Source organism: Dickeya sp. ws52 (assembly GCF_007210685.1).
GTDB classification, from domain to species: domain Bacteria; phylum Pseudomonadota; class Gammaproteobacteria; order Enterobacterales; family Enterobacteriaceae; genus Dickeya; species Dickeya chrysanthemi.
Genome location: NZ_SZVX01000019.1, coordinates 1 through 57671 on the forward strand (window position 1 = coordinate 1; position 57671 = coordinate 57671).

Genomic DNA, 57671 nt, shown 5'->3' on the forward strand with positions numbered 1-57671 from the left:
CAAAAAATGATGAGGCTATTGTCGTCTACCCACTGGATCGTTCAACCGATCATTTGCTTAACCGATCGGTGTTAGCCCATTTGGGCGGATTTCTCAGGACACAGGGTTGAACGCCCGTGCCTCACGCTGCTGCGTTCACGTCATGCGCGAAGTGCGGCAGGCAATTAGAAACGGTAGCCTACGCCCACGTTCCAGCTGCCTACGTCAACGCTACGGATACGGCTCTGCTCGTAACCGACATCAAAAGCAACGTTCTGAACCGGGTTGAACTGCAGACCAGCACCGTAGACGAAGCCGGCATCGCTGGAGCTACCGTTGGAAGAACCGTCAGTTTCGTTGAAAGTGAACTTGCCTGCGCTCACGCCAACCAGACCGTAGATGCTCGCCCAGTCATTGAAACGGAAAGACGGACCAGCGCTGAAACCGTAGTACTGCGCTTTATTGTAAACGCCGTCGGTAGTCTGGCTGTCTTGCAGGTAGGTGAAAGAACCCACCACGCCAAACTGGTTGTCGAACTCATAACGGTACTTCAGGTTGAAGCCCGGCAGTTTGTTCATTTGACTCTGAGCATCGCCCTGAGCATAACCAAGAGATACAGTGCTTTCACCAGCCACTGCGGAACCTGCGCTTACAGCCAGAACACAAGCTAAAGCGGAAAGACACGCGATTTTTTTCATAATATGCCTCGAATTATCTTACGAAAGAAGATTTAAGCGAGGCAAATATAACAAAAAATTAGGGCACATGCCGCCTGGTTATTATTTTTCAATTAGGTCAAACATGTAACAATATTTTTCAAAATCAAATTAACGCATTGTTTTAAAAGTAAAAATAAAGTTCACTTCGACATGAAAAAATAAATAACCCCTGCCGCGCCGATGCGGAGTTTTCTTAATTTTTTGATTAATTTTCAGGCTGATTTTATATCAAAAAAAAGATTTTCAAATTGAGAGTAAATTAAGGTCAATAAGAGTAAACTAACCCCGAATAATTTGTTCATTTATTGCCTGCTTTTTTCTGCTTGTCTCTCTGAATGTTAAGGCCCTGCAATGACCTTGATTCCCGCATTAAGAAACTCCGTACTGCTGCCGGTATTACTGATTGTGATCGCGATGTTGTCCATCCAGACCGGTGCCACGCTGGCTAAACGGGTCTTTCCGCTGGTCGGCGCATCGGGCATGACGGCGTTACGCCTGGCAATCGGTTCGCTGATTCTGTTGGTGGTGTTCAGGCCCTGGCGATTACGCTTCGGTTCAGAAAGACTGCCGTTGCTGGTGTATGGCATCACCCTGGGCGGCATGAACTATCTGTTTTATCTGGCGTTGCGTACCGTCCCTCTCGGCATTGTGGTGGCGCTGGAATTCACCGGGCCGCTGGCGGTGGCGATTCTCGCTTCACGCCGTTTGCCGGACTTTATCTGGGTAGTGCTGGCCGCCGCCGGGCTGTGGCTGCTGTTGCCGCTCGGGCAACACATCGACAATGTCGATTTCGTCGGCGCCGCCTGTGCGGTTGGTGCCGGTGCTTGCTGGGCCGGTTATATTCTGTTCGGCCAAAAGGCCGGCGCCAACCACGGTGCCGGAACGGTAGCAATGGGCTCGCTGATCGCCGCGCTGGTATACTGCCCGGTCGGTTTACTGTTTTCCGACGTCAACACCCTGTTTTCCCTCGATGTCTTACCTATCGGTATTGCCGTCGCCTTGCTGTCCACGGCTCTGCCGTACACATTGGAGATGCTGGCGTTGACCCGGCTGCCGACACGAACGTTCAGTACGTTGATGAGTCTGGAGCCTGCCGTAGCGGCAATGTCCGGCATTCTCTTTCTCAATGAACACCTGACGCTCACCCAATGGCTGGCGCTGGCGTTTATTATCATGGCTTCGCTGGGCACCACGCTTAGCGTAAAAAAGCGCGCCGAACCCGTCGTTTCCTAAATAAACGCCAGGTTCATCGCCACGTTTTCCAAAACGTCGTTATTACGCTCGGGAAATATCATCAATTGCCGCGCTATCGGCGTCTATTCCTGTAATAGACCGAACTAAGCATCCTCTGCTCATACCGGCTGATATAATTCGTTTCGTTGACAACCAGAATCATCATCAGTCATGACAGCCATTAAAAGAGGATAATACTATGCGTACAGCCAAACTGGTAAAAGCCGCATCCGCCGGTCTTATTTTCACCCGTAACGATCTGGACGATAACGTTAAAGCCTCGACCATCGCCCTGCTCAATCAGCTGGTCGTGGACTTTACCGATCTGTCGCTGATCACCAAACAAGCACACTGGAACATGCGTGGGGCCAACTTCATCGCCGTCCATGAAATGCTGGATACCTTCCGCACCTCGCTGATTACGCATCTGGACACCTTCGCCGAGCGCGTGGTGCAGTTGGGCGGCGTGGCAACCGGCACGGTTCAGGTTGTGCATGAGAAGACCGCGTTGGGGAGCTACCCGCTGGCGATCCACAGCGTGCAAGACCACCTGAAAGCACTGGCGGATCGCTATGCCGTCATCGCCAATACCGTGCGCAAAGCCATCAGCCAGGCGCAGGACGAAGATACCGCAGATATGCTCACCGCCGCGTCCCGCGATCTGGATCAGTACCTGTGGTTTATCGAAGCCAATATCGAATAATTGATCAATGATGACCGGCGGCCAGCCCGCCGGATTTCTTCACGTATTTACGGCAATTCGCCCCTTTAGCCCATTTCATCCATGCCGTTTCCCGCCGATAAACCCACCGTTGCAGAAATGAAATAATATGCACTTTTTTTGCATCACCACGCAGTTTGCTGGTATGTGCGCCGAAAAATGTACAAAAAATTAGCGCTTGTTAGCAATATTGCCTTTCGGACGTAATCAACGGTTGTGTCCCCTGCACAATTCAGTTATTCATAGCAGCGCTTTCCATAGGCGTTTCTGATGGAAGCACCATAATAAATTAGCGGGTCTACCCGTCCTGTTTTGGCAACGACTCCCCCTGTTTTCTCCACCGCACTCTGAACGGCAGTACGGCGGGCGATCACAACCGATGTCAGGTCATCGGCCTCATGCCTGTATGCCAGAGGTTGACACAGCACATCCGCAAGGTGCGGTAAGACAGTGGAATATATAACCAACGAGAGGAAGGACGTTTTGATGAAATCATTATTTAAAGCTTCACTGGCCGCACTTGCGCTGGCCTTTAGCCTGTCCGGTCAGGCAGCTGAGAAACCGCTGATCGTCGCGACCGATACGGCATTCGTACCGTTTGAATTCAAACAAGGCGATAAATACGTCGGTTTCGACATCGACCTGTGGGATGCCATCGCCAAGCAATTGAACCTGACCTACACCCTGAAACCGATGGATTTCAGCGGTATCATCCCGGCGCTGCAAACCCGTAATGTGGACCTGGCTCTGGCCGGCATCACCATTACCGAAGAGCGCAAACGCGCAATCGATTTCTCTGACGGCTACTACAGCAGCGGCTTGCTGGTGATGGTGCGTGCGGATAATCAGGATGTTAAAGGCGAGCAGGATCTGGCGGGCAAAGTCGTGGCGGTGAAGAGCGGTACAGGTTCGGTCGATTACGCCAAAGCCAACATCAAAACCAAAGAACTGCGTCAGTTCCCCAACATCGACAACGCTTATCTGGAACTGGGCACCAATCGCGCCGACGCGGTGCTGCACGATACGCCGAACATTCTCTATTTCATCAAAACCGCCGGCAACGGCAAATTCAAAGCCGTCGGCGACTCCATCAAAGCGCAACAGTATGGCATCGCGTTCCCGAAAGGCAGCGACGATCTGCGCAACAAGGTGAACGGCGCGCTGAAAACCCTGCGCGACAACGGCACCTACGCCGCCCTCTACCAAAAATGGTTCGGCACCGAACCGAAATAATGAGTTGAATAAAAAATAACGACCTGGCGATGACTTACGGTGCCGACGGCAAAGCCGTGCGGCACCGTGTTATTGCGGCGTTATACGTTGCTGGAGAATGTTCATGCAGTTTGACTGGAGTGCCATCTGGCCATCGATTCCCCTGTTGCTGGAAGGGGCTCAAATGACCCTGCTGATTTCCGTGCTGGGTTTGTTGGGTGGCCTAATCATTGGCGTACTGGCGGGATTCGCCCGTGTTTACGGCGGCGGGTTGTCCAACCGTATCGCGCTGGTATTTATCGAAATCATCCGTGGCACGCCGATCGTCGTGCAAGTGATGTTTATCTATTTCGCGCTGCCGATGCTGTTGACATCGGTACGTATCGACCCATTCAGCGCCGCCGTGGTCACGATAATGATCAACTCGGGCGCCTATATCGCCGAGATTACCCGCGGCTCGGTGTTGTCTATCCATAAAGGTTTTACCGAAGCCGGCCTGGCGCTGGGGCTGTCACGTCGCGACACGCTGCGTCATGTTATCGCGCCGCTGGCGTTGCGCCGCATGTTGCCGCCGCTGGGTAACCAATGGATTATCAGCATCAAAGACACCTCGCTATTCATCGTCATCGGCGTTGCGGAGCTGACCCGCCAGGGGCAGGAAATCATTGCCGGTAACTTCCGCGCGTTGGAAATCTGGAGTGCGGTGGCCGTGATCTATCTGGTGATCACGCTGGCATTGAGTATGGTTTTACGCTGGCTGGAAAGAAGACTGAAAATTATATGATTGAATTTAAAAACGTATCGAAACACTACGGCCAGACGCAAGTGCTGCACGATATCAACCTGAACATCAATCAGGGCGAAGTGGTGGTGATTATCGGGCCGTCCGGCTCCGGTAAATCCACCCTGCTGCGTTGCATCAACAAGCTGGAAGAGATTACCAGCGGCGAGCTGGTGGTAGACGGCCTGACCGTCAACGATCCGAAAGTGGATGAGCGTCTGATCCGTCAGGAAGCCGGCATGGTGTTCCAGCAGTTCTACCTGTTCCCGCACCTGACGGCGCTGGAAAACGTGGCTTTCGGCCCGATTCGCGTACGCGGCGCCAGCAAAGCCGACGCGGAGAAGCTGGCGCGTGAGCTGTTGGGCAAAGTGGGTCTGGCGGAACGCGCCCACCACTACCCGTCAGAACTTTCCGGCGGTCAGCAACAGCGGGTGGCGATCGCCCGTGCGCTGGCGGTCAAACCGAAGCTAATGCTGTTTGACGAACCCACCTCGGCGCTGGACCCGGAATTGCGTCACGAAGTCCTGAACGTGATGAAAGATCTGGCCGAAGAAGGCATGACCATGGTCATCGTAACCCACGAGGTGGGCTTTGCTCAGAAAGTGGCCTCACGCCTGATCTTCATCGATAAAGGCCGGATTGCCGAAGACGGTCACCCGGATGCGTTGATTTCGAACCCGCCCAGCGATCGTCTGCGCGAATTCCTGCAACACGTATCCTGATAGCACATTGACGGCGGCTCTGAACGGGCTGCCGTCCACGTTGGCGTTGACACGATGCTGATCCCCTGGCCGCCCGATTCCTTATGCCGAACCTCACTCACCGGGATACGGACATTCACCGGGATACGAACATTAACCTAGATACGAACATTCAACCGAGATACGAACATTCCGGAAATCAATCCAATAGATTTGGCATTTTCTACTGATTGCTATACGCTGCCCGAAGCCGTTACCCATCATTATTAATATCACCTTTAAATCAACACGTTATCAGTTCACCAGGATGTACGCATGAAAACTACCCGTTCTCGCCTTTCCCGACGCCGACTCAGCGCCCTGATGGGCGGATTGCTGTTCAGCGCATACGGGTTCGCTGACGACGCCCACCCCGCCATCGACACACAACGCTGCGCCGGCTCGGTTGCCTCAGCCAGCCTCATGGCCGTCGAGAAGGACTCTCAGGAGCTGTCTTATCCAAAGATGAATGGCCTGTACCAGCGGCCGGCGGCAACCGGCGTCACGTTGGTCGGCGACAATGACGGCGAAGCCAATAAATACGTCGAGCCGATTAAAGGCGCAAAGGAAGGGAAATACCTGCTGTTACACGCCGGCGAGCACCTGACGCTCACCGGTCAGGGCTACTTCCTGATGCACTGGGAGCTAAACTATTTTAACCGCGGCGGCACCTTGTTGGCGGAAAATGCACCGCTGGTAACGGCCTCGCAAGGCATCATCAAAAAAGTGGCGTTAACCGATCGCTACGCACCGGATTACCGCCTTGACGGCACGCCCGGCCGCTCCGGCGTCTGGAACGCCGGCACCCAAACCAGCACCGGCAACCCGCTGGTTCCCTTTACCGTCGGCGCACCCGCCGGCAACGGCGAAGTGATGCCCAGCCTATGGCTCAATGAAATTTTCTATCTGGACGGCACCGCGACCTTAACGCAGCGCGAAGGTACGGTGGATTACGACATCAGCATCACCCCGCTGACATTGACCGACGTCAACAGCCGACTGGCGGCGACCCGCCATCGCATCAACGCCGCCACACTGCGTGACGGGGTATCGCTGGACCCGTATACCGGCGACGATAAACCACCGTCGTCTCCCGATAGCCTGACGGCCGGGGTCGTCTCAAGTTCAGTGGTGCAACTGGACTGGAACGACTGTTCGGATAACGAGCGTGGCTTTATCGTGGAGTACTCTTATGCCGGAACCTTCGGCGAAGGCGCCTATGACACCACACCCCGCGCCTATGAAGCCGGTGGCGCCTACACCAGCGCCGAATCGCTGGGGCCGGGCGCGACGTCCGTCGAAGTAGGCACGCTGGCCCCCGGCACAACGTATGCGTTCCGGGTAAAAGCCTACAATCAGGCCGGCGACTCCGCCTACTCCAACGTGGTCACCGTCACCACGCCGCCCGCCGCCCCGCTCAGCGCCAACTGGACACAACAGGATATCGGCAAAGCCGCCGCCTCCGGTACAGCCAGCGAAGATCAGGACGTGATAGCGCTGGAAGCGCAGAATGGCGACATGTGGGCCGCCGGCGACAGCGTAAGTTTCGTCTATCAGAAACTGAAAGGCGACGGCAGTATTACCGCGCGCCTGATCGACCTGCGCTACAGCGATCCTTACGCCAAAGCCGGCGTGATGATGCGCAACACCCTCTCCGAAGGCAGCGCTTACATGCTGACCGGCTATATCGCCTCTTCCGGCCCGATGTCGCAATGGCGCAGCAAAGAAGCCAGCGCCACCGGCAGCCGCGGAGCGTTCGCCAAATCCGAGCACGGCAGTCAACCCACCTGGTTACGGCTAACCCGCGACGGCAACGCCTTTATCTCCGAGGTGTCCAACGACGGGCAGAGCTGGACCACGCTCAATAAGACCATCAATCAAAATATGAACGATACGCTGTATGTCGGGCTGGCGCTTTCATCGCACAACAACAGCCACGGCAAAGTCAGTTTTGATAACGTCGGTATTACGCGTTAATCGCATCGGTTGCGGTTTGGTATGCGCAAAACGGTTTGGTTGCGCAAAAAAAAGAGAGGCGCAAGCTTCGCCTCTCTTCGAGCCTCTCTTAATAGGCTCTTTTACTTGCCATGATTTCCCCCTTTTCAGGGGGAATCATCTTTATTTCTTCATTTCTTCGCCGCGGCCACCGCATCATGCAGGTTCAGGCGTTGCCAGAAATTGGCGTCCGGCCCGCCAGAAGACAACGGGTAGCCGTCGGCAACCGCGGTTTTCGCCATCAACGCCCGGCGCTGGGCGGCGCTTAACTGCGGCAACGGCCCTTCCAGCAGAACTTCCGCCCCTTCCGGCACGTTGACCGGTTGGGCTTTCACCTTCGCCATCGGCAAATTGTAGGTCATGGTGTAACGGTAGAACGACTTCATCGCCGGGTCGGTGTAAGGATCGTTTTTACCCTGCGGTTTGGCGCATTCGGCCAGCGTGGTGCCGCACGCTTTCTCCAGCGCAGTGCGCAACTGGGTTTTGGCTTCGTTGAACAATACACGGTATTTCGGGTCATTCAGGAAATGCGCTACGCTACGCTGCGCCGTCATGCGCCCGCCGATAACATCCAGCGGGAAATGCACGCCCAATACCTGACGGGAGTAGCCGTAAGTCGCGGCGCGGTCGAGAAGCGGCACAAAGCGTTCCGGCAGCATCTGCGCCAGCAACAACGCATCGTTATAGCCGCCGTTGGTATGGCCGCTGGGGAACGAACCGCCTGACGCCGTGTAACGGGCGTTGTCTGCGACAACGGCGGTATCCGGCACCAGATGAATGCTATTACCCGGTTGTCTGAACGGGCGTGGGTAGTCAAAGGCGTTTTTCGCCGCGGAGGTACTGACGTTGGTGGCCTTGATCAGCGCGGCGGCTTTTCCTATCTCACCTTTTTGATAAACATCGAGAAACGCCTTGCCCAGCTTCGGCCCCAGCGCCTCCGCCAGGGCATACAGATAACGGGTATTTTCCGCATCAATCAGCGCTTTTTGGCGCAACGCCAACGTCGACTCCAGATTGATGCGTTCCACCGTCGCCAGGTTTTTCTCCAACACCGCCGTGGGCAAAGTTCTGAACCCTTCCAGCAGTTTCACGCTGGCTTGCTGCTGGTCTTTCGGGTTGAACACATAACCGGTCGCTTTCAGCCATTTCATGTCGCCCTGCGGTTCACCCTGATCCGGCGCTTTATCCAGTACTGCGCGAGTCAGCTTCGGCGCGGTTCCCTGCAAGGCTTTTTGCAGGTATTGCTGCACCTGTTGCTGCATTTCAATCACCGGGGCGCTATTGCTGGCCTCGGTGGTGGTTTGCAGCACGCTGATTTGCGGCAGTTGGGAATCGCTACGGGATGCAGCCTGCGTCTGGGCTGCCGTCAGCGAGCACACCACTGCCATAAACACGTAAGAATAGCGCATGATATGTCCTTTTTATTGTCACGGATTATCGTCAAAGATAAGAAACCGCATCAGCCTAAGCGTTGCTGATGACAGTTCGGTGAAACTTTTTTAATAACAGGCACTTTCATTCATTGCGGATACCGCCAGACCAGTATAGGCGCGGGTTCCCCCCGGCGCGAGAGAGCCGAGCCGGTTTAGCGATACAAAAGAGTGATGGAGTTCAAAAAGCAAGCATGGCAACAGTAAACGCCGCGGCACCGCCACGGCGTTGCGCACTCAAGCATGAAGCGGATAGCTATCCTCAATGGCACGGGCGAATGCCTGGCACATGGCGTCATCGCCGTCTTGATTGTCCGCCAGCACCGTACCGCCATCCACCACCTGGATATGGGCATTAAGCGAGAAATCCGCCGCCGGTTGCGGACGCGCCATCGCCGCGGCAATGGCGGCCTGCGCCTGCTGCCAGGCTTCGTCTACCGTCAGGTTGCACTCATGCGCCAGATAGTCCGGATTGAACCCTTCGCCGGTCAGGCTGCGTAACGTTTCATCGTGGCTCAGGCTGTTGCCCGGCTGCCAGTAGTGACGCGTCAGGTCCGGGCCAATCGCCGGGTTATCCGTCAGATAACCGTCGCGTTGCAGGAAGAAATGCCGCGTTTGCTCTACTGCCATCAGCGCCAGCAGATACCCCTGATACGAACAGGCCGACTCCATCGACAGCAAATGCGGGATCGCCATCGTCGGGCGCGGGCTGCCATTGATGCCGAGAATACGCTGCTCAATATCACGCGCCAGTTGCAAAATCGCCTCTGGCGTACGCGCATCGTCATCCATGCAGTACAGTTGCCATTCGAAATACGGCACCAGCAAAATATGGCGTTCGTTGAAGGCCCGCATCGGTTGACGTGCGCGAATATCGGCCTGAATCAGCGCATCGGGCACCGGCTCGCCCTGCGCGTTATGCGCATAGCGTTTGAGCCAGTCGGCATCCTGCAACAGGCTATCGCAGAACATCGATTGGGTTTCGGCGTAGGCCATTGACGTCGGCGGGAACTCCTGCGCAAAGCAAGGCGCATTCTGGCGAATGTTGGCGAAATGCGCGGCGTGGCCGCCTTCATGAAACAGCGTGTTGATGCCGATAGCGCCGCTGCCGACCTGATCCGGCTGCGCCAGGCTGGTAAAATTGATGCGCGCCGGCAGCCACCGTCCCTGATCGACAAACGGCGGCACCGGCTGGTGCATAAAACCGTTTTCATATTTGCCTTTACGCACCAGCAGGTCGAGCTGCATCTGTGCGCCGCTGAAATCGATATGCAACCGTTTGAAGCTGTTGACCCAACGGGACAACGAGGCGGAAAACGGGAAATACGAATCCATCTGACGGGTGACATCGCCGGTACTGGCATAGCGCACATTCCACGGCTGTAACGCCGCCTCGCCCTTTTCCGCCGCCAGCTGACGCAGGCTACGCAGATTGGCCTCGCGGGTTTGTTCCTCGAAGCGATCGAGAATGGCGAATAATTGCTCCGGCGTCATCCGCTCGGTTTTATTCACCTTGTAATCAAAGTAATTGCGATAGCCCATCTGACGCGCAAAGCGATTGCGCAAACTGACCAGCGCCGGGAATCCGTGCGTCACCAGCCACTGTTCCAGCTCACGCAGCGCCTGCTGCGAGCTGCGTCGGTATTCCTCGTTATCATTGGTGGCCTGGTTGGTCAGCAACTCGCCCAGCGACGCGGAAACCCGCTCGCCCCGCTCATTAAGATGAGTCGGCTGGTAGGTTTTACGGCGGGAAAACAGGTCGTGTTCGGCGGCAATCAGCTCATCCATCAGCGCCTGTGCCTGCGGGTCTTCAATCACATTACAGTCAAAAAAGCGATACCAACCGCGCAAGCCGTGCAGCAAGGCGTCGCGCGCTTCGTCGGCAGGCGCCGCTTCCACCGTCGCAATATGTCGCCGCAATTCGGCCAGCCGGGAAGACTGCGAAATAAAACGTTTCCAGACGCTTTCCGCCTCCGCGAAACGGGAAGAGACGGTCTCGTCGCCGGTTCCCATATAACGTTGCCAGAAGAGATCCTCTTTGGTTTGATGCACCGCCAGATAGTCGCGGTTAAGGGCGTCAAAATACGCCTTGGCCTGTTGCATGTGGTTGTTCCCTATTGTTAATCGTTATGTTCAACCCAATCGTTTTCGTATTACCGAGACCGCTTGCTCCATGGAGGCAGCCTCACCGGTTCCCACCAGACAACACGCCAGTTGCAGCCGAATCGCCTGGGGTATCGGTTGTTCCCCCGCCAGGCACGCTTGCGTCCAGCGAGCCGTCGCCACCGCCTCTTTATCAGCAGGCAGGGTTGAACGATCGACGGTGATATCCTGACGCACCTGCAAAAGATCGTTACGCTGTTCACGGATGGAATAAATATCCGGGCAGCGCTGCGGGTTGGCGTAAACCTCGCCTTCGGTGCCGTGCATCAATAACGCACGGCCGCGGATGTCCTGAAAAAAGGTGCCGACTCGGCCGACATATTCCGGATGCGACACGCTTGCCAGTCGCAACGCGGCGTCTTCCCCAAAGGGCGTAGCCAGCTTGGCCAGCGTATGCGCGCTATTGCGCACCCCCATACGCCAGCGGAGGTCCAACTGACGTTCGATAGCCGGGCAGAGCAGCGACACCGGCATAAACACGACATCGCCCTGATCGAGTCTCTGCTGCGCCGTCTGTGCATCGCTGACCGGCGCAATGCCCAGTTCACGAAAAATCGCCTCGCTGGTCACGCGGGTTGGGTCGTTACTGACGCCATGCACCACCACCGGCAGCCCCAGTCGGTTCAGCAACAGCGCTAGCAATGGCGTCAGATTAGCTTGTTTACGTGCGCCGTTATAACTGGGGATCACCACCGGCATCGCTCTGCCGGCCGGCGCAGACAGGTGTAACGTTTGTTCGCGCATCGCCTGATAGAAACCGCGCATTTCGGCTTCGGACTCGCCTTTAATCCGAAATGCGATCAACAACCCGCCCAGCTCCAGCTCCGGCACCTGATCATTCAGGATGTGACCATACAACTGATACGCCGTGTCCTGGCTCAGATCGCGTGCATGATTTTTGCCGCGACCAACCTCTTTAATGATTCGGGTGTAATCCATAAATGTGCTCTCACGGGTAAGGCGACGGTTAAACGATTTTCATCGACCGGGCGCACAGACGGCGCCGGTCATGGCAAGACAACGCATTGGAAACATAGCATGAATTGGCCGCGGAGGAAGCGTGAAATCGCCGTTGCCGCTCCCGCAACCGACGCCGGCTAAACCGTCACAACTGACGGTTGATGCGGCTGATAACCCGACGACAAGCTACTTATCATCCGGCATCTCATCCGGCATCGCACGCTGTTCGATGGGAAATACGGGTAACGCAGCCAGTAACTGGGCGCCGTAGCCTTTAGTCAATAAACGACGGTCGTAGATGACGATTTCACCGAAACAGTCGTGACTGCGGATCAATCGGCCGACCTGCTGAATCAGGCTGAATGAGGCGCTCGGCAAGCTCTGCACCACAAACGGGTGACGCTTGAGGCTTTTCAGCCACTCACCCTCGGTGAGGACAAGCGGGCTGTCTATCGGCGGAAAGGCAATCTTATGGATATGCACCTGCGACAGCAATTCGCCTTTGAGATCCAGTCCTTCAGAGAAGGATTGCAGGCCGATCAGCACGCTGGTTTGCCCCTGTTGTACACGTTGGCGATGCAGCTCTACCAGCCGATAGCGCGGCTGATCGCCCTGCACCAGCAGCATCAGCCGCAGGTCGGGCACTTCGGTCAGAAACTGCTGCATCGCCCGTTGGCTGGCGAACAACATCAACATGCCTTTGTGGGCTTCTCGCTGTAGTTCAGCCCGGAAAAACCGCGCCATCTCGGCGATATGTTCCGCTTCCTGCGCGATCAGCGGTTCATGGCGCATTCGCGGGATCACCAGTTTACCTTGTTCACGGTGATTAAACGGTGAATCCAGCGCGATGAAGGTATCGCCCTCCTCTTCATCCAGCCCTGAGAGTTCCTTCAGACGGGAAAAGCTGTTGAGCGAACGCAATGTCGCCGAGGTGACCACCACATGCGACAGATTGCGCCACAGCAAGCGGTCCAGTTGGTCGCACACGCGAATACCCGCGCAGTGAAAGTAGAGATGCAACTGGTTGTCGCGCCGTTCCCGCAGCAGCCATTTCGACACCGGCGCATTAGAGGATTTCTCCAGCGCCGCCAGCCGCCATAACTTGCTTTGCGCCTCCCAGTAACCGTTCAGCCGGCTAATGCGTAGCATCGCCTGATGCAGCTTGACTACATCGTGTTTGCCGGTTTTTTCCGCCAAATCATTCAGCAGGTATTCCGCCAGCCCACGCAGGCTATCCGCCAGTTTGCATAGCCGATTGCAGCACTCGCGCATCTCCTCCGGCAGTTCCCCCATCGGAAAACGGTAATCGGCGTCCGGCTGGGCAGGCGGCAAAAACAGACTGCTCAGGCGCTCGAACAGTTGCAACTGCTCCCGTATTTCGCCGCAGTGCTCGCCCAGCCGGTCCGGCTGCATCAGCCGCGGCGGCGACTTGGGCGGGAACTGCGCCAGACACAGCCCTATCTGCTGAATCAGTTGATCCATCTGGTGCTGCACCGCACTGACCGTCACCTCACCGGACATCTCCAGCGCATCGCGCGCCACATCCGGCACGTGGTGGCCTTCGTCCAACACCAGCAGCATATTTTTCGCCTGCGGCAGCACCGAATCGCTTTCCATCGCCGCCATCACCAACGCGTGGTTGGTCACCACTACGTCGGCGTCTTCAATTTCCCGGCGGGCGAGGAAGAATGGGCATTCGCGGTAATAATGGCAGTTGCGGCCAAGACAATTGGCCTTGTCGGTACTGAGGCGTTGCCACAGCGCATCGTCGATCGACTCCTGGCAATGGTCACGCAGTCCGTCCCAGGCATAGCTTTGTAATGCCTGTTGCAACCGGGCGCTGGTGGTTTGGTCCTCGCGGCTGGACGGCAGGTGGTCATCCATAAACAGCATCAGATCGCCTTGCGCCGACGCGTCGGTCGCCATCGCCGCCAGATTGCGCGGGCACACATAGCGCCGACGACCAAACGCCGCAGTGAACTTCAGTTCAGGAATAAACTGGCGCAGCAACGGCAAATCTTTGTTGAAGATCTGATCCTGCAACGCCACGTTGGCGGTACTGATGACCAGCGTTTTCAGCTCTGCCCGGCCGACGGCAATACCGGGGATCATATAAGACAGGGTCTTACCCACGCCGGTCGGCGCTTCGATCACCAGATGACGCGGATAATCGCCTGCCAGCGCTTTCGCCACCTCGGCAATCATCTGGCGCTGTGGCGCACGGGAGACAAAATCGGGAATTTGCTGTTGCAGCGCTTTATACCATTCGCCAATCTGCTGCTTTAACGCGGGGGTCAGGGTCATGCCATCTCACTGTCGTTCAATCTGGCCGGTATTGTCCCACAGACCGGCGGCAACGTCAGTAGCCATAGTCGATAACCAAATTTGTGACACCGTCACATTTATCAACGCCGTAAACTTATCAACGACGTAACGGATTGACGCCGACACATGCGGCTGGCTTGTATCCGGTGGCGGAGGCTCTATAATCGCCGGAACGTAACCATTACCGGGACATAACGAAAGGATAACCGGATGAATATCAAAAAACTGGGGGTCGTCAGCCTGTTTGCGCTGTGCGCGTTAGGCGGCATCGGCGGCGTGATGCTGGTGGGGTATATCATTATCGTGCACGGCGGCTGACGCCACACCGGTTAGATCCGGCCGCCTGTTATAGCGCAGCCGGTTTTCCTGTCCAGCCCCTGGGATCATCATCTCAGGGGCCGCCGTTTTCTACCTCAAGTCAAAACAACAGGCGCTTACAGCAAGGTAAAGCTGCTGGTTTTCACGCGCTGGGAATCCAGCCCGATCATCACATCAAACTTGCCCGGCTCCGCCACCTGCTGCATCTGTGCGTTGTAGAACATCAAATCCTGCGGCGACAGGGTGAAAGTCAGCGTACGGCTTTCACCCGGCTGCAACATCACCTTCTGGAAGCCGCGCAGCTCTTTCACCGGACGGCTGATTGACGCCACCACATCATGCAGATACAGCTGTGCCACGGTTTCGCCGGCGCGTTTGCCGGTGTTGGTAATCGTCACCGATGCTTTAATGCTGCCGTTGCGCTTCATGGTCGGGCTGGAGAGTTTCACCTCCGACACATCGAAGGTGGTGTAGCTCAGACCGTAACCGAACGGATACAGCGGGCCGTTGGCTTCATCAAAATAATGCGAGGTGTACTTGTTGGGCGCTTCTGCCGAATACGGACGCCCCGTCGGCAAGTGGTTGTAGTACATCGGGATTTGCCCCACCGAGCGCGGGAAGGTCATCGGCAGCTTACCGGACGGGTTGTAATCGCCAAATAGCACATCGGCGATGGCGTTACCGCCTTCAGTACCGCTAAACCAGGTTTCCAGGATCGCGTTCGCCTGCTGATCTTCACGGCTCAGATCCAGCGGACGGCCGTTCATCATCACCAGCACCAGCGGTTTGCCGGTGGCTTTCAGTGCGGAAATCAGCGCTTTCTGTTCCGGCGGAATGGTAATTTTGGCACGGCTGGACGCTTCATGCGCCATCCCCTGGGATTCCCCTACCACCGCAACCACTACGTCGGATTTCTTCGCTACGTCTACCGCTTCGTCAATCATCGCCTGCGGCGAGCGCGGGTCAACCACGACAGACTCATCGTACTCGTTCAGGAATTTGAGCAACCCCGGATGATTGGTGACGTTCGAACCTTTGGCGTAATAAACGCGAGCGTTATACCCCACGGCTTTACGAATGCCTTCATACACGGTGACCGCCTGCGCCTTACGTCCGGCGGCAGACCAACTACCGATAATATCGCGCTGGCTGTCGGCCAGCGGCCCGACGACCGCAATAGTGCCGGATTTTTTCAGCGGCAGAATATCAAGGCGGTTTTTCAGCAACACCAGACTGCGGCGAGCCACGTCACGCGCTTCTTCGCGGTGCAGACGGCTTTCGGCGTTGGTATCCACCGGGTCGGAACCGGCCGGGCCGAGATGACGGTACGGATCCTCGAACAGGCCCATATCGTATTTCATGTTCAGCACCTGACGGCAGGCATCATCGATATCCTTCATGCTGACCAGCCCGCGTTTAACCAGATCCGGCAGATAGCGCACGAAATACTCGTCGCTCATGCTCATGCCGATGCCGGACTGCAGCGCAATACGCGAGGCATCGCTCGGGTCTGCCGCCACACCGTGCTTGATCATCTCTTTGATGGCGCCGTGATCACTGATAGTGATGCCTTTGAAGTGCCACTGGTCGCGCAGCACATCTTTCAGCAACCAACGGTTGGCGGTGGCCGGCACACCGTTGATAGAGTTGAGCGACGCCATAACGCCGTAGCTGCCTGCATCAATCGCCGCTTTGTACGGCGGCATGTAATCCTGGAACATGCGCTGCGGGCTCATATCGACGGTGTTGTAGTCGCGTCCGCCTTCCGCCGCGCCATACAGCGCATAGTGTTTCACGCTGGTCATCAGCGAATGGCGGCCGGTCAGGTCGTCGCCCTGAAAGCCTTTCACCATCACGCGGGCGATTTCGCTGGTCAGATAGGTATCTTCACCGAACCCTTCGGAGACACGGCCCCAGCGCGGATCGCGGGTGATATCCACCATCGGCGCCCAGGTCATGTTCAGGCCGTCTTCGGTGGCTTCATAAGCAGCAATTTTCGCCGACAGCTCGACGGCGCTCATGTCCCAACTGGAGGCTAACCCCAACCCGATCGGAAATACGGTACGCTGGCCGTGCACCACGTCATAGGCGAAAAACAACGGAATTTTCAGGCGGCTGAGTTGCATCACCTGATCCTGCATCACGCGGATATCCTGCCGGGTAACGGTGTTGAAAATCCCACCGACCTGACCGTTGTGGATCATCTCACGGATAGCGTGTTTCGGGTTATCCGGCCCGACGCTGATCAAACGAAGCTGGCCTATTTTTTCATCCAGCGTCATTTTCTTCATTAAATCGCTAACGAAAGCATCGCGTTGCTGCTGGGCGGGAGCCGCCTGTGGCGCGCTCTGATGCAGGGACGTTTGCGCCCAAAGCGGGCTACAGGCCAGGCCAACCGCGAGCGCCAGTGGAGTAAACCATTTCATTGTTATTGCAAGTTCCTTGTGCAGTTGCCGGTTAGGGAGCGACAACCTGCCCGATGATGTGATTGACAAGGCGGCTAATGTGCCACAAAACCGTCAGTGGAAAAATGGCTATCACACATTTTCCCGCTGACGGTGTGATACAGCACAAACGCCAGGAAAGCATCACACTGTATTCAGGCAATATTACGTTCAGGCGCTAGCGCCGCGCCCACCGGGACATTCTTTAACGCCACGGTCAGGAGGCGGTCGCACTCAGCGCCTTATCCAGCGCCCCGACCAGCCAGTCGATGTCATGCGCCTGAAACGCCAGCGTCGGGCGCAGTTTCAATACGTTACCGTGCGGGCCGGCCACCGAGGTCAACACACGTTGCTCGCGCAGATGCTCGATAACGTTCAGCGCACGTGTTTTGTCCGGCGTTTTGTGGTCGCGATCGCTAACCAACTCGAAACCGATAAACAGCCCGGCACCGCGCACATCGCCAACGCTGGCATGACGATCCGCCAGCCCGGCCAGTTCCTTCAACAGTTGAGCCCCCACTACTTTACTGTGCTCTTGCAGTTTCTCCTCACGAATCACCGTCAGCACCGCCTGTGCCGCCGCCATCGATACCGGGTTACCGCCAAAGGTATTGAAATAGGGAATCTCATCACTGAATGCCGCCAGTACTTCGGGTTTCGCCAGCAGCGCCGACACCGGAATACCGTTGCCCATCGGTTTTCCCATGGTGATGATATCCGGCACGATGCCGTGACGGGCAAAGCCCCAGAAGGCGTCGCCGGTGCGGGCAAAACCCGGTTGCACTTCATCGGCGATAAAAATGCCGCCGTTCGCATGTACTACGTCGATAGCGGCTTGCAGATAACCGGCCGGCCCCGGCAGCACGCCGTCGGAAGAGAAAATCGAGTCGGCGAGGAAACCGGCGAATTTGATGCCGTGCGCGGCCATGTCATCGATCTGTTGCTGGATTTGGTTGGCAAACCAGGCACCCAAATCCGGCGCATCGACACGATAACGATCCGGCGCCGGCACCAGTCGGGTGGTGGCGGCGATCGGCTGGCCGCTGCCCAGCGCCGGCGACGCGCCGGAGGTCAGCTCGCTGGTGCCGTGATACGCCTCGCGGGTGACGATAATCCCGGTGCCGCCGCTGTAAGCGCGCGCTACCCGAATCGCCAGATCGTTGGCTTCGGAACCGGTGCACATGTACATCGCCTTGGTGATGGCCGCTGGCACCAACGTCAGCAAGTCTTCGGTGTAATCCAGAATACGGTCGTGCAAATAACGGGTATGGGTGTTGAGCTGGCACATCTGTGCGTGTACCGCCTCAATCACCGCCGGGTGGCAATGGCCGATGCTGGCGACGTTGTTGTACACGTCCAGATACTGGTTGCCTGCCGCGTCCCACAGGTATTGCTTCTCACCGCGCACCAGATGCACCGGATTACGGTAGAAAAGCCGGTAAGAATCCCCCAGTACTCTGCCGCGTTTCTCGGTCAGCGTGCGGATGTCGTCGGTGAGTGCCGCGGCGTGTTCCGCCCGAAAGCTGTTGGTATCCATAATGGTTGAACGTGTCGCCATGATGACTCCAGATTGAAAGTAATATGCCCAACGCGTGATGGTCACCGGCTCTCCGGCGCCGCCTGATGAGCATTACCCTACACCAAAAGCAACAAAATGCACAAATACAAAAATACGCAATATAAATAAACGCTATCTCACACCAGACACACCCACTAAATGTGGCGACAGCCCACCACACCGCTCATCGCCTGCGGGTTTAAATACATTTTAAAAACAATAAATAGATAAGAAAGCACATTAAAATAACTTCCTGTCGGACCATTGCCAACACAGTGATACCTGTTATGCTTAAAAGCACAAAAATACACAACCGATGTCTATCATCCGCTGAACCGATCGTCCGTTGAACCTGATCGTCCGTCGCCTTGCCGTTATAATGGCGCGACCGTCACACTGACCGAGAGAATGCCTGTTAATGCTCGAAGAAACTCGCCTGCACCGCATCCGTTTGTTGTTGTCATCGTTAAATCGGGTCAGTACCGACCACATCATTCAACATCTGGGCGTGTCGCGGGAAACCGTACGGCGCGATGTGCTTAAGCTGGAAGCGCAAGGCGTGCTGCGCCGGGTACACGGCGGCGTCGTCTCGACCGGGGTGGAACCCGAGCCGCCGCTATCGGTACGCAACACCGTGCGGGAACAAGAGAAACTGGCGATCGCTCAACGGGCGGTACAGCACCTGAAAGCCGGTCAGACGCTGTTTATCGACGCCGGCAGCACCACGACCTTGCTGGCCGGCGAATTGCTTCGGCTTCCCGGCATGACCATCATCACCAACAGCCTGAACGTGGCGCTGAAACTCACCGGCGCCGAAACCGACGAGCACTCACCGCACGAGGTCATCCTGCTCGGCGGTCACATGGGGACGGCCGCACAAGCCACCAGCGGCGCACTGACGGTCACCGAAATCCAGCGCTATCGCGCCGATGTGGCCCTGCTGTCGCCGGTCGGCATCGCCAGCCAGTCCGGCGCCAGCAGCTTTTCCCATCATGAAGCGGCAATCGCCGGGGCGATGTCGCGCAACGCCAGACAACGCATCATGCTGGCGGATCACGGCAAGATTGGCATCACCAGCCGCGTTGTCTACGCGCCGCCAACCGATATCGACCTGTTGATTACCGACCATGCCAGCGGTAATCATGCCGACCTGCCGGCGCTACAGGCCGCGTGCGGGCAGGTACTGCTGGCCTGAGCCGGTCCCGCGGCGAATCAAACGATGCTATAGCGCTGATTCCGTGGTACATCTATACCCGTCATACCTCACGTTGCACGTGTGTTGGTGTGAAAATTCGGCCCATCGCTATATCTCCACGGAGGAAGACATGTATCAGTTGCACATCGCCAATAAAAACTATTCGTCCTGGTCGCTGCGCCCCTGGATCCTGCTGAAAGCACTGGATATCCCGTTTGAAGAAATCCTGACGCCGTTTGCATCCGCTCCGGTTCAAACCGCGTTCAAAGCCTTCTCGCCGACCGGCAAAGTGCCCTGTCTGGTCGATGGCGACATCACCGTCTGGGATTCGCTGTCCATCATCGAATATCTGGCGGAAGCACATCCGGCCGTGTGGCCGCAAGACAAGGCCGCCCGCGCCTGGGCTCGCAGCGCGGCGGCGGAAATGCATTCAGGCTTTAGCGCCTTGCGTAATCAATGTTCGATGAGCTGTGGCGTGCGGGTAACACTCCACACTCTCACCCCCGCGTTGCAGAGCGATATCGATCGGCTGAATCAATTGTGGCAGGAAGGCATACAGCGATTCGGCGGGCCGTTTCTGGCGGGAGCGCAGTTCAGCGCGGTAGATGCCTTTTTCGCCCCGGTGGTATTTCGGGCGCAGACCTACGGTCTGCCCTTGACTGGCGCGGCGGCGCATTATGTCAGCCACCTGCTGGCGCAACCGGCGATGCAACTCTGGTATCGGCAGGCGCTGGCGGAAACCTGGCGTGAGTCAGGGCATGAAGAGGACATTGCGGCGTCAGGCCGGATTATTCAAGACGAGCGGGCGGCGTCGTAACACCGCCCTATCCTGCCGTTATTCGTCCACCTCGGCGGTTACGCCAGCACGGCTATTATGCGGCTGGCGTGACGCCAGCGACTTCTGTTTCTTGTAGCTCAACGCCGCTTCCGGCACCGGGCTGACTTTGCCGGTTTCCAGCCAATTACGCAGACGGTTGGCATCGGCAAAATGGGTGAATTTGCCGAACGCATCCAGTACCACCAGCGACACCGGCCGCCCGTTGATCACCGTACGCATCACCAGACAGTGACCCGCCTGATTGGTAAACCCGGTCTTGGTCAGTTGGATGTTCCAGTCCTGGCGATAAATCAGATGATTGGTGTTACGAAACGGCAGGCTGTAGGACGGCTGAGTAAACACGGCGGTTTTCTCATGCGACGTACTGAGCTGGCCCAGCAGCGGATACTGTTTGGAAGCAATCAGCAATTTGGTCAGGTCACGCGCCGTCGAAACGTTGCTGGTTGACAGCCCGGTCGGCTCCACATAGCGGGTATGGGTCATCCCCAGCGCTTTGGCTTTGGCGTTCATCGCCGCGATAAACGCCTGATACCCGCCGCGATAGTGATGCGCCAGGCTGGCAGCCGCCCGGTTCTCCGACGACATCAACGCCAGCAACAGCATATCGTGACGACTGATCTCACTGCCCAGACGCACGCGTGAATACACCCCTTGCATCTCTTTGGTCTGGCTGATATCGACGGAGAGACGCTCATCCAGCGGCTGATTGGCATCCAGCACCACCATGGCGGTCATCAGCTTGGTCACCGAAGCAATCGGCACCACCACATCCGGATTGCTGGAATAAAGTACATCGTTATTACGTAAATCCACCACCATCGCGCTGCCGGAAGCGATCTCCTGGCGGGACGACGCAGGTTGCGTCACGGACGTTTTGGCGGCGGCCTGCGGTGCAAAGCACACCGGTGCAGAAAGCAACAACAGGCTTACAACGGAAAGCCGAAATTTTTTATTCATTATTCAATAGCTTAAACAGTGTACTGTTAACTGAAAAAAAGAACGACGCATTATAATGCGCCTCTGGATAGCGTGCACTCCGCCAGTCTCAAAAGCTTTGTGACAAAGTTTGACAACTGTTTACCCGGTATGACACGCCGTGTCGGCTCCGGCTTACCGTCGGCCCAGGATAACGGCGGCGCCCGCCGCCGGTTTCACGGCGCCCTCAGGCGCCGCACCGGCGGTCTCTTGCGCTACACCGTCTAATACCCGAGCAATTGCCGATAGGAGCGGGTTTCGATGCAGTCCATCTGTAACCCCAGCCGTAACGCACAGTCCTGGCAACGTTCACCCAGAATATCCAGTTCCGCTTCATCCTCCGTCATACAGGAGATTTCCACGAAATGCCCCAGCGACTCAATATAATCCAGCGTGATGTGAAACCGATCGAGAAAGTAGATACTGCGGGTTTTATTCACCTCGAAGATCGGCAGGAACCCCAGCGTTCTCAACATGCTGTCCGTCATATCGAATGATTCAACATTGACGGCTTCGCAGCGACCGGTACGCGGCCCTTTCACAATCCAGAGTTTGATCCCGGATGGCGCCATTCGCCGTAATAGCATACTGATATTTTGTCGCCCCAATTTCTTTTCCGCCGAATCATAATAAACATCGTGTTCCTTATTTTCGAATACGAATGATTCCGGGTGATGACTGAATAAACTTTCACGAAAGGCGATAATATCCTGAATACGAAATTTCAATTCAACTTCATATTTCCCTCTAAAATGCTCGTGCACGTTTTTTTCTCCGCTTATAGGCTCTCTCTGAGGCGTCTTTTATTTCGCGCATACACGCAAACGGAAAAGGCGTTCAGGCCATGTTATATTTGTGATTATAGCTATTATTATCATGCTAACTTATTACCGGCCGATCAGCCGCTCAGCGAATAGCCTTCGGCGATCCCACCAACGCCCGCACCATCACCTTGCGGGCCAACACGCGGATTGCACCAGCCGTCATTGGCATGGTGTGCTGAAATGAGCACTACAAACAACAGCACAGTGTGCGTTCACCATGCTAAAAAGAGAACGGATTTAAACATCTATCCCTTACCAAAAAACCAATTTTCCATTTTCCATCATGGTTGATTGGCAAAATAAATCTCATTTACTCAACGCCTGACTGCCGGGGCAGGCGGGTCATCATCACGAGAAAAACCAGCCGCTGTTTTTTTTAGCAATCCGGCTTAACCACGATACCCTTCATACCTCAGGTTACCGTTGTGCCGCTGCACCGTTCGTTTTTCTATTTCATGACTCATTATTACAAACTATTTTTTTCGTTAATCATGTATAGATACGAAAGCGTAATAATTCAATCCACTGACTGCCATTTTACTGCTCAGATGAGTACATTGTTGTAAATCTTCTTTTCATGAATGATTTTTACGAATAAACCGTCATCAATGCATAGGGAGTTGACCGACAACGCGCCAGCCGGGACGCCAAATCACCGACATGCGCTTCCAACTGGTGACCATCCGGGTCAAGAAAATAGAGAGAGTCGCCTTCACTGCGATTCACTTTCCATTCTGTTACCCCGGCATCTCGCAGACGCCGGCAAAATAATGGAAAATTATCGGCCGAAACACTGAACGCATAATGGGTATACCCGGCAGCGATATCGTCGCGCGCCGGCTCCAGCGACAGGCACAGCCATAGCCCCGGCAACGACAAGTAGGCGCCGGTAGCCCATTCCGCCTCCAGCCGTAGTCCCAACAAGCGATGATAGAACGCCAGACTGCACGGCAAGTCGCGCACCGATAACGTCAGATGATTGAGACCGGATAACATCAGCGGCGCACTCCTCTCTGAAAGGGCAAAACGTGATGTGGAACAACGCAATACGTATAGCGGCTTACAGAGTACGACGATGCCCGTGGCGCAGCAAGCGTTCCCTTAGCGGATGCCGTCGATCACCCGGGCAATATCGGCCGAGGTGGTCAGGGCGCGGACCCGGCTGAACAGATCGCTCGCCTCGTCATACTCCTTGCGCAGATAACCCAGCCATTGCTTGATGCGTGCTACATGATACAGGCCGGTGTCGCCCTGCTTTTCCAGCCGCACGTATTTCTGCAACAGTTGCACTACGTCCGGCCACGGCATACGCGCCTCGCGGTATTTGATCACCCGGCTCAGGTTGGGCACGTTGAGCGCGCCGCGGCCAATCATTACCGCGTCGCACCCGGTGGCGGCCATGCAATCCTGCGCGCTTTGCCAGTCCCATATTTCGCCGTTGGCGATAACGGGAATACGCAGACGCCGGCGGATCTCGCCAATCGCCGCCCAGTTGATGCGCTCCGCCCGATAACCATCCTCTTTGGTACGCCCGTGCACCACCAACTCGCTGGCTCCCGCCTGCGCTACCGCATCGGCAATCTCAAACTGGCGTTCGCCGGAATCCCAGCCCAGTCGCACTTTTACCGTCATCGGCAGCGATGACGGCACCGCCTCGCGCATCGCTTTGGCAGCCCGGTAGATCAAATCAGGGTCTTTAAGCAACGTGGCGCCGCCGCCGCTGCCGTTCACCATTTTCGACGGGCAACCACAGTTGAGATCAACGCCCCAGGACCCCAGCTCCACCGCCCGCGCCGCGTTTTCCGCCAGCCACTGTGGGTACTGGCCGAGCAGTTGTACCCGCACCCGGGTGCCGGACGGTGTACGGCTGCCGTGGCGCAACTCCGGGCACAGGCGATAAAACGCTTTTACCGGCAAACGGCTATCCACCACCCGCAAAAACTCGGTGATGCACAGATCGTAATCATTCACTTCGGTGAGCAATTCCCGTACCAGGGAATCCAGTACCCCTTCCATCGGGGCCAGTAAAACGCGCATAACTCGACTCATCGTAAAAAAGGCAGGTCATGGTACTGTCGGCGGGCGAAACTGTCGACGAGAGAAGCTGTCAATGGGAGAAACCGCACGATCGGAACAGGCAAAATAACCGGGCGGGAAAACCTCGGCTTTCCCGCCCGGCACGGCAATTACTGCCGAATATCGACCTGATAAAAAATGTGTTTGCCGAACGGGTCGATTTCATACCCGGTCACCGTATTGCGCACCGGCTCAAAAATAGTCGAGTGCGCGATCATCACCGCCGGCGCCTGCTCATGCATCATGAACTGCGCCTGACGATACAATTCCACGCGTTTCTGGTGATCCTGCTCGGTGCGTGCGTCGGTGATTAGCTTATCGAACGGCGGGTAGCACCATTGGGATGAGTTGGACCCGCCATTGGCGGAATTGCAGGTAAACAGCGGGCCGAAGAAATTATCCGGGTCGCCGGTGGCGGTAGTCCAGCCCATCAGCGCCGCCTGATGTTCGCCGCTCTTCACCCGCTTGAGGTATTCGCCCCACTCGTAACTGACGATATTGGCTTTCACTCCCACTTTAGCCCAGTCGGCTTGAATCATTTCCGCCATGCGGCGCGCATTGGGGTTATACGGCCGCTGAACCGGCATCGCCCACAGATCGATAGCGGTGCCTTCCGCCAGCCCGGCGTCTTTCAGCAGCACCCGCGCTTTTTCCGGGTCGTATTCATAGTCCTTCAGGTCGGCTGCCGCGCTCCATACGCCGGGCGGCAGCAAATTTTTAGCCGCGCTGCCGGTGCCCTGAAACACCGCCTCGATAATCGCCGGTTTGTTGATCGCCATCGTCAGCGCCTGACGCACCTTGACGTTATCCAGCGGCGCTTTGCGGGTATTGAAGGCCAGAAAACCGATATTCAAGCCGGCTTTCTGCATCAGGGTAATGTCCTTGTTGCTCTTCATGTCCGCCAGCTCAGCCGGATTGGGAAACGGCATCACCTGACATTCATTTTTACGCAGCTTTGCATAGCGCACCGAGGCATCCGGCGTGATGCTGAACACCAGCCGGTCCAGTTTGGCTTTGCCCTGCCAGTAATCCGCAAACGCCTGATACAGAATGCGGGAATCTTTCTGGTATTGCGCCAGTTGGAACGGGCCGGTGCCGACCGGCTCCAGATCCACTTTCTCCGGCGTGCCGGCTTTCAGCATCTGGTCGGCGTATTCGGCGGACAACATTGACGCAAAATACCAGGCCAAATCGGCCAGAAACGGCGCTTGTGCATGGCTCAGGGTAAAGCGCACCGTGTAATCATCCAGTTTGTCGATGGCGGCAATCAGGCTGCGAAACGACAGGCTCTCGAAATTGGCATAAGTGCCGCCGGATACCTTGTGATAAGGGTGATTGGGATCGCGCTGGCGCTGAAAAGAGAAAATCACGTCATCGGCGTTGAAATCGCGGCTCGGGGCAAACTGGGCGTTACGATGGAATTTCACCCCCTTGCGCAGATGAAAGGTGTATTGAGTACCGTCCGGGCTGATGTCCCAACTTTCCGCCAGGCTCGGCACCAGCTCGGTGGTGCCGACATTGAAGTCCACCAGTCGGTTGTAAATCGGCACCGCGCTGGCATCCACGCTGGTGCCGGAGGTATACAGTTGCGGATTAAAATTCTCCGGCGACCCTTCCGAGCAGTACACCAGCGTTTTGGCGTAGGCCGTCTGCGTCAACGCCAGCGTCATCGTGGCCAGCGCGATACGCGCTAATCTGTTTTTCATCCCCATCCTCGCTTTTTATTGACTTCCGGGTAGCTCGCTGAGTACAACGAAACCTTTGATTAATTTGAAAACCATACCGAATCTTCCATAGGGTTTACCAATAAAAACCTATTCCAATAGGCGTAATTGGCGCAGCTAGTTTGGACACGGACAGCGCGCAGACAACATGCAACGCATGTTGAACGGACAAAGCACGTTGTCCGGCCCAACGGGCGAGCGCAGCGAGTAAACCGGAACGTACACGCAGTACGTGAGGATTTCGAGCACTGCCCTGGTCCAAAATAGCAAGTAAAATAGCCCTATTGGGATAGGTTGTAAGGAACCGTTATGAGCAAAAACCTAGCGCGTCAGTTGACCGAGCGTTTCTACCGCTATCTGGCAATCAGCAGCCAAAGCGACGCCGCTGCCACCACGCTGCCGAGCACGCCGGGTCAGAGGGCGATGGCTCACCTGTTGGCGGAAGAATTGCGCGCGCTGGGGCTGAGCCAGGTAGTGTGCGACGAGCACGCCACCGTCACCGCGGTGAAACCGGGCAACACGCCGTCCGCGCCGCGTATCGGCTTCATCACGCATATTGATACGGTGGATGTCGGCCTGTCGCCGGAGATTCGCCCGCAAACCTTGCGTTTTACCGGCGACGACCTGTGTCTTAATCCGGCGCAGGACATCTGGCTGCGGATCAGTGAGCATCCGGAAATTCTGCCCTATCGCGATCAGGAGATTATTTTCAGCGACGGCACCAGCGTGCTGGGAGCAGATAATAAAGCCGCCGTCACCGTGGTGATGACGTTGTTGGAAAATCTGCGCGACGACCAGCCGCACGGCGATATCGTGGTGGCGTTCGTGCCGGATGAAGAAATTGGCCTGCGGGGCGCTAAAGCGTTGGATCTGGCGCGTTTCGACGCCGATTTCGCCTACACCATCGACTGCTGCGAGCTGGGCGAAGTGGTGTACGAGAATTTTAACGCCGCCGCGGCGGAAATCCGTTTTACCGGCGTCACCGCCCACCCGATGTCGGCCAAAGGCGTGCTGGTTAACCCAGTCCTGATGGCGCACGATTTCATCAGCCGGTTTGATCGCCGGCAGACCCCGGAACACACCGAGGGCCGGGAAGGTTACGTCTGGTTCAACGATATCCACGCCAACGCCAATGAAGCGGTGCTGAAAGCCTCGATCCGCGATTTCGATCTGACCGGATTCGACGCGCGTAAACAGCAGATACGCGACGTCGCGGCGCAGATTGCCGCGCAGTACCCAACCGGTCAGGTAAGCTGCGCCATCGCCGATATCTACGGCAACATCAGCAACGCGCTGGGAGACGACCGGCGGGCGCTGGATCTGTTGTTCGCCGCCATGGAGACCCTGTCGATTGCGCCGAAAGTGATTCCGATGCGCGGCGGTACTGATGGCGCGGCGCTATCGGCCAAAGGCATTCTGACGCCGAATTTTTTTACCGGCGCGCACAACTTCCATTCACGCTTTGAGTTTCTGCCGCTGCCGTCGTTCGTCAAATCCTATCAGGTGGCGTTGACGCTGTGCCTGCTGGCGGCACAGCAGCCTTCAGCCTGAGCATTGCCGGCGCAGCGCCGACGGCGTGATGCCGTATTCGGCGCGAAAGCGCTGGCTGAAATGGCTGGCGGAGCTGAACCCGCAGGCCAGCGCGATATCGGTGATGGAACGACGGCTGTGGCGTAACCACTGTTCCGCCTGCGCCAGCCGTCGCTTCATCACATACTGATGCGGCGCCATGCCTTCGCTCTGGCGGAACATGCGGGAGAAATGAAACTCGCTAAGATCGGCTTCCGCCGCCAGTTCGGCCAGCGTGAGCGGCTCCCCCAGCCGGGCGTCAATCCGCGCTTTTACCCGCCGCCGGGCTGCGATCCCAGGTTTGCTCCGCCAGTCGGCGCAAATGCTGGTCGGTACAATAGAAGTGCGCGAAACGCAGGCTGCCGCGGATATCCCAGGTAGACTGACTCTCCTTCGGCATCAGACAAAAACGCCCCGGCGCACCGCCGTTGAACCACCCGTCCGGGCGCTTGTGGTAGCTTTCGTAGCCATCCTGCACGTACATGCTGAAAATGTGGTGGTGGGCGTTTTCCAGCGTGACCCGATCGTGGCTGTTCTGCCAGACCGCCAGTTGCACCTGATTATCGAGTGTTACCGTCTCCTGCAACCGGGTTTTATAATGTTGTAACACTTCGAACGCTTCATACTGGCTCATCTGTCACCCTGCAAAAAGTCCCGCCTCAGGCCACAGAGTAAAACAAGCGCCCATCTTTAGGAATCGGTCTTTCCAGGTCAGTCGGCCCACGCGTTTTTTCATCCTAACCGCCCGAACCGGCCGCGCCGGGAGACAGACCCGTCACCTCGCCGTCAGGACGCGACGGTCAATCGGTCTTCATCGTCACGACGTGCGGGTTTTCGGTGTACCGCGATGCAGGACATCACGCTGCACACCACCAGCGTAAACGCGGCGGCTTCCAGATACGTGGGCAGGCGTTGCTCCCACAGAAAGCCGTAAATCAGCGCGAACAGGGTTTCAAACAAAATCATCTGCCCGACCAGCGTAAGCGGCAACAGACGGCTCATCTGGTTCCAGAACAGATTGCCGACGATGGAAGCCAGCACCGCCACCCCAAGGGATACACCGGCAAACTGCGCCCAGGCGATGCCGCTGTGATCGTCGGTGTTAAGCAGGATAGCCAAGGGAATCAGCATCAGCGACTGTGCACCGGTGACGATGCCCATCAGGAGGTTCCAGTCGTGGCCCGAGACCGACGCCACACGCGCCAGCCAGCGGCTGTTGCCTACGGCGAAGCTACTCCAGGATATCAACGCGCCCAGCGCGCACAACAGGCCGACGACCTGAGCCCCCACCGCAGTGGATGCCGGCGCACCCAACGCCTGCCAGCCGATGCACAAGGCACCAGCCGCGCACAGCAGCAACGACGGTAGCAGCCTGCGCAGCGGAACCGCACCCCGATCGCGGCTGCCGATCAACGTCACCACTACCGGCATAAACCCAATCACCAGCGACGTGATGGCGATGCCCGCCATTTGCACCGCGCTGGACAGCAAAATGTAATACAGCGTGTTGCCCGCCAGCGACAGCCAGCCCAGCGCAATCCACTCACGGCGGGCTAATCGTCGCACCAGAGACGGCCAGCGCGGCGCCAGCAACATCAACGAAATCAGGCCGTACGCGCTATATCGGCCAATCGCAATTTGCAACGGACTAAACGCACGCACCAGTTCCGGCGCCAGGAAAACCAACCCCCAGAGCGCGCCGGCTCCCATGCCGCACGCCACGCCCGCTACGGTTCTTTTACCGTCCACCCGGCTCTCTCCACTTGTTGCTGACGGGAGAGCATCGCGCCAACTGCGCGCCGTCACCGCGAATGGATAGCCTGAAGGCATTAGGTATAACCATCTCTCACCACCGCTGAAGTATGAATGGATTGCTTATCACGACGAACCGATGCGCTCGTTTGCCCAAAATAAAAAACCGCAGGATTTTGCTACTCACCGCAACCTGCTGACAGCCGCCGCCCCGCCAATACCGGATACTCATTGTGTGTGCTTACGGAATTAGCTGTCGTTTACAGAATTAATTGTTTTCGGAATTTATTGCCTTTGCAATTAATTTATTCAAAATCAAATAATTGTTAATTTATTGCGGGGTCTGACGATGAATAGCCTGCTTTATTGCACGGTGGTGCTGATCTGGGGCACCACCTGGATAGCCATCAGTCTACAGCACGGTAGCGTGCCGCCTGAAGTGTCGATTTTCTGGCGTTTTGCCATTGCTTCAACGTTGTTAATGGCGTTTTTGATCCTGACCCGACGCCTGCGCCCCTTAAGCGGCCGGGCGCATCTACTGTGTATGGCGCAAGGGGCAACCGTCTTCGGCCTCAATTTCTTCTGTTTTTATCATGCCGCCGCCTGGATCCCCAGCGGGCTGGAGTCGGTGATTTTTTCGATGGCGGTCCTGTTTAATGCCTTCAACAGCCGGCTATTCTTCGGCACCCGCCTCAGCCGTAATGTGATGCTGGCCGCGCCGCTGGGGTTGGCTGGTATCTTACTGCTATTCTGGCATGACCTGCTGCAACTGAGCAGTAGCCCGCAGTTATTGTGGGGAGTCGGCCTGAGCTTGCTTGGCACTTACGGCTTTTCTCTCGGCAATATGATCAGCACCCAGCATCAACGTATGGGACGCGACATCATGACCACCAACAGTTGGGGCATGTTATACAGTGCGTTAGTGATGGGCTTCATCGCATTGCTGTTGGATTACCGATTCACGCCGGAATTCTCGCCGCGCTATCTCGGTTCGCTGTTTTACCTGTCGCTGTTCGGTTCGGTTGTCGGTTTTGGCGCCTACTTCGCGCTGGTTGGGCGTATCGGTGCCAGCCAGGCAGCCTACGCTACCCTACTGTTCCCATTGGTTGCGCTTTCGGTCTCCACCCTGTTCGAAGGGTATGTATGGCGAGTTAACGCCGTGCTGGGATTAGTGTTGATTCTGGCGGGTAATGCGGTGATGTTTTATCGCCCCCGGCCGCAACCGGAGGCGAAAGCGGCGCTATAGGATATTACTGGCCGCCAGCCGGTTTACGCGGCGGGCGGCGGCGGGCAGATTGCCCTTCCGGGCGTTGTCCGGCCGGGCGGGATGCGCCGTCACGGCGCGGCTGATGAGGACGGTCACCTTGCGGTCGCCCTGATGCGCGTTCGCCTTGCGAACGATCACCCTGACGCGGCGCACCGCCGTGACCACCGCGCCCACCCTGCCGGCCATTCTGGATCGGCTCGGCTTTGATGGTCGGGTCCGGCTCGTAACCCGGAATGGCAATACGCGGAATTTCCCGCTTCAGCAAGCGCTCGATATCGCGCAGCAGTTTATGTTCATCAACGCATACCAGCGACAACGCCTCGCCGGTAGACGCCGCCCGCCCGGTACGTCCGATACGGTGTACGTAATCTTCCGGCACATTCGGCAGTTCATAGTTCACCACGTGCGGCAACTGGTCGATATCCAGCCCTCGGGCAGCGATATCCGTCGCCACCAGCACACGGATGTCGCCGTCTTTGAAATTCGCCAGCGCACGAGTACGCGCCCCCTGGCTCTTGTTGCCGTGAATAGCGGCGGCGGTGATACCGTCTTTGTTCAGTTGCTCCGCCAGATGGTTGGCGCCGTGCTTGGTACGGGTAAACACCAGCACTTGCCGCCAGTCGTGTTTGCCGATCAGGTGCGACAGCAGCTCACGCTTACGTTTCTTGTCGACGAAATGCACGTGCTGGGTCACCAGCTCGGACGGAGTGTTGCGACGCACCACTTCCACCGACGCCGGATTGGTGAGCAGTTTGCCGGCAAGCTCTTTGATCTCGTCGGAGAAAGTGGCGGAAAACAGCAGGTTCTGCCGTTTGGGCGGCAGCTTCGCCAGCACCCGGCGAATATCGTGGATAAAGCCCATATCCAGCATCCGATCGGCTTCATCCAGCACCAGAATGTCCACCTGCGACAGGTCAACCGCGTTCTGGTGTTCCAGATCCAGCAGACGACCTGGTGTGGCAATCAGAATATCCACGCCGCCACGCAGCTTCATCATCTGCGGATTAATGCTGACGCCGCCGAACACCACCAGTGAACGCAGACGCAGATATTTGCTGTACGCCAGCACGTTTTCGCCGATTTGCGCGGCCAGCTCACGGGTCGGCGTCAGGATCAACGCCCGCACCGGACGGCGGCCTTTCGCCAGCACCGGGCGTTCGTTCAGCAATTGCAGCAGCGGCAGGGTGAAACCGGCGGTTTTGCCGGTGCCGGTCTGGGCGCTGGCCATCAGGTCGCGCCCTTCCAGCACGACCGGAATGGCCTGACGCTGAACCGGCGTCGGCTCACGGTAGCCCTGCTCTTCCACAGCGCGCAAAATATCGGCACTCAGACCGAGAGATTCAAAAGACATAACGAGAACAACTCCAGATTCACCCTACCCGATATTGACCGGTGCAGTTTTTAGGGTGATGACAGATGGGTTCTGCGCCGCTCCGGCATACAAGGCCGCACAACGCTGACTCCAGATGAATGGGCACAAACTACGGTGCATGACTGCGCGCAATTGTAACAGAAACCCGCTTGTTTGAGGAATTTTTATCTGTCGATCACATTTTATCCTCCGCATTCTGCGCAAAATGATTTTGCTCTGTATGGATATCAATCAGTTACTGATTAAAAAGCGCGATCATCTACTGCAACGCCGGCGGATAGCCGTGTGAAATCCGCCTGCCGTCGGGCAGAACGCGGCAATCTGACGAATGAGCAATTATTCTTACAGTGGGGCCATCGTCTATGCGGGTTCGGCAATCATGACATCAGCCGTTTAAGAGTGGGGCGCACAGGCACATCGGGAGCGTTATGAACAAGAAAACAGGGTCATGGTTGGTGCTGGCGATCATCGCTATCGCTGCCGCCGGCTACGGCCTGATGCAACAGCGTCATCAGCAGGCTACGCCGTTAACGTTGTACGGCAACGTGGATATCCGCAGCGTCAATCTGGGATTTCGGGTGGGTGGACGGCTGGCGGGTTTGAATGTGGATGAAGGGGATGCCATCCAGCCCGGACACCTGTTAGCCCGGCTGGATAGCGCGCCGTTGCAAAACGCGCTGCAACAGGCGAAAGCCAATGTTGCCAGCGCGCAGGCGCAACTGGCGCTGTTGCAGGAAGGCTACCGCAGCGAAGAAATCGCCCAGGTGCGTTCCCAACTGGAACACGCGCAGGCCGCTTACGATTACGCCAACAGTTTCTACCAGCGCCAGCTCAGCCTGTGGAAGCAGCGAACCCTCGCCGCCAACGCACTGGAAGACGCTCGCTCCACGCGCGCTCAGGCGCAGGCGACGCTGCAGGCGGCGCAACAAAAACTGAACCAGTATGAGCGCGGCAATCGCCCGCAGGAAATCGCCGCCGCCGAAGCCGCACTGGCGCAGGCACACGCCGCCGAAGCGCAGGCGCAACTGAATTTGCAGGATACGCACCTGTATGCGCCGTCTCCCGGCGTGATCCTGACCCGCGTGGCCGAAACCGGCAGCATGTTGAACGCCGGCAGTACCGTATTCACCTTGTCGTTGACGCAACCGGTATGGATTCGCGCCTACGTCGGCGAAACGCAACTTGGCCGCACCGCGCCCGGGCGCGACGTGCTGATTTACACCGACAGCCGTCCGGATCGCCCCTACCACGGCAAAATCGGCTTTGTATCGCCCAGCGCCGAATTTACGCCGAAAAACGTCGAAACCACCGAATTACGCACCGACCTGGTCTACCGGTTACGCATTATCGTGAATGACGCGGACGCCGGGCTGCGTCAGGGAATGCCGGTTACGCTGACGCTGGCGCAGGACAATGCCCCCCATGACCCATGATGCACCGCTGATCCGCTTTGATGCGCTGGAAAAACGCTTCGCCGGTCTGGAGAAGCCGGCGTTGGCAAAGCTGAGTGCCGAGATTCGCGCCGGTGCGGTTACCGGGCTGGTCGGGCCGGACGGCGCCGGCAAAACCACGTTGATGCGAATGCTGGCCGGGTTGCTGACGCCCAGCGCCGGCACCATTCGGGTGATGGGGCTAGACCCGATAGCCGATGACCGCCGGCTACACGCCCGGCTGGGTTATATGCCGCAGAAATTCGGGCTGTACGAAGACCTCACGGTAATGGAAAACCTGACGCTGTACGCCGACTTGCGCGGCATTACCGGCGATACCCGGCGCGCCACCTTTGAGCGGCTATTGCAGTTTACCGACCTCACCCGCTTCACTACCCGGCCGGCGGGCAAACTCTCCGGCGGCATGAAACAAAAACTGGGGCTGGCCTGCACTCTGCTGGGTCAACCCAGTGTGCTGCTGCTGGATGAGCCGGGCGTCGGCGTCGACCCGATATCGCGCCGCGAGCTGTGGCGCATGGTGCACGAACTGGCGGACGACGGCATGTTGATACTCTGGAGCACCTCCTATCTGGACGAAGCGGAGCAGTGCCGCGACGTGCTGCTGCTCAACGAGGGGGAATTGCTCTATCGGGGAGCGCCCGCGGACCTGACGCAACAGATGGCGGGTCGTTGTCTCTTGCTCGACCAGCCGGGCAGCAATCATCGCCGCCTGCTGCAACAGGCGCTGCGTCAACCGCAGGTGAGCGACGGCGTCATTCAGGGGCGCTATGTGCGGTTGATCCTGAAACCGCAGGCGGACAGCAATGCGCTGCTGCACACGCTCGGCCTGCCGCCGGATAGCGTGCAAAATACCGCGCCGCGTTTTGAAGATGCGTTCATCGACCTGCTGGGCGGCGGCCCCGGCGCGACCTCGTCGTTGGCGGCCATCCTGCCGCAACTGGATACGCACCGAGGGGAAACGGTGATCGAAGCCCGCAATCTGACGAAAAAATTCGGCGATTTCGCTGCCACCGACCAGGTGAATTTTCAGGTGCGTCGCGGTGAAATCTTCGGTCTGCTGGGGCCGAACGGCGCCGGTAAATCCACCACCTTTCGTATGATGTGCGGCCTGCTGACGCCGACCGACGGTCAGGCGCTGGTGCTGGATATGGATCTCAAGACCCGCTCCGGGCGTGCGCGCCAGCATTTGGGGTATATGGCGCAGAAGTTTTCGCTGTACGGCAACCTGACCGTGGAACAGAACCTGCGTTTTTTTTCCGGTGTTTACGGCCTGCGCGGTCAGCGCCAGCAGGATAAAGTGAACAGCATGGCGCAGGCATTCAACCTCCACCCTATTTTCCGGCAAACGCCGGATGCGCTGCCGCTTGGTTTTCGCCAGCGTCTGGCGCTGGCTTGTGCGCTGATGCACGAACCGGACATCCTGTTTCTTGACGAACCCACCTCCGGCGTCGATCCGTTTACCCGTCGGGAGTTCTGGCAGCACATTAACGGCATGGTGGACAAAGGGGTAACAATTATGGTCACCACCCATTTTATGGACGAAGCCGAATACTGCGACCGCATCGGATTGGTGTATCGCGGGCGGCTCATCGCCAGCGGCACGCCGGACAATCTCAAGCGGCAGGCGGCTTGCGACGACATGCCGGACCCTACCATGGAACAGGCGTTTATTGCTCTGGTACAGGCGTATGACCAGGAGGCGACGGATGCCGCGGTACATTGACGATCGTCGTTTTTCCTGGCGACGGCTGCGCGCCCTGTGTCTGAAGGAAACCCGGCAGATCCTGCGCGACCCCAGTTGCGCGTTGATCGCATTTGTCATCCCGTTGTTGCTGCTGTTTATTTTCGGCTACGGCATCAATCTTGACTCCAGCCGCCTGAACGTCGGCGTGCTGATGGAGCAACACAGCGCCGAGGCCGACAGTCTGGCGCGCGCCTTTACCGGCTCGCCGTATCTGGCCGTTACCCTCAGCGATAACCGCCCGGCGCTGATCGAGCGGATGCAAGCCGGGCAAATTCGCGGGCTTCTCGTCATCCCGGCCGATTTCGCTACCCGGCTGGCGCGCCCGCAGGATCGCGCACCGATTCAGGTGATCACCGACGGCAGCGAACCCAATACCGCGCAGTTCGTGCAGGGGTACGCTCAGGGGGTGTGGCAGCTCTGGCAACAACAGTACGCGCAGGACCACGGCGGCCGTTATCAAGCGCTGATCGAAATACAGACCCGCTACTGGTTCAACGCCGCCGCCATCAGCCGCCATTTCATTATTCCCGGCGCCGTCACCATCATCATGACGGTGATCGGCGCCATCCTGACCTCACTGGTGATCGCCCGCGAGTGGGAACGGGGCACCATGGAGGCACTGTTATCGACGCAGGTCACCCGCACCGAACTGCTGCTCACCAAATTGCTCCCTTATTATGTGTTGGGGATGATCGCCATGGTGCTGTGCGTGGTAGTGGCGGTATTTGTGCTGGGGGTGCCGTATCGCGGCTCGCTATGGGTGCTGTTCGGCATGAGCAGCCTGTTTCTCGCCAGCACGCTGGGCATGGGGTTACTGATTTCGACCCTGACCCGCAATCAGTTCAACGCGGCGATGGTGGCGCTCAACGCCGCGTTTCTGCCGGCGGTGATGCTGTCTGGGTTTATCTTTGAAATTCACAGTATGCCGGTGTTGGTTCAGGCGGTGTCGTACCTGATCCCCGCCCGCTATTTCGTCAGCACGCTGCAAACCCTGTTCCTGGCCGGGAACATCGGCGGCGTGTTGCTGATGAACCTGTTGTTTCTGATGACGTCGGCGGTGTTTTTCATCGGCCTGACCGCCTGGAAAACCCGGCGTCGGCTCGATTAGGTCAATCATGAGGTCGGTGAGCGCCACATTGCCGTCGGTATGCTGAAGGAGAAAAGCCATGTTGCATCGCGTGTGGACGCTAATCCGCAAAGAGCTTCAGTCATTGCTGCGTGAACCGCAGACGCGCGCCATTTTGGTACTGCCGGTGTTGTTGCAGGTGCTGCTGTTCCCGTTCGCCGCCACGCTGGACGTCACCGATGCTACGCTTGCCATTTACAGCGAAGACAATGGCCCGGCCGCGGTGGAACTGACGCAGCGTTTCGCCGGCGCCAGTGCATTCTCCCGCGTCATCATGCTGCACAGCCCACAGGACATCGCACCCGCGATTGATAACCAGCAAGCGCTGCTGCTGGCGCGTTTCCCCGCTGACTTTTCCCGTCAGTTAGCGCGCGGCGTGCCGACCAGCATCCAGCTTTTGCTCGACGGACGCCACTCCAACAGCGCCCAGATCGCCGCCCGTTATATCCAGCAGATAGTGCAGGACTATCTACGGGAGCAGGACTATCTACGGGAACGGGCCGACGACCCGACGCTGACGCACCAGAGCGAGTTGGTGATTCGCCACTGGTATAACCCCAATCTGGACTACAAATGGTTCGTGGTGCCGTCGCTGGTGGCGCTGATCACCACCATCGGCGTGTTGATCGTCACCGCCCTGTCGGTGGCGCGCGAACGGGAACAGGGCACGCTGGAACAGTTGCTGGTGTCACCGCTGTCTACCGGGCAGATCTTTGTCGGCAAGGCAGTCCCGGCGCTGATTGTCGCCACCGTTCAGGCCAGCATCGTGCTGGCGGCCGGTATTCTGGCTTACCGTATCCCCTTTTCCGGTTCGCTGCTGCTGTTCTACCTCTGCATACTGGTGTACGGGTTATCGCTGGTAGGATTCGGGCTGCTGATTTCTGCGCTCTGCGCTACGCAACAGCAGGCTTTCATCGGCGTATTTGTCTTCGTGATGCCGGCTATTCTGCTCTCCGGGTATGTATCGCCGGTTGAAAATATGCCGCTGTGGCTGCAACAACTTACCTGGGTTAACCCGGTACGCCATTTCACTGATATAACCAAACAGATCTATCTCAAAAACGCCAGCCTGGCGGTTATCTGGCATGGTATATGGCCGTTGCTGACGATCACCGCCACCACCGGCAGCGCGGCTTACGCTCTGTTTCGGCGCAAGATAGGTTAGCCTTGCCGGGTTGGGCGGTAACCCGACGTCAGCGACGTCTTGCCAAACACTGACTACACTGATTTCAGTTACTTGGGTACGAGGGAAAACAATGGATACCGTCTCGCAACCGTCGTTGGGTTTTTCGTTTACTGTGCTGACCATTAATACCCACAAAGGGTTCAGCGCACTGAATCGCCGTTTCATCCTGCCGGAACTGCGTGAGGCCGTACGATCGGTCTTTGCGGATGTCGTCTGCCTGCAAGAGGTACTGGGTCGCCACTCTACGCACCCGCTACAGGTGGAACACTGGCCGGATACCCCGCACTACGAATTTTTGGCCGAAACCATGTGGAACGATTACGCCTACGGGCGCAACGCGGTCTACCCGGAAGGCGAACACGGTAACGCAGTGCTGTCGCACTTCCCGATTTTTAGTTATCGCAATCTGGATGTATCGGTATCCGACAAGGCCCGACGCGGTATCCTGCACTGCGTACTGAAAGTGCCCAACCGGGATTTGCACATTCACGTGGTGTGCGTGCACATGGGGCTTACCGCGTCGCACCGGCGGCAGCAATTGGCGCTGTTGTGCGACCTTCTCGACACCCTGCCTGCCGATGCGCCGTTGGTGGTCGCCGGCGATTTCAACGACTGGCAAATGAAAGCCTGCGCCCTGTTAAAACGCCGCGCCGGTCTCGAAGAGGTGTTCAGCCAACATATGGGTAAACCGGCACGAACCTTTCCGGCCCGTTTCCCGCTATTGCGGCTTGACCGTATTTACGTGCGCAATGCCCGGGCTAGCGTCCCCCGATTGCTGCCGAGCAAACCCTGGTCGCACCTGTCCGATCATGCGCCGCTGGCGGTGGAGATACATTTGTGAAAGCCGAATGGCGCGACGGCAACCAGATCGAACTGCTGGTAAATGGCGACGAATACTACCCCAGCGTGTTTGACGCCATCCGGCAAGCCCGCAGCCGGGTGGTGCTGGAGACCTTTATCTGGTTTGAAGATAAAGTCGGCTACGCGCTGCGGGAGGTACTGATTGCTGCAGCCCGGCGCGGCGTCAGCGTCGATGCCACCGCCGACGGTTACGGTTCGCACGATCTGTCGCCCGATTTTCTGGCGCCGATGATCGAAGCCGGGGTGCGTTTTCATTTTTACGATCCCCGCCGACGCCTGTTCGGCCTGATGCGCACCAACCTCTTTCGCCGGTTGCACCGCAAGATAGTGGTGGTAGACGGCCATACCGCCTGGATAGGCGGCATCAATTATTCTGCTGATCACCTGAGCGACTACGGCCCGGAAGCCAAGCAGGATTACGCCGTTAAGGTGCGCGGCCCGGTGGTGGATGACATCTACCGCTTTGTACTGGCGGCGCTGGCCCACGATGAAGAACCGCGCATCTGGTGGCGACGGCGTTTTCGTCGTCCGGCTCGCAACCTGCACCCTGGTAACGCGCAGGCGCTCTTCGTCTGGCGCGACAACGGCCTGCACCGCCGCGACATCGAGCGCCAATACCTGCAAATGCTGCGGCGGGCCAAACGTGAAGTGATTATCGCCAACGCCTATTTCTTTCCCGGCTACCGGTTACTACGGGCGATGCGCAAGGCCGCGCGGCGGGATGTGCGGGTACGGCTGATCATTCAGGGGCAACCGGACATGCCGATCGTCCTGGTAGGCGCCCGGTTGCTTTACCCCTGGCTGGTGAACGCCGGGGTGGAGATTTATGAGTACCGCCGCCAGCCGCTGCACGGCAAAGTCGCGTTGCAGGATGAATACTGGACCACCGTCGGTTCCAGCAATCTGGACCCGCTCAGCCTGGCGCTCAACCTGGAAGCCAATCTGTTTATCAACGACCGGGACTTCAACCAACAGTTGCAGGACAATCTGCACCAGCTTATCCGCGAAGACTGCGTGCAGGTTGACCCCTCGCAACTGCCGAAACGATCATACTGGCAGGTATTCAAAGGGATGGTGGTGTTCCATTTCCTGAAGCGTTTCCCGTCGCTGGTCGGCTGGCTGCCGGCACACAGTCCGCAACTAACACAGGTGGGACAGGCGGATGACAACGACAGAAAATAGTAAAAATGTCAGGCAAAGGGGGTTTCCGGCGTAAAAAACTGTGCTGAGGTGGACGACTTCGCCGGATGCGCGGCAGGGAAGCCGCGCAAGCCCGTGCCGCGTCTGGAACGCGTCACGGGCGGTCCGAATAGCGAAGTCGAATGCCGAAGGAACCGCGTAGCGGCACAGTTTAGCCACCAGCCAGTGGTCAAGGAGAGGCGGCGCTTGAGCCTCTCCTTGTCGTGCGTGCGGTGAAGTGACAAAGAAACCACTCCGTTTATCCCGCACGAAATCATTCACTGACCAGACAAACTTCACCGTTCACAAAACAATCCGGCTGTTTGTTAACAGCCTCAACGACGGCTGCCGAACAGGCGCAGCAGCATCAGGAACAGGTTGATGAAATCGAGATACAGGGTCAATGCGCCCATGATCGAGTACTTGCGGAAATTATCCCGATCATCCACCGACAGCTCTTCGCCGATGTTTTTCAGTTTCTGCGTGTCGTACGCCGTCAGGCCGACAAACACCAGCACGCCGATGTAGGTAATAGCGAGCTGCAACCCTTCGCTCTTCAGCCAGAAATTCACCAACGTCGCCAGCAAGATACCAATCAACGCCATAAACAGCATACTGCCCATGCCGGTCAAGTCGCGTTTAGTGACATAACCATACAGGCTCATCGCGCCGAACATCCCGGCGGTAATCACAAAGGTGCTGGCGATGGATTCGCCGGAATAGACGATGAAAATGCTGGATAACGTCAGGCCGGTTAGCGCCGAATACAACATGAACAGCGTGGTGGCAACGCCGCCGCTCAGGCGATGCACCATACCGGACAGCACAAACACCAACCCCAGTTGGGCGATCACCAGTCCGTAGAAGGTAATTTTGCTGGAGAACACCAGTTGCAACACCGCCGGGGTATGGGCGGCATACCAGGAGACGAACGCCGTCAGCAGCAAACCGCAGGTCATCCAGCCATAGACCTGCGCCATATAAGTTTGCAGACCGGTACTGGCCTGTTGAACGATGGAACCGTTAGAACGTGGAAATCGATCCATGATGGAACCTTTGCATAAAGTGAAACAGAACAGGCTTGCGCCCACCTGTCTTTCAGCTTAACACAAAATGCCGCGGGCGGCGGGTAACACTTCCTCAACGGTCATCGCAAAGCGGTATGACATCGGCAGGGCGCCGATGCCATGAAACGGCATTCAGTCCAGCCGATGCGCTTGCCCCACGACCGACAGATTGACGCCGCAACCCACGACGATATCTTCCCGGCTGACGCTTTTTAGTTCGATCACCTGCTGGCTGTTCGCCATCCGCAAGCGCAGCGTGGACACGAAGCCGGCAAACTCAATATTCGCCACCACCGCCTGCGCTGTTGCCGACGGCTCGGCCAACGTGACCTGAATCTGCTCCGGTCGCAGCATAATCCGCGCCGCATCGGCAGATTGATTATCGTCAACCGCGATGTCGCCCAGCGCGCACGCGGCGCGGCCGCCTTTCAGTTGTGCCGACAGCACCAGCGTATCGCCGAGAAACGCGGCGGTTCCTTCATCCACCGGGCGCAAATACAGCGACTGCGGCGACCCCACTTGCACCAGCCGCCCCTGCCGCATTACCGCGACCTGATCGGCAAACGACAACGCTTCAGCCTGATCGTGGGTCACCAGAATCGATGCGACGCCCGCCTCCGCCAACAGCGAGGATACCGCCTGACGGGTAGCGGCGCGCAGGCCGGTATCCAACGCGGAAAACGGTTCATCCAGCAGCATCAACGCCGGGCGCTGAGACAACGCACGCGCCAGCGCCACCCGCTGTTGCTGGCCGCCGGACAACTCATGCGGCCACAGCGCCGCCAGCCGCGAATCGAGCGATACCATCGCCATCAATTCATCAATGCGTCGCTGTTTATCTTGCTTACTGCCATCAAGCCCAAAACCAATGTTCTGCGCCACGGTAAAGTGCGGAAACAGCGCGCCGTCCTGCGGCACAAAGCCGATACCGCGCTGGTGGGCCGGCACCCACTGGGTCGCATCCGCCACGACGCGCGTTTGCAGACGCACCGTGCCGCAATCCGGCGCTTCAAAGCCGGCGATGATACGCAACAACGTGGTTTTACCGGAACCGGAGGGGCCGACAATGGCGGTACGGCTGCCCGGCGCCACCTGCAAGTCGATGCCGTCCAGCACCTTAACGGCGTTAAAAGATTTGCCGATGCCATAAAGTTCAAGCGTATTCATAAACCTGCCGTACGTTTCGATTGAGAATAGAGCAACCAGGTCAGCGGAAGCGACAGCACCACCATAATCAGCGCGTAAGGCGCGGCCGCCATATAGTCGATTTCACTGGTCAACGCCCAAAAACCGGTCGCCAGCGTGCGGGTGCCGTTGGGCGCCAGCAACAGCGTAGCGGTCAATTCGTTGGTAACGGCAAGAAACACCAGCGCCGCTCCGGCTGCTGCGCCCGGCGCCGCCAGCCGCAACGTGATGCGCCACAACGCCTGACCGGGCGAACACCCCAGGCTGCGTGCGACGTTTTCCAGTTCTACCGGCGCCTGCGCAATACCGGCGCGCAGGTTGATCAACGCACGCGGCATAAACATCAGCACATAGGCCAGCAACAGGGTGAATTCGGTTTGATACAGCGGCCGCAGAGTATGAATGGTCACCGTGACCAGCGCCAGCGCCACCACAATGCCCGGCAACGCGCTGGTGATGTAATTGCATCCCTCCAGCAGGCGATACAACCGCGACGGATAACGCACCGACAGCCAGGCCATCGGAAACGCGCACAGCGTGACCAACACCGCACCGCTGATACCCAGCCACAATGTCTGGCGCAGCGCGGGCCACAACTCGTCATTACGCCACACGTCCATGCCGCCCAGCCACAGCCAGCGGGTGAGCGTCATCAACGGTACGCCCAGCGCCAGCACGGTTAACGCCAACGGCAACAACACGTAAGCGAAGCCAGCCACCGGCGACAGCCGCCAGGGCGTCTGGCTGCGGGCGCTGCCGGAACCGACGCGGGCATAGCGCGCACGTCCGCGGGTCAACGCTTCCAGCAACAGCAACCCCATACAGCACAACACCAGCACGCCCGCCAGCATGTTTGCCGCCAGGCCGTTAAAGGTAGACTGGAACTGTTCGAAAATCGCGGTAGTGAAGGTGTCGAAGCGAATCATGGCGTACAAGCCGTATTCCGCCAGCAAATGCAGCGCAATCAGCAGCGAACCGCCCCACACCGCCAGCCGCAATTGCGGCAGCACCACACGAAAAAAGACGCGCCAGGGCCTGGCGCCCAGCGAGGTCGCAACATCTTCCAGGCTAGGATCAAGCCGGCGCAGCACCGCCGCCGCCGGCAGATAAATAAACGGGAAATAAGCGAGAACCGACAGGAACACGCCTGCCGCCAGGCCATTCATGCCGGGCAGCAGGCTAATCCAGGCGTAACTCTGGACAAAGGCCGGCACCGCCAGCGGCGCGGTCAGCAGTAGCGACCACCCCCGGCGACCCGGCAACGTCGTGCGCTCGGTCAGCCAGGCCAGCGCCACCCCGAGCAGCGTGCAGAGCGGCAACGTCACCGCCACCAGCAATACAGTATTGAGCAACAGTTCCCCGACCCGGGGCCGGAACACCAGCGTTTTTACCGTGTCCCAGCCGGTATCGAGGGTAATGCCCACCACAAAGCCCAGCGGCAACAACGCCAGCAACGACAACAGCAACGCCATCAGCGCCATGCCGCCGCCGGCTATCCGGTACGGCCGCGCCCCCGGTCGCGCCGGTTGGGGCACGCCGACGCCGGCGACTTTCCATTCCACATCGGCCATCTGTCTTATTAGACTCCCGCCCTGCACTGACACATTACAGCAGACCTGCTTCGGTCATCAGCTCAACCACTTTCTTGCCGTTGAGTTTGGCGGCGTCCACTTTCGGCGCCTGCAAGTCTTTCAGCGGTACCAGTTTCGGGTTGGATTCAGCATTCACGCCCACTGCGTATTCAAACGCGGTGTTGGTGCGCAGCACTTCCTGGCCTTTTTTGCCGGTGATCCACTTGATGAACGCCTGAGCCTGTTCTTTATGCTTGCTGGAAGCCAGCACGCCGCCGCCGGAGATACTGACGAACGCGCCCGGGTCCTGATGTTTGAAGTAGTACAGACGGACGTTTTTGCTGTTTTCGCCGGTTTTGGCGCCGTCGACGAACGGGTAGTAGTGATAGATGACGCCGCTATCGATCTGGCCGGCGTTCACGGCTTTCATCACCGTGCTGTTGCCTTTATACGCAGTGAAGTTGGCTTTCATGGCTTTCAGCCATTCCAGCGTCGCTTTCTCGCCTTTCAGCTCCAGCATCGCGCTGACGATCGCCTGGAAATCAGCACCCGACGGAGAAGCCGCCCAACGGCCTTTCCATTCCGGTTTGGCCAGGTCCATCAGTGACTTCGGCAACTGCGCCTCGGTCAGTTTTTCCGGGTTGTAGACAAAGACCGTCGAGCGCGCGGCAATGCCTACCCAGCGACCGTGGGACGGACGATACTGCGACTCCACTTGCGCCAGCGTGCCGGCATCCAGCGGCGCGAACAGATTGGCGTTATCCACCAGCACCATCGACGGCGAGTTTTCCGTCAAAAACACGTCGGCCGGCGAGGCATTACCTTCCTGCACCAGTTGGTTGCCCAATTCGCTGTCGCCGCCATTACGCAGCGTGACTTTGATACCCGTATCCTGAGTAAAACCGTCCACCCAGGATTTCACCAGATTTTCGTGCTGTGCGTTGTAAATCACAATACCTGACTCCTCCGCCTGTGCGCCGAAGGAGAACCCCATCATCAGGGAAGACGCCAGCAACGTGGCGGGGAACAGAGAAGCTATACGCCGTTTCATACCATTATCCTTTTCACTGTATGGCAATTAACTGTATGACAATAAAAGCGAATCAGGCGGAAAATTACCGCTGCTCATTATCGTTGCATAAAAATAGAAATAAAAATAATTCTTATTAATTATTTCCTTAACATTATTTTAATGCAAATTTTATAATTCGCTGCTTTTTATCGTTTTTTTCCTGGTGATGAAATCATTTCGGCAAAAATCATGTAGCGGCGGCAATCAATCCGCCGCTATCGGCTATGACCAACGCTCTGCCGCCTGTCGATCGCTGTCGCGGGCATCGACCCAACGGTCGCCATCCGACGTCGCTTCCCGCTTCCAGAATGGTGCGCGCGTCTTGAGGTAATCCATGATGAATTGCGCCGCATCGAACGACGCCTGCCGGTGGGCGCCACTGACGCCGACAAAGACAATCTCGTCGCCGGGGAACAGCGCGCCTACCCGATGAATCAGGCTTACCCGCTGAATCGGCCAGCGCTGTCGCGCGTCATCGACAATCTCTGCCAATGCCTTTTCGGTCATGCCCGGATAATGTTCCAGCGTCAGTGCGCTGACGTGATCGCCGAGATTGTGATTACGCACTTTGCCGGTGAACGTCACCACGGCGCCGTCCATATCGCTGGTTGCCAGCCAGGCGTACTCGTCGCCTACGCTGAACGGTTCCTGTCCTACCCGAATGCGCGTTTCCATCGCTCAACCTCCGGTGACCGGCGGGAAAAACGCCACTTCGTCGCCATCCGTCAATGGATGCGTCATCGTCACCAGCGACTGATTAACCGCCGCCAGCAGTTTGCCGTCTTCCAGCGCCAGCGCCCAACGGTCGCCACGTTCACACAGCGCCTGACGCAGCGATGCCACGTTCTGGTATTCCGCGGGCAACGATAATCGGTCGATGCCGATCAGTTCACGCACCTGCGCAAAAAACAACACCGTAATCATGATGCCTCCGCCTTAAAATCGCCGGATTTACCGCCGCTTTTTGCCAGCAGCCGCACCGGGCCTATCACCATATCCTTCTGCACCGCTTTGCACATGTCGTAAATAGTCAGCGCCGCTACCGAGGCGGCGGTCAGCGCTTCCATTTCCACCCCGGTTTTGCCGGTCAACCGGCACAGGGATTCAATGCGCACCCGGTTATATTCCGGCTGAGCCTCCAGTTCAACGGCGACTTTGCTCAGCAGCAGCGGATGGCATAGCGGAATCAGTTCCCAGGTACGTTTGGCGGCCTGAATACCGGCGATGCGGGCCGTGGCGAAAACATCGCCCTTGTGATGTCGCCCGTCGATGATCATAGCCAGAGTTTGCGGTGCCATTTCCACAAAGGCTTCGGCGCGGGCCTCGCGCACGGTTTCGGCTTTGTCGGAAACATCCACCATGGCCGCCTCACCGGCGGCGTTAATGTGGGTCAGTTGTGCCATAACAGCTTACTTTTTCAAATGAGGATAGAGGTTACAGGGTTTTTGGCGCGCATCCAGTTGCTCGCGGATGATGCGTTCCCAGGCGGTATGGCAGGCTTTGGTCGAGCCGGGCATGGCGAAAATCGCCGTCTGGTTGGCCAGCCCCGCGATGGCACGAGACTGGATGGTGGCGGTGCCGATCTCTTCGTACGACACCATACGAAACAGTTCGCCAAATCCCTCGATTTCCCGGTCGAACAACACCCGCAAAGCCTCCGGCGCCAGATCGCCGGACGTAAAACCGGTGCCGCCGTTAATCAGAATCACCTGCACATCGTCGCGGGCTATCCAGGCGGAAACCTGCGCACGAATGTGATACAGGTTTTCACCGACGATCGCGCTGTCCGCCAGATGATGCCCATCTTGCTGCAACGCCTCGCGCAAATAATCGCCGGATGTATCGTCGTCGGCGGTACGGCGGGAGGATATCGTCATCACCGCCACACGCAGAGGCATCAATTCGCTGCTGACCTTACTCATAAACACTCCGTAACGGTATGCCGTCATACCGTATTGTGCGGCTGCTCAGCCGCCGATAAAGGAAAGATTCGGGGTAATGCCGCTGTTGCCGTCATGCAGGAAATGCGCCTGTCGTTTGCTGCCAAGGCCGCCGGAGATACGCAATTTCAGCGCGTCCAACTGGTCGTCATCCGTCAGCAAATCGCGCAGCGGAATGCCCTGCTCGCCGAACAGGCACAGATGCAGATTGCCGATGGCCGAAACCCGCAGCCGGTTACAACTCTGACAAAAGTCTTTTTCATACGGCATGATCAACCCCACCTCACCCTGATAATCCGGGTGCGAGAACACCTGCGCCGGGCCGTCGCTGCGCTCCCGAACCTGCTGCAACCAACCTTGCTGCAACAGACGCTCGCGGATCACCTGACCGGAAACGTGGTGGCGACGAAACATCTCCCGCCCTTCACCGGTTTCCATCAGTTCAATAAAACGCAGTTGGATCGGCCGGGTGCGGATCCACTCGAGAAAGGTGTGCAGGCTACTGTCGTTGACATCGCGCATCAGCACAGTGTTGACTTTCACCCGGCGGAACCCGTTGGCGAAGGCGGCATCGATGCCGTCCATCACTTGACGAAATTTGTCCTGCCCGGTAATGGCATGAAACTGACGAGGATCCAGGCTGTCGACACTGACGTTAAGGGCGGTCAGCCCGGCTTCGCGCCAGCTCGCCACATCCCGCGCCAGCCGGTAACCGTTGGTGGTGACCGCCAGCGTGCGGATGGCCGGATTTTCGCGGATGGCGGCAATAATCTCGACGAAGTCGCGCCGTAAAGACGGCTCGCCGCCGGTCAGGCGCACCTTTTCCGTGCCCAGCTCGGCGAATGCCCGACCAATACGGCGGATTTCACTTAACGACAGAAAACGATGAGGGGTCGCGCCATTGGGCTGATAGCCGTCCGGCAGACAATAGGTACAGCGGAAATTACAGACATCCGTTATCGACAGACGCAAATAGTAAAACTTGCGCGCAAACGCATCGGTCAGTTGACTCACCATAAACACCTTTCCAAATACGGGAGATGCGGGCATTTCTACCCTGCACCCTGGTGACCCGCGGGTCACGGCCAGGGAACCCTATACGCGCTGACACGCGAACGTAGGCTCCGGGGCTAGGAGTTTGATTACCCGGCATCGAACACCGATGCTGGACAACCGTGATTACTTCATGAAGTCTATCGCCAAACCAAGCTTTCCGTCACTGAAAATGCGGTATATAAACTTGTATATAGCGGATTTCATTCACTATTTTCACCCGTAGGATAGCGGAAATCCGTTCAACTTTTCTGACCTGCGTCATAGGACGACGTATATCTCCTACTCCCATAGAGGTAACGTACGCGGGATTAAGCGGTTTTACCTGGGGAATAAAAACGCCCGCAAAACAAGCAACGGGCGTGAGATGCAGGTAAAGATGCCGGGATACTCAGTGCGTTTTCAGTCCGGCGGCGGTCATCAGCAAACGAAACAGCATCGCAACCACACCGAGCGTCAGTACGCTGGCGCCCCATAACACCAGCATCCATAACAACCGTCGCCATAACGGCTGGGGCGGTTTTTTCGGTGTCGTCATATCCACAAAACCTCTCTTCACCGCTGAGGGAATGGCAAAAAGCGTCATCAATGATATCCCTCGTCCGGCCGCACTTTTCCCCGAAACACATAGTAGCTCCAGCCGGTATACCCCAGGATCACGGGGATTATCAGCAGCGCACCGACCAGCATGAACCCCTGGCTCTGCGGCGGCGCGGCGGCATCCCATAGCGTCAGCGACGGCGGAATGATCATCGGCCACAGGCTGATGCCAAGCCCGGTGAAGCCAAGAAATATCAGCCCCAGCGTCAACAGAAAGGGCGAATAATGGGCGTGACGACGCACGCCGCGCACGATACCCGCTGCGCATACCGCCACCAACACCGGAACCGGCAAGAACCAGAACAAATTAGGCAGCGAAAACCAGCGTTGACTGATCGCCGGATGCGTCAATGGGGTCCACAGGCTGATCACCACGATCACCGCCAGCAACGCCATCACCAACGACGGCGCCAGCGCAGACATACGACGATGCAGAGTCTGCCCGGTTTTCATGATAAGCCAGGTGCACCCGAGCAGCGCATAAGCCACCACCAGTCCAATACCGCAAAACAGAGAAAACGGCGTCAGCCAGCCCAATACCGGGCCGGAGAAATGGCGATCGGTCACCTCAAACCCATTGATTACGGCGCCGACGGTCACGCCCTGAAAAAAAGTGGCGACCAGCGATCCCCACAGGAAGGCGCGGTCCCAAAACGGGCGGTGTGACGGTGTAGCCTTGAAACGAAATTCGAAGGCTACGCCGCGAAAAATCAGCCCGACCAGCATCAACGTCAGCGGGATGGTCAACGCATCGACAATCACCGCGTAGGCCAGCGGAAATGCGCCAAACAACCCGGCGCCGCCCAGCACCAGCCAGGTTTCATTGCCGTCCCACACCGGTGCAACGCTATTCACCATCACATCCCGGTCAACAGCTTGCCGATTAACGAGAAACAGAATACCGATGCCCAAATCAAACCCGTCCATCACGATGTACATCAGCGTGGCGAAGATAATGATGGCAAACCAGATGACAGAAAGTTCGATGCCCATGTTATTTCTCCTCTTCCAGCATTTCCGGCACCGCGGACAACGGCCGCGCCGGCGTATGCGCCAACCCCGGACCGCCGTCAGGCGCGACATCGCCCTCTCCCGGTTGTGGTCCTTTTTTAATCAACCGCATCAGATAGACATAACCAACGCCAAATACCGACAGGTACACGGCGATAAACAGCAGCAGGCTGATACTCATCTGCAAGTCGCCGTGCGCCGATACCGCCTCACGGGTGCGTTGCAGGCCGTAAACCACCCACGGCTGACGCCCGACTTCGGTGGTAAACCACCCCGCCAGAATCGCAATCAACCCTGACGGCCCCATCAGCAGGGTGAACCACAGAAACGGCCGCGAGTGATATAACCGCCGGCGCCAGCGCAGCCACAGCCCCATAACGCCCAGCAGGATCATCAGCATTCCCAACCCAACCATGATGCGAAACGACCAGAACACTACCGTCGAGTTAGGCCGCTCATCCTTCGGGAAACTTTTCAATGCCGGCACCTGCTTATCCAGGCTGTGGGTCAGAATCAGGCTACCCAGATAAGGCACTTTCAGTGCATAGCGAGTGGTTTCCTGCTCCATATCCGGCCAGCCCACCAAAATCAATGGCGTGGGTTCCCCCGGCGGGTTATCCCAGTGACCTTCAATCGCGGCGATTTTGGCAGGCTGATATTTCAGCGTATTCAGGCCGTGCATGTCCCCCAATAACGCCTGAACGGGGGCGACAATCAGCGCCATCCAGAGCGCCATCGACAACATTTTGCGTATCGCCGGGGTATCGTTGCGCCGTAATAAATACCAGGCGGCAGACGCGCCGACAAAGAAAGCGCTGGCAAGAAACGCCGCCGTCGCCATGTGCATCAACCGGTACGGAAAAGAGGGATTGAAAATAACCGCCAGCCAGTCTACCGGCACCACAATGCCATCATGAATTTCGTGGCCCTGCGGAGTCTGCATCCAACTGTTGGAGGCGAGTATCCAGAAGGTGGAAATGAGGGTGCCGATCGCCACCATGCAAGTGGCGAAAAAGTGCAGCCCCGGCCCCACCCGCTGCCAGCCAAACAGCATGACGCCAAGAAAACCGGCTTCCAGAAAGAAGGCGGTCAGCACCTCGTAGGTCAACAACGGGCCGGTAATACTGCCGGCAAACTGGGAAAACCCGCTCCAATTGGTGCCGAACTGGTAGGCCATCACCAGACCAGACACCACGCCCATACCAAAATTGACGGCAAAGATTTTCGACCAGAAATGGTAGAGATCGCGGTAGTCGCGGTTTTGAGTTTTCAGCCACAACCCTTCCAGCACGGCCAGAAAACTGGCCAGCCCGATAGTAATGGCGGGAAAAATGATATGGAAAGATACCGTGAACGCAAATTGTATCCTTGCCAGATGAAATGCATCGAGTCCAAACATGTCTTACCTCTGGACTGTAATCAGCCCTGCTATCGATTGACTTGTCGGCCGGCGCGCAGGCCAGAAACAGTAAACATCGCCGACGCGCGCCGATGACATACACCCGAAATAATTCGAGTTGCGGGCCGACACGCTGGTGGTTGAACAACGCCGCACGCTGGCCCTTCAGAGCAAGGCGCCGTTGAGCCTGGTAGCGGCAACGCAGCGCATCCCTGGGGTGCTGACTCAAATAAAAAAACCAACGCACCTGCAACGTGAAGTATGGCGGGTATAGAGCGCCGGCAGTATGTGCGCCAATGGCGGGATACTGCCGGTGAGGATCTTAAAATGGGCGGAAATAAATGGACATAAACAGTCTGCACTATTTACGCTATAACAGTGTGATTTATCTGTGCATATTGCTTATTTTTACTGCTTTTAAATATCCATCGAATGATTTAAATTCAATTAAAAACAAATAGATAATTAACACCACTGAAAATATAACAGGATTTTTTATGACATATTTTATAAAAAAAACATATTTTCAAAAACTCTGTTTCCTGTTGCTGATAATTAGGCGACGCTTTCTGGGTCATGGCAAAAAACGTCATCTGACATCCGTTTTTTCCACATACCGCGACGGTGTTTCGGGAATAGCGGGCGTACACCCGGCAACCGGTCTGCAACAGGCATTAAAATTTTCTGCTGGCGCTTATGCTGCTTTCATCCAACATGTGATATATATCCGCTACTTTTTAAGGTAGATAACCGGTATATAAGGGCATTTATGGGCAATCGCACGTTGGCGGAGCTGGGTAGCGTGGTCGCATTGGGTGGCGGCCACGGGTTGGGACGCGTGATGTCGTCGCTCTCCTTTCTCGGCTCGCGGCTGACCGGCATCGTTACCACCACCGACAATGGCGGTTCCACCGGGCGAATTCGTCGCTCGGAAGGCGGCATCGCCTGGGGCGATACCCGCAACTGCCTTAATCAGTTGATCACCACACCCAGCGTCGCCTCGGCCATGTTCGAATACCGTTTCAGCGGTAATGGCGAACTGTCCGGCCATAATCTCGGCAATTTGATGCTCAAGGCGATGGATCACCTCAGCGTACGCCCGCTGGAAGCCATCAATCTGATTCGCAATCTGTTGAAGGTAGATGCACTGCTGATTCCGATGTCGGAGCAACCGGTAGACCTGATGGCGATTGATACGCAAGGCAATCCGGTATACGGCGAAGTGGCGGTCGATCAGCTTGCCGCCCTGCCGCAGGACCTGATGCTCTACCCCGCCGCTCCGGCTACTCAGGAAGCGCTGGCGGCGATTGCCGCCGCAGATTTGATCCTGATAGGCCCCGGCAGTTTTCTTACCAGCCTGATGCCGCCGCTGCTGCTTACCGATCTGGCGCAAGCGCTGCATGATGCGCGTGCGCCGATGGTCTACATCGGTAATCTGGGGGTAGAGCAGAGTCAGATTGCCACCCGTCTGACGCTGGCGCAGAAGCTGCAACTTATCGAAAGCAAGATCGACCGGCGTATTATTGACGCAGTCGTCGTTTCCCCCCGAACCGATACTCAGGGCGTGAATGACCGTCTGATTATCCGGCAACCATTGAGCGCGCAGGATGTGCCGCATCATCATGATCGCGCATTACTCTGTGCGGCGCTGGAGCAGGCCGTGCACGCGCTCGGGCTGTGCCCGGCCTGAAGTTTATACCCTGAGCCACGGCGTGTGGGTGACACCCAGCAGCAGCCCTTCCGGGCTGAGAAAACGGGTTACCGTCTGCCCCCAGGGCTCCAACCGGTTTTCCACCAGCAGCGGATAGCCCTGTTGTTTGATAGCCTCGGTAGCAGCGGCGATATCCGCCACTTCCAGCTCCATCCAGCTTTGTGGAATCGGGTATGTCGCAGGCCAGCTATCACTGCCGAAACAGGACTGGCTGGCCTGTGCCAGCGGCCATAACGCAAAGTGTTTCACGCCGCCCAGCTCATCGCAGGTCAGGTACTCTTCATTGCCCGCCATCGGTTTCAACGGCAGATTCAACATCGTTTGATAGAACACCTGACTGGCCGGAGCCGATACCGTTATCGGCCCAAAACCGGCCACGAACAAAACGTCTACGCCGGGAATCGGATTTTTCATCACTCGCCACCTCACCTGTGTATGGAGTTCACCTCGTTATACCGTCGGCAGGGCCATCACCTCAGCGCCGAAGCGGAGATCAGGACGCCGCAATAAACTGCTCGCGCAGCGCGTGGATTTCGTCGCGCAAACGGGCAGCCTCTTCGAACTCGAGATTCTGTGCATGAGCCAGCATCTGGCTTTCCAGCTCGCGGATTTTCTGGTCCAGCGCTTTCGGCGACAGTTGCTGATACTGCGCCGCCGGCTCCGCCGCTTTCTTGCCGCGCCCTTTCCCCCGGCCGTGGGTTGGCTGACCAATCTGCAGAATATCGCCAATCTTCTTGTTCAGGCCCTGCGGCACGATGCCGTGTTGCTCGTTGTACGCCTGCTGTTTCTCGCGGCGACGTTGGGTTTCGTTGATGGCGCGCTCCATCGACGGCGTAATCTTATCGCCGTACAAAATCGCCTTGCCGTTGAGGTTACGCGCCGCGCGGCCGATGGTCTGGATCAGCGAGCGTTCAGAACGCAGGAAGCCTTCTTTATCGGCGTCCAGAATCGCCACCAGCGACACCTCCGGCATGTCCAGCCCTTCACGCAGCAGGTTGATGCCTACCAACACGTCGAACTCGCCCAGACGCAAATCGCGAATGATCTCCACCCGCTCTACGGTATCGATATCCGAGTGCAGGTAGCGTACCCGCTCGCCGTGTTCCTCCAGATATTCGGTCAAGTCTTCCGCCATGCGCTTGGTCAACGTGGTGACCAGCACGCGTTCGTTGATGGCGGAACGCTTGCGGATTTCCGACAACAAGTCGTCTACCTGGGTAGTCACCGGGCGCACTTCCAGTTGCGGGTCCAGCAGGCCGGTCGGCCGCACTACCTGATCGATTATCTCGCCGCCGGATTTTTCCAGCTCGTAATTGCCCGGCGTCGCCGAAACATAAATGGTTTGCGGCGCCAGCGCTTCAAATTCCTCGAATTTCATCGGCCGGTTGTCCAGCGCCGACGGCAGGCGAAACCCGTACTCCACCAACGTTTCCTTACGCGCCCGGTCGCCACGGTACATGCCGCCCAGTTGCGGGATGGTGACGTGGGACTCATCGATCACCAACAGACCATCGGCCGGCAGGTAGTCGAACAGCGTTGGCGGCGGCTCGCCCGGCCCGCGGCCAGACAGAAAGCGGGAATAGTTTTCAATGCCGGAGCAATAGCCCAGCTCATTCATCATTTCCAGATCGAAGGTAGTACGCTGCGCCAGCCGCTGCTCCTCCAGCAATTTATTGTTGGCGAGCAACACCTGACGCCGCTCTGCCAACTCGACCTTGATCTCTTCCATCGCCTGCAGGATGCGCTCACGCGGCGTAACGTAATGCGTTTTGGGATAAATGGTGTAACGCGGCACCACCTGCACAATGTGGCCGGTGAGCGGGTCGAACAGCGACAACCGCTCCACCTCCTCATCGAACAACTCGACCCGCAATGCAATATCTTCGGATTCGGCGGGAAAAATATCGATAATCTCGCCGCGCACCCGAAACGTACCGCGCCCAAACGCTTGATCGTTGCGGGAGTACTGTAGCTCCGCCAGCCGCCGCAGAATGGCGCGCTGGTCAATCAGCATCCCCTGCGTCAGGTGCAGCATCATTTTCAGGTAAAGGTCCGGATCGCCCAGACCATAAATAGCGGACACCGACGCCACCACCACCACGTCGCGCCGCTCCAGCAGCGCCTTGGTGGCGGACAACCGCATCTGTTCGATATGTTCGTTAACCGAGGCGTCCTTCTCGATAAAGGTATCGGAGCTCGGCACATAGGCTTCAGGCTGGTAGTAATCGTAGTAAGAGACGAAATACTCCACCGCATTCTCCGGGAAAAACGCCTTCATCTCGCCATACAGCTGCGCCGCCAGTGTTTTATTGGGTGCCAGCACCATGGTTGGGCGGTTGAGATCGGCAATCACGTTGGCGATGGTAAACGTCTTGCCGGACCCCGTTACCCCCAGCAGCGTCTGGTGCGCCAGCCCGTCCTCCAGCCCCTCTTTCAGACGGCGTATCGCCTCAGGCTGGTCGCCGGCGGGTTTGAAGGCAGAATGCAGTTTGAACTCTTTACTCATGAGCAAGACACCCGGATAAAAAACGGTTGGAATCACGCATCGAACGTCGGCCAGGATCGGCCGGCGTCGTCGGCAGGGAGAGACACAGCCTAGTATGAAAATCCCCGGCCAGATTTGCCAGCCTCATATTACTGGATATAAAAACAGCATCAAGCAATTCTTAACCATTGCCGATGCAAGGCGAGTGTTCTGGACTGCTAACACAGAGCGATGTGGCTATCCAGCAAAAAATGACGCATTTATCCCCAGAAATACCGTTTCTCAAATTATCTGCACTGACCAGTGCCGGTGATTTATTCAAACCAGGCCGGTTGCAATAAAAGTGACTTGATTTTAATTAAATTATTGATTTTAAATATTTTACCAAAAAAGCGGAGATTAGCACCAAACCAGGCGCAACCCGCGCCGGCTCTTGGCTGGCGCGTTTTTTCTAACCCTAATGCACACGGTTATCCACAGAAATGGTGGATAACTCCCACAAGCGCCCGCGCTTCCTGTATTGGCGTCTTTCGTTACCTTTCCTCGTCAGAAGCGCACAAGCCGCTTTTAAACAAAATTTCCGCGTTTGACAGGCCGGTTATTATAAAAAAAAGTACTAAATGACACAGACTTAGCAAAAAGAAAAACTGCTGGCCCAGTGGATCGGACAGCAGTTTTCAAGATGGTTTTTTCTATCAATTTCAATCAGAAAAGGGGATAAAACCGCCACTCACGCAACATTCACTTAAACTCGTTAACCTCTTAGTAAAGTGATGTTTAAGTAATCGCCAATATCCTGCTGAAACGGCTCGGATAAATGCGGGATTTCACCCAACAACGGCGCGGGAATGCTCTCCCGCAACGTTTGCAGATAGGCGGCGTGATAGCGACCGGGCGGCTGCACCACATTCGCGACCCATCCTGCCAGACGTAATCCGGCATGTCGTACCGCCTGCGCCGTCAATAATGCGTGATTGATGCATCCGAGCTTCACGCCGACAACCAGAATCACCGGCAACGCTTCTTCCTGCACCCAGTCGGCGAATGTTTGCCGCCCGGAAAGCGGCGTAAACCAGCCGCCGGCCCCTTCCACCAGCACCCAGTCGGCCTGACGCGCCAGACTGCGCAGCCCGTCGCTGAGGGTGGAAAAGGCAATCGGCCGGTTTTCCTCGGCGCTGACGATATGGGGCGAGGTCGGCGCCAAAAAGGCCAGTGGATTGACCGCTTCATACGGTAATGCCACCGAACTGTTGGCCTGTAGCTGTAAGGCATCGCTATTACGGATGCCGTGCGGCGTGACATCACAGCCGGACGCCACCGGCTTATAACCGGCAGTACGGTATCCGGCGCGGCGGGCCGCCTGCAACAACGCCACGCTGGCGACGGTCTTGCCCACTTCGGTATCGGTTCCGGTCACGAACCAACGTTCAGTCACGGTAAATTACTCCAAAAACGCGTTGATAGGTCAGGGGATACCCCTGTGGGTGGCGACAGTAGTGCATCGCCAACGCCGCCAATTGGCGACGGCTCAGCACGGCGTGTTCGCGGCCATCCCGTAGCCAGGTCGCACCGACGCCTTTCACCGAACGCATCAGGCTCAGCACATCCGGAAAATGGCAGGTCGCCGGCGCCAGCGAGATCTCGGCGTGGTAGCCACGGCAGACGGAGACAATCGTCTCCAGCGACAAAAAGCGGTTAATACGTCGGGAGCCGTCCAGTCGCTGCCAGGCGTCGTCCAGTTCAGCCAACGTGCCCTGCGCCAGCGTACAAAAGGCAATCACCCCCCCAGGGCGGGTAACGCGATAAAGTTCGGCCAGCCCGGCGGACAAATCATCGCACCACTGGATTGCCATATTACTGAAACTGATATCCACGCAGCCATCCGCCAGCGGCAGGTGTTCGATATCGCCCTGAAGATAGTGCGTTGCCGAGCGTCGCTGACGCGCCACCGCCAGCATTTCCGTCGACAGATCCAGCGCCGTCACCCGTTTTCCGCCCGCCTGCCAACGGGCGCTGAAATAACCGGTGCCGCAGCCGGCATCCAGCAGTTCGCCGCCGGCATGGCCGTCGACCAGTGTCATCAGGTATTCGCCGCTTTCGCGCTGCAGGGCGGCGAAGCGGTCGTAATGGGAAGCGGCCCGGCCGAACGCGTGGGCGATCGCCAGTTTATGGGCGCTCGGCGATGGCACATCGAGGTTAGCCGGCGTCATACAACACCTCCAGCAAACGGTCGATATCTTCCGGCTGATGGCTGGCAGTCAGAGTAATGCGCAAACGAGCAGTACCCGGCGGCACGGTGGGCGGCCGAATGGCGTTGACCCACAACCCTTGTGTCCGCAGTTGTTGCGACAGCGCCAGCGACCAGGCGTTATCGCCGACAATCAGCGGCTGAATGGCGCTTTTCGAGGCCAGCAGGCGAAACGGCAGCCCGGCGGCGCCTTCGCGAAACTGCTGAATCCGCTCCGTCAGTACGGCGCGACGGGCTGCGCCGTCGTCACCGCGAATGATTGTCAGCGCAGCCGACAACGCGCAGGCTTGCGCCGGCGGCATGGCAGTGCTGTAAATCAGATGCCGGGCAAACTGCAACAGGTACTCCGCCACCGACTGGCTGCACAACACCGCCGCCCCGCTAACGCCAAACGCTTTGCCGAAGGTGACGATCAGCAATTCAGGTTTTACGCCTTGCTGGTTGCTACAACCGCGGCCTTGCTCACCCACGGTGCCGATGCCGTGGGCATCATCCACCATCAGCCAGGCGCCATGTTCACGACAGCGCTGATGCAATGCCGCCAACGGTGCGGTGTCGCCGTCCATGCTGAACACGCCTTCGGTGACCACCAGCGTCTGGCCGCCGACCGGT

General features: G+C 57.5%; 49 protein-coding genes, 1 pseudogene and 1 riboswitch (1 of these 51 running past the window's edge). Of the genes and pseudogenes, 18 read left to right on the forward strand and 32 right to left on the reverse strand.

What is annotated here, in order from left to right; genetic code table 11:
- Positions 1 to 164 precede the first annotated feature (164 nt).
- Positions 165 to 677: an outer membrane protein OmpX gene (ompX, locus tag FDP13_RS16845; protein ID WP_143839949.1), complete on the reverse strand. Its 513-nt coding sequence runs from the start codon at positions 675 to 677 to the stop codon at positions 165 to 167.
- Between the two features lie 372 nt (positions 678 to 1049).
- Between ompX and rhtA the strand changes: the two genes are divergently transcribed.
- From rhtA to FDP13_RS16875, 6 genes are all read left to right on the forward strand, one after another.
- Positions 1050 to 1931, forward strand: coding sequence for a threonine/homoserine exporter RhtA (rhtA, locus tag FDP13_RS16850; protein ID WP_143839950.1), 882 nt, complete (start codon positions 1050 to 1052; stop codon positions 1929 to 1931).
- A gap of 199 nt (positions 1932 to 2130) precedes the next feature.
- Positions 2131 to 2634, forward strand: a complete 504-nt coding sequence (gene dps, locus FDP13_RS16855) for a DNA starvation/stationary phase protection protein Dps (protein ID WP_143839951.1) — start codon at positions 2131 to 2133, stop codon at positions 2632 to 2634.
- A 504-nt stretch (positions 2635 to 3138) separates the two neighbouring features.
- Entirely contained in the window at positions 3139 to 3885 is a 747-nt protein-coding gene (glnH, locus tag FDP13_RS16860) for a glutamine ABC transporter substrate-binding protein GlnH (RefSeq protein ID WP_033576959.1), read from the forward strand.
- Between the two features lie 103 nt (positions 3886 to 3988).
- Positions 3989 to 4648, forward strand: a complete 660-nt coding sequence (gene glnP / locus FDP13_RS16865; RefSeq protein WP_012770191.1) for a glutamine ABC transporter permease GlnP — start codon at positions 3989 to 3991, stop codon at positions 4646 to 4648.
- Positions 4645 to 5367 (forward strand): glutamine ABC transporter ATP-binding protein GlnQ, encoded by a 723-nt coding sequence (gene glnQ, locus FDP13_RS16870; RefSeq protein ID WP_012770192.1) that lies wholly within the window; start codon positions 4645 to 4647, stop codon positions 5365 to 5367. The genes glnP and glnQ overlap by 4 nt, the downstream gene beginning before the upstream one ends.
- A gap of 294 nt (positions 5368 to 5661) precedes the next feature.
- Positions 5662 to 7362: a DUF1349 domain-containing protein gene (locus tag FDP13_RS16875; RefSeq protein WP_143839952.1), complete on the forward strand. Its 1701-nt coding sequence runs from the start codon at positions 5662 to 5664 to the stop codon at positions 7360 to 7362.
- Between the two features lie 149 nt (positions 7363 to 7511).
- Here the strand turns inward: FDP13_RS16875 and FDP13_RS16880 are convergent, their stop codons facing one another.
- From FDP13_RS16880 to dinG, 4 genes are all read right to left on the reverse strand, one after another.
- Positions 7512 to 8789 (reverse strand): phosphatase PAP2 family protein, encoded by a 1278-nt coding sequence (locus tag FDP13_RS16880; protein ID WP_143839953.1) that lies wholly within the window; start codon positions 8787 to 8789, stop codon positions 7512 to 7514.
- 258 nt (positions 8790 to 9047) lie between these two features.
- Positions 9048 to 10913 carry a M3 family metallopeptidase gene (locus FDP13_RS16885; protein WP_143839954.1) on the reverse strand — a complete coding sequence of 622 codons (1866 nt, stop codon included), beginning with the start codon at positions 10911 to 10913 and terminating at the stop codon, positions 9048 to 9050.
- 30 nt (positions 10914 to 10943) lie between these two features.
- Complete coding sequence (gene ybiB, locus FDP13_RS16890) at positions 10944 to 11912, reverse strand: DNA-binding protein YbiB (RefSeq protein ID WP_033576955.1); 969 nt, start codon at positions 11910 to 11912, stop codon at positions 10944 to 10946.
- A gap of 207 nt (positions 11913 to 12119) precedes the next feature.
- A complete protein-coding gene (gene dinG, locus FDP13_RS16895; RefSeq protein WP_143839955.1) occupies positions 12120 to 14237 on the reverse strand; it encodes an ATP-dependent DNA helicase DinG in 2118 nt (705 codons plus the stop codon).
- A gap of 231 nt (positions 14238 to 14468) precedes the next feature.
- Here dinG and FDP13_RS21830 point away from each other — a divergent pair, with 231 nt between their 5' ends.
- Positions 14469 to 14576 carry a membrane protein gene (locus FDP13_RS21830; protein ID WP_012770198.1) on the forward strand — a complete coding sequence of 36 codons (108 nt, stop codon included), beginning with the start codon at positions 14469 to 14471 and terminating at the stop codon, positions 14574 to 14576.
- Between the two features lie 116 nt (positions 14577 to 14692).
- On the opposite strand, the gene bglX is transcribed toward FDP13_RS21830, so the two are convergent.
- Positions 14693 to 17002 carry a beta-glucosidase BglX gene (bglX, locus tag FDP13_RS16900; protein ID WP_143839956.1) on the reverse strand — a complete coding sequence of 770 codons (2310 nt, stop codon included), beginning with the start codon at positions 17000 to 17002 and terminating at the stop codon, positions 14693 to 14695.
- Between the two features lie 235 nt (positions 17003 to 17237).
- On the reverse strand, positions 17238 to 18578 hold the full coding sequence (locus FDP13_RS16905; protein WP_143839957.1) for an aspartate aminotransferase family protein: 1341 nt from the start codon (positions 18576 to 18578) through the stop codon (positions 17238 to 17240).
- A 418-nt stretch (positions 18579 to 18996) separates the two neighbouring features.
- On the opposite strand from FDP13_RS16905, the gene FDP13_RS16910 reads away from it, so the two are divergent.
- Complete coding sequence (locus tag FDP13_RS16910; protein WP_143839958.1) at positions 18997 to 19773, forward strand: DeoR/GlpR family DNA-binding transcription regulator; 777 nt, start codon at positions 18997 to 18999, stop codon at positions 19771 to 19773.
- Positions 19774 to 19903: 130 nt separating this feature from the next.
- On the forward strand, positions 19904 to 20590 hold the full coding sequence (locus FDP13_RS16915) for a glutathione S-transferase family protein (protein WP_012770202.1): 687 nt from the start codon (positions 19904 to 19906) through the stop codon (positions 20588 to 20590).
- Between the two features lie 18 nt (positions 20591 to 20608).
- Here the strand turns inward: FDP13_RS16915 and pbpG are convergent, their stop codons facing one another.
- From pbpG to FDP13_RS16940, 5 genes are all read right to left on the reverse strand, one after another.
- Positions 20609 to 21568, reverse strand: a complete 960-nt coding sequence (gene pbpG, locus FDP13_RS16920) for a D-alanyl-D-alanine endopeptidase (protein ID WP_143839959.1) — start codon at positions 21566 to 21568, stop codon at positions 20609 to 20611.
- A gap of 242 nt (positions 21569 to 21810) precedes the next feature.
- Complete coding sequence (gene cyaB / locus FDP13_RS16925) at positions 21811 to 22350, reverse strand: class IV adenylate cyclase (RefSeq protein WP_012770204.1); 540 nt, start codon at positions 22348 to 22350, stop codon at positions 21811 to 21813.
- A 648-nt stretch (positions 22351 to 22998) separates the two neighbouring features.
- Positions 22999 to 23406 (reverse strand): VOC family protein, encoded by a 408-nt coding sequence (locus tag FDP13_RS16930; RefSeq protein ID WP_143839960.1) that lies wholly within the window; start codon positions 23404 to 23406, stop codon positions 22999 to 23001.
- Positions 23407 to 23511: 105 nt separating this feature from the next.
- Positions 23512 to 24447: a tRNA dihydrouridine(16) synthase DusC gene (gene dusC, locus FDP13_RS16935; RefSeq protein WP_143839961.1), complete on the reverse strand. Its 936-nt coding sequence runs from the start codon at positions 24445 to 24447 to the stop codon at positions 23512 to 23514.
- Positions 24448 to 24596: 149 nt separating this feature from the next.
- Positions 24597 to 26192, reverse strand: coding sequence for an ABC transporter substrate-binding protein (locus FDP13_RS16940; RefSeq protein WP_143839962.1), 1596 nt, complete (start codon positions 26190 to 26192; stop codon positions 24597 to 24599).
- A 327-nt stretch (positions 26193 to 26519) separates the two neighbouring features.
- Between FDP13_RS16940 and pepT the strand changes: the two genes are divergently transcribed.
- Positions 26520 to 27761: a peptidase T gene (gene pepT / locus FDP13_RS16945; RefSeq protein ID WP_143839963.1), complete on the forward strand. Its 1242-nt coding sequence runs from the start codon at positions 26520 to 26522 to the stop codon at positions 27759 to 27761.
- Here the strand turns inward: pepT and FDP13_RS16950 are convergent.
- Positions 27753 to 28413 (reverse strand): annotated as a pseudogene (locus FDP13_RS16950) (helix-turn-helix domain-containing protein). The gene pepT and the pseudogene FDP13_RS16950 sit on opposite strands and share 9 nt — an antisense overlap.
- Before the next feature lie 152 nt (positions 28414 to 28565).
- Positions 28566 to 29609 carry a DMT family transporter gene (locus FDP13_RS16955; RefSeq protein WP_234424424.1) on the reverse strand — a complete coding sequence of 348 codons (1044 nt, stop codon included), beginning with the start codon at positions 29607 to 29609 and terminating at the stop codon, positions 28566 to 28568.
- A gap of 271 nt (positions 29610 to 29880) precedes the next feature.
- On the opposite strand from FDP13_RS16955, the gene FDP13_RS16960 reads away from it, so the two are divergent.
- Positions 29881 to 30777 carry a DMT family transporter gene (locus tag FDP13_RS16960; RefSeq protein WP_027712376.1) on the forward strand — a complete coding sequence of 299 codons (897 nt, stop codon included), beginning with the start codon at positions 29881 to 29883 and terminating at the stop codon, positions 30775 to 30777.
- Between the two features lie 4 nt (positions 30778 to 30781).
- On the opposite strand, the gene rhlE is transcribed toward FDP13_RS16960, so the two are convergent.
- A complete protein-coding gene (rhlE, locus tag FDP13_RS16965; RefSeq protein ID WP_012770212.1) occupies positions 30782 to 32149 on the reverse strand; it encodes an ATP-dependent RNA helicase RhlE in 1368 nt (455 codons plus the stop codon).
- A gap of 449 nt (positions 32150 to 32598) precedes the next feature.
- Between rhlE and hlyD the strand changes: the two genes are divergently transcribed.
- The 6 genes from hlyD (at position 32599) to clsB (ending at position 39720) form a co-directional block, all read left to right on the forward strand.
- Entirely contained in the window at positions 32599 to 33603 is a 1005-nt protein-coding gene (gene hlyD / locus FDP13_RS16970) for a secretion protein HlyD (protein ID WP_143839964.1), read from the forward strand.
- The gene (locus FDP13_RS16975) at positions 33593 to 35344 is read left to right on the forward strand and encodes an ATP-binding cassette domain-containing protein (RefSeq protein ID WP_143839965.1); all 1752 of its coding nucleotides are present in this window, start codon (positions 33593 to 33595) and stop codon (positions 35342 to 35344) included. The genes hlyD and FDP13_RS16975 overlap by 11 nt, the downstream gene beginning before the upstream one ends.
- A complete protein-coding gene (locus FDP13_RS16980; RefSeq protein WP_143839966.1) occupies positions 35328 to 36473 on the forward strand; it encodes an ABC transporter permease in 1146 nt (381 codons plus the stop codon). Before FDP13_RS16975 ends, FDP13_RS16980 begins: the two co-directional genes overlap by 17 nt.
- Positions 36474 to 36531: 58 nt before the next feature.
- Complete coding sequence (locus FDP13_RS16985; RefSeq protein WP_033576940.1) at positions 36532 to 37656, forward strand: ABC transporter permease; 1125 nt, start codon at positions 36532 to 36534, stop codon at positions 37654 to 37656.
- A gap of 91 nt (positions 37657 to 37747) precedes the next feature.
- Positions 37748 to 38518 carry an endonuclease/exonuclease/phosphatase family protein gene (locus tag FDP13_RS16990; RefSeq protein ID WP_033576939.1) on the forward strand — a complete coding sequence of 257 codons (771 nt, stop codon included), beginning with the start codon at positions 37748 to 37750 and terminating at the stop codon, positions 38516 to 38518.
- Positions 38515 to 39720, forward strand: a complete 1206-nt coding sequence (gene clsB, locus FDP13_RS16995; protein ID WP_012770218.1) for a cardiolipin synthase ClsB — start codon at positions 38515 to 38517, stop codon at positions 39718 to 39720. Before FDP13_RS16990 ends, clsB begins: the two co-directional genes overlap by 4 nt.
- 332 nt (positions 39721 to 40052) lie before the next feature.
- Here the strand turns inward: clsB and FDP13_RS17005 are convergent, their stop codons facing one another.
- The 12 genes from FDP13_RS17005 to FDP13_RS17060 all read right to left on the reverse strand — a co-directional run bounded on the left by FDP13_RS17005 (position 40053) and on the right by FDP13_RS17060 (position 50615).
- Complete coding sequence (locus FDP13_RS17005; protein ID WP_012770220.1) at positions 40053 to 40763, reverse strand: Bax inhibitor-1/YccA family protein; 711 nt, start codon at positions 40761 to 40763, stop codon at positions 40053 to 40055.
- Between the two features lie 153 nt (positions 40764 to 40916).
- Positions 40917 to 41951, reverse strand: a complete 1035-nt coding sequence (locus tag FDP13_RS17010) for an ABC transporter ATP-binding protein (RefSeq protein WP_033576938.1) — start codon at positions 41949 to 41951, stop codon at positions 40917 to 40919.
- The gene (locus FDP13_RS17015; protein WP_033576937.1) at positions 41948 to 43540 is read right to left on the reverse strand and encodes an iron ABC transporter permease; all 1593 of its coding nucleotides are present in this window, start codon (positions 43538 to 43540) and stop codon (positions 41948 to 41950) included. Before FDP13_RS17015 ends, FDP13_RS17010 begins: the two co-directional genes overlap by 4 nt.
- Positions 43541 to 43574: 34 nt before the next feature.
- Entirely contained in the window at positions 43575 to 44591 is a 1017-nt protein-coding gene (locus FDP13_RS17020) for an iron ABC transporter substrate-binding protein (protein WP_033576936.1), read from the reverse strand.
- A 243-nt stretch (positions 44592 to 44834) separates the two neighbouring features.
- Complete coding sequence (moaE, locus tag FDP13_RS17025) at positions 44835 to 45287, reverse strand: molybdopterin synthase catalytic subunit MoaE (RefSeq protein WP_012770224.1); 453 nt, start codon at positions 45285 to 45287, stop codon at positions 44835 to 44837.
- Positions 45288 to 45290: 3 nt separating this feature from the next.
- The gene (gene moaD, locus FDP13_RS17030) at positions 45291 to 45536 is read right to left on the reverse strand and encodes a molybdopterin synthase sulfur carrier subunit (protein ID WP_027712388.1); all 246 of its coding nucleotides are present in this window, start codon (positions 45534 to 45536) and stop codon (positions 45291 to 45293) included.
- Positions 45533 to 46015 (reverse strand): cyclic pyranopterin monophosphate synthase MoaC, encoded by a 483-nt coding sequence (gene moaC, locus FDP13_RS17035; protein ID WP_012770226.1) that lies wholly within the window; start codon positions 46013 to 46015, stop codon positions 45533 to 45535. Before moaC ends, moaD begins: the two co-directional genes overlap by 4 nt.
- Before the next feature lie 6 nt (positions 46016 to 46021).
- Positions 46022 to 46534 carry a molybdenum cofactor biosynthesis protein B gene (gene moaB, locus FDP13_RS17040; RefSeq protein WP_033576934.1) on the reverse strand — a complete coding sequence of 171 codons (513 nt, stop codon included), beginning with the start codon at positions 46532 to 46534 and terminating at the stop codon, positions 46022 to 46024.
- 45 nt (positions 46535 to 46579) lie between these two features.
- The gene (gene moaA, locus FDP13_RS17045) at positions 46580 to 47569 is read right to left on the reverse strand and encodes a GTP 3',8-cyclase MoaA (RefSeq protein WP_033576933.1); all 990 of its coding nucleotides are present in this window, start codon (positions 47567 to 47569) and stop codon (positions 46580 to 46582) included.
- Positions 47557 to 47701: riboswitch (molybdenum cofactor riboswitch) on the reverse strand. It overlaps the preceding gene by 13 nt.
- Positions 47702 to 47996: 295 nt before the next feature.
- A complete protein-coding gene (locus FDP13_RS17050; protein ID WP_071603186.1) occupies positions 47997 to 48143 on the reverse strand; it encodes a DUF2474 domain-containing protein in 147 nt (48 codons plus the stop codon).
- Between the two features lie 47 nt (positions 48144 to 48190).
- Complete coding sequence (gene cydB / locus FDP13_RS17055; protein ID WP_012770230.1) at positions 48191 to 49198, reverse strand: cytochrome d ubiquinol oxidase subunit II; 1008 nt, start codon at positions 49196 to 49198, stop codon at positions 48191 to 48193.
- Between the two features lies 1 nt (position 49199).
- The gene (locus FDP13_RS17060) at positions 49200 to 50615 is read right to left on the reverse strand and encodes a cytochrome ubiquinol oxidase subunit I (RefSeq protein WP_143839967.1); all 1416 of its coding nucleotides are present in this window, start codon (positions 50613 to 50615) and stop codon (positions 49200 to 49202) included.
- A gap of 769 nt (positions 50616 to 51384) precedes the next feature.
- Here FDP13_RS17060 and yvcK point away from each other — a divergent pair.
- Complete coding sequence (gene yvcK, locus FDP13_RS17065; protein WP_143839968.1) at positions 51385 to 52305, forward strand: uridine diphosphate-N-acetylglucosamine-binding protein YvcK; 921 nt, start codon at positions 51385 to 51387, stop codon at positions 52303 to 52305.
- 3 nt (positions 52306 to 52308) lie between these two features.
- Here yvcK and FDP13_RS17070 read toward each other — a convergent pair whose 3' ends face one another.
- The 5 genes from FDP13_RS17070 to bioF form a co-directional block, all read right to left on the reverse strand.
- Positions 52309 to 52740, reverse strand: a complete 432-nt coding sequence (locus FDP13_RS17070) for a VOC family protein (RefSeq protein ID WP_143839969.1) — start codon at positions 52738 to 52740, stop codon at positions 52309 to 52311.
- 79 nt (positions 52741 to 52819) lie between these two features.
- On the reverse strand, positions 52820 to 54832 hold the full coding sequence (uvrB, locus tag FDP13_RS17075; RefSeq protein ID WP_143839970.1) for an excinuclease ABC subunit UvrB: 2013 nt from the start codon (positions 54830 to 54832) through the stop codon (positions 52820 to 52822).
- Between the two features lie 733 nt (positions 54833 to 55565).
- Entirely contained in the window at positions 55566 to 56246 is a 681-nt protein-coding gene (gene bioD, locus FDP13_RS17080) for a dethiobiotin synthase (RefSeq protein ID WP_143839971.1), read from the reverse strand.
- On the reverse strand, positions 56239 to 57021 hold the full coding sequence (gene bioC, locus FDP13_RS17085; protein ID WP_143839972.1) for a malonyl-ACP O-methyltransferase BioC: 783 nt from the start codon (positions 57019 to 57021) through the stop codon (positions 56239 to 56241). Before bioC ends, bioD begins: the two co-directional genes overlap by 8 nt.
- Positions 57008 to 57671 carry the 3' portion of an 8-amino-7-oxononanoate synthase gene (gene bioF, locus FDP13_RS17090; RefSeq protein ID WP_143839973.1) on the reverse strand. The gene runs 491 nt beyond the window's last position, so the window shows 664 of its 1155 coding nt (coding positions 492–1155); its start codon lies off the right edge, out of view; it ends in the stop codon at positions 57008 to 57010. The genes bioC and bioF overlap by 14 nt, the downstream gene beginning before the upstream one ends.

Coding starts and splice junctions, on each gene's coding strand:
- FDP13_RS17010 (WP_033576938.1), bottom strand. CDS start 41,951: ATGAATACGCTTGAACTTTATGGCATCGGCAAATCTTTTAACGCCGTT.
- FDP13_RS16915 (WP_012770202.1), top strand. CDS start 19,904: ATGTATCAGTTGCACATCGCCAATAAAAACTATTCGTCCTGGTCGCTG.
- rhtA (WP_143839950.1), top strand. CDS start 1,050: ATGACCTTGATTCCCGCATTAAGAAACTCCGTACTGCTGCCGGTATTA.
- FDP13_RS16905 (WP_143839957.1), bottom strand. CDS start 18,578: ATGGCGACACGTTCAACCATTATGGATACCAACAGCTTTCGGGCGGAA.
- dinG (WP_143839955.1), bottom strand. CDS start 14,237: ATGACCCTGACCCCCGCGTTAAAGCAGCAGATTGGCGAATGGTATAAA.
- moaA (WP_033576933.1), bottom strand. CDS start 47,569: ATGGTGAGTCAACTGACCGATGCGTTTGCGCGCAAGTTTTACTATTTG.
- glnQ (WP_012770192.1), top strand. CDS start 4,645: ATGATTGAATTTAAAAACGTATCGAAACACTACGGCCAGACGCAAGTG.
- FDP13_RS16885 (WP_143839954.1), bottom strand. CDS start 10,913: ATGCAACAGGCCAAGGCGTATTTTGACGCCCTTAACCGCGACTATCTG.
- bglX (WP_143839956.1), bottom strand. CDS start 17,002: ATGAAATGGTTTACTCCACTGGCGCTCGCGGTTGGCCTGGCCTGTAGC.
- moaC (WP_012770226.1), bottom strand. CDS start 46,015: ATGGCACAACTGACCCACATTAACGCCGCCGGTGAGGCGGCCATGGTG.
- FDP13_RS17005 (WP_012770220.1), bottom strand. CDS start 40,763: ATGGATCGATTTCCACGTTCTAACGGTTCCATCGTTCAACAGGCCAGT.
- FDP13_RS17070 (WP_143839969.1), bottom strand. CDS start 52,740: ATGAAAAATCCGATTCCCGGCGTAGACGTTTTGTTCGTGGCCGGTTTT.
- glnP (WP_012770191.1), top strand. CDS start 3,989: ATGCAGTTTGACTGGAGTGCCATCTGGCCATCGATTCCCCTGTTGCTG.
- dps (WP_143839951.1), top strand. CDS start 2,131: ATGCGTACAGCCAAACTGGTAAAAGCCGCATCCGCCGGTCTTATTTTC.
- FDP13_RS16955 (WP_234424424.1), bottom strand. CDS start 29,609: ATGCCTTCAGGCTATCCATTCGCGGTGACGGCGCGCAGTTGGCGCGAT.
- cydB (WP_012770230.1), bottom strand. CDS start 49,198: ATGGGCATCGAACTTTCTGTCATCTGGTTTGCCATCATTATCTTCGCC.
- FDP13_RS16930 (WP_143839960.1), bottom strand. CDS start 23,406: ATGTTATCCGGTCTCAATCATCTGACGTTATCGGTGCGCGACTTGCCG.
- FDP13_RS16990 (WP_033576939.1), top strand. CDS start 37,748: ATGGATACCGTCTCGCAACCGTCGTTGGGTTTTTCGTTTACTGTGCTG.
- FDP13_RS16960 (WP_027712376.1), top strand. CDS start 29,881: ATGAATAGCCTGCTTTATTGCACGGTGGTGCTGATCTGGGGCACCACC.
- FDP13_RS21830 (WP_012770198.1), top strand. CDS start 14,469: ATGAATATCAAAAAACTGGGGGTCGTCAGCCTGTTTGCGCTGTGCGCG.
- FDP13_RS17050 (WP_071603186.1), bottom strand. CDS start 48,143: ATGACGACACCGAAAAAACCGCCCCAGCCGTTATGGCGACGGTTGTTA.
- moaB (WP_033576934.1), bottom strand. CDS start 46,534: ATGAGTAAGGTCAGCAGCGAATTGATGCCTCTGCGTGTGGCGGTGATG.
- bioC (WP_143839972.1), bottom strand. CDS start 57,021: ATGACGCCGGCTAACCTCGATGTGCCATCGCCGAGCGCCCATAAACTG.
- FDP13_RS16875 (WP_143839952.1), top strand. CDS start 5,662: ATGAAAACTACCCGTTCTCGCCTTTCCCGACGCCGACTCAGCGCCCTG.
- rhlE (WP_012770212.1), bottom strand. CDS start 32,149: ATGTCTTTTGAATCTCTCGGTCTGAGTGCCGATATTTTGCGCGCTGTG.
- FDP13_RS16980 (WP_143839966.1), top strand. CDS start 35,328: ATGCCGCGGTACATTGACGATCGTCGTTTTTCCTGGCGACGGCTGCGC.
- FDP13_RS17020 (WP_033576936.1), bottom strand. CDS start 44,591: ATGAAACGGCGTATAGCTTCTCTGTTCCCCGCCACGTTGCTGGCGTCT.
- FDP13_RS16880 (WP_143839953.1), bottom strand. CDS start 8,789: ATGCGCTATTCTTACGTGTTTATGGCAGTGGTGTGCTCGCTGACGGCA.
- uvrB (WP_143839970.1), bottom strand. CDS start 54,832: ATGAGTAAAGAGTTCAAACTGCATTCTGCCTTCAAACCCGCCGGCGAC.
- FDP13_RS16985 (WP_033576940.1), top strand. CDS start 36,532: ATGTTGCATCGCGTGTGGACGCTAATCCGCAAAGAGCTTCAGTCATTG.
- moaD (WP_027712388.1), bottom strand. CDS start 45,536: ATGATTACGGTGTTGTTTTTTGCGCAGGTGCGTGAACTGATCGGCATC.
- FDP13_RS16975 (WP_143839965.1), top strand. CDS start 33,593: ATGACCCATGATGCACCGCTGATCCGCTTTGATGCGCTGGAAAAACGC.
- dusC (WP_143839961.1), bottom strand. CDS start 24,447: ATGCGCGTTTTACTGGCCCCGATGGAAGGGGTACTGGATTCCCTGGTA.
- FDP13_RS17060 (WP_143839967.1), bottom strand. CDS start 50,615: ATGTTTGGACTCGATGCATTTCATCTGGCAAGGATACAATTTGCGTTC.
- FDP13_RS17015 (WP_033576937.1), bottom strand. CDS start 43,540: ATGGCCGATGTGGAATGGAAAGTCGCCGGCGTCGGCGTGCCCCAACCG.
- ybiB (WP_033576955.1), bottom strand. CDS start 11,912: ATGGATTACACCCGAATCATTAAAGAGGTTGGTCGCGGCAAAAATCAT.
- glnH (WP_033576959.1), top strand. CDS start 3,139: ATGAAATCATTATTTAAAGCTTCACTGGCCGCACTTGCGCTGGCCTTT.
- ompX (WP_143839949.1), bottom strand. CDS start 677: ATGAAAAAAATCGCGTGTCTTTCCGCTTTAGCTTGTGTTCTGGCTGTA.
- hlyD (WP_143839964.1), top strand. CDS start 32,599: ATGAACAAGAAAACAGGGTCATGGTTGGTGCTGGCGATCATCGCTATC.
- pepT (WP_143839963.1), top strand. CDS start 26,520: ATGAGCAAAAACCTAGCGCGTCAGTTGACCGAGCGTTTCTACCGCTAT.
- FDP13_RS16910 (WP_143839958.1), top strand. CDS start 18,997: ATGCTCGAAGAAACTCGCCTGCACCGCATCCGTTTGTTGTTGTCATCG.
- yvcK (WP_143839968.1), top strand. CDS start 51,385: ATGGGCAATCGCACGTTGGCGGAGCTGGGTAGCGTGGTCGCATTGGGT.
- pbpG (WP_143839959.1), bottom strand. CDS start 21,568: ATGAATAAAAAATTTCGGCTTTCCGTTGTAAGCCTGTTGTTGCTTTCT.
- FDP13_RS16940 (WP_143839962.1), bottom strand. CDS start 26,192: ATGAAAAACAGATTAGCGCGTATCGCGCTGGCCACGATGACGCTGGCG.
- moaE (WP_012770224.1), bottom strand. CDS start 45,287: ATGGAAACGCGCATTCGGGTAGGACAGGAACCGTTCAGCGTAGGCGAC.